This window comes from Desertivirga brevis (assembly GCF_017355835.1).
On the sequence record NZ_JAFEWF010000004.1, the window covers coordinates 1 to 57,671 of the forward strand.

The 57,671-nt window shown below is 40.7% G+C and carries 34 protein-coding genes and 1 rRNA gene (1 of these 35 running past the window's edge); 31 read left to right on the top strand and 4 right to left on the bottom strand.

Going from position 1 to position 57,671, the window contains the following annotated elements:
- Nucleotides 1-6: 6 nt before the first annotated feature.
- The 8 genes from rrf (at nucleotide 7) to J4N25_RS12180 (ending at nucleotide 13,146) form a co-directional block, all read left to right on the top strand.
- Nucleotides 7-118 (top strand): 5S ribosomal RNA (rrf, locus tag J4N25_RS12145).
- Nucleotides 119-449: 331 nt separating this feature from the next.
- Nucleotides 450-2,891 carry a TonB-dependent receptor gene (locus J4N25_RS12150; RefSeq protein WP_207422485.1) on the top strand — a complete coding sequence of 814 codons (2,442 nt, stop codon included), beginning with the start codon at nucleotides 450-452 and terminating at the stop codon, nucleotides 2,889-2,891.
- A gap of 1,083 nt (nucleotides 2,892-3,974) precedes the next feature.
- Complete coding sequence (locus tag J4N25_RS12155; RefSeq protein ID WP_207422486.1) at nucleotides 3,975-4,955, top strand: sterol desaturase family protein; 981 nt, start codon at nucleotides 3,975-3,977, stop codon at nucleotides 4,953-4,955.
- A 79-nt stretch (nucleotides 4,956-5,034) separates the two neighbouring features.
- Nucleotides 5,035-8,217: a SusC/RagA family TonB-linked outer membrane protein gene (locus J4N25_RS12160; protein ID WP_207422487.1), complete on the top strand. Its 3,183-nt coding sequence runs from the start codon at nucleotides 5,035-5,037 to the stop codon at nucleotides 8,215-8,217.
- 83 nt (nucleotides 8,218-8,300) lie between these two features.
- Nucleotides 8,301-9,899: a RagB/SusD family nutrient uptake outer membrane protein gene (locus J4N25_RS12165; protein ID WP_207422488.1), complete on the top strand. Its 1,599-nt coding sequence runs from the start codon at nucleotides 8,301-8,303 to the stop codon at nucleotides 9,897-9,899.
- A gap of 60 nt (nucleotides 9,900-9,959) precedes the next feature.
- Nucleotides 9,960-10,376, top strand: coding sequence for a rhodanese-like domain-containing protein (locus J4N25_RS12170; protein WP_207422489.1), 417 nt, complete (start codon nucleotides 9,960-9,962; stop codon nucleotides 10,374-10,376).
- Between the two features lie 68 nt (nucleotides 10,377-10,444).
- Nucleotides 10,445-11,215, top strand: a complete 771-nt coding sequence (locus tag J4N25_RS12175) for a thioredoxin domain-containing protein (RefSeq protein ID WP_242695885.1) — start codon at nucleotides 10,445-10,447, stop codon at nucleotides 11,213-11,215.
- Nucleotides 11,216-11,247: 32 nt separating this feature from the next.
- The gene (locus tag J4N25_RS12180) at nucleotides 11,248-13,146 is read left to right on the top strand and encodes an arylsulfatase (RefSeq protein ID WP_369410856.1); all 1,899 of its coding nucleotides are present in this window, start codon (nucleotides 11,248-11,250) and stop codon (nucleotides 13,144-13,146) included.
- 211 nt (nucleotides 13,147-13,357) lie between these two features.
- Here the strand turns inward: J4N25_RS12180 and J4N25_RS12185 are convergent, their stop codons facing one another.
- Nucleotides 13,358-13,543 (bottom strand): hypothetical protein, encoded by a 186-nt coding sequence (locus tag J4N25_RS12185; RefSeq protein WP_207422490.1) that lies wholly within the window; start codon nucleotides 13,541-13,543, stop codon nucleotides 13,358-13,360.
- Nucleotides 13,544-13,851: 308 nt separating this feature from the next.
- Nucleotides 13,852-18,012 carry a hybrid sensor histidine kinase/response regulator transcription factor gene (locus J4N25_RS12190; RefSeq protein WP_207422491.1) on the bottom strand — a complete coding sequence of 1,387 codons (4,161 nt, stop codon included), beginning with the start codon at nucleotides 18,010-18,012 and terminating at the stop codon, nucleotides 13,852-13,854.
- Nucleotides 18,013-18,239: 227 nt separating this feature from the next.
- Between J4N25_RS12190 and J4N25_RS12195 the strand changes: the two genes are divergently transcribed.
- The 6 genes from J4N25_RS12195 (at nucleotide 18,240) to J4N25_RS12220 (ending at nucleotide 29,125) form a co-directional block, all read left to right on the top strand.
- The gene (locus J4N25_RS12195; RefSeq protein ID WP_207422492.1) at nucleotides 18,240-21,239 is read left to right on the top strand and encodes a SusC/RagA family TonB-linked outer membrane protein; all 3,000 of its coding nucleotides are present in this window, start codon (nucleotides 18,240-18,242) and stop codon (nucleotides 21,237-21,239) included.
- A gap of 32 nt (nucleotides 21,240-21,271) precedes the next feature.
- Nucleotides 21,272-22,885, top strand: coding sequence for a RagB/SusD family nutrient uptake outer membrane protein (locus tag J4N25_RS12200; protein WP_207422493.1), 1,614 nt, complete (start codon nucleotides 21,272-21,274; stop codon nucleotides 22,883-22,885).
- An 18-nt stretch (nucleotides 22,886-22,903) separates the two neighbouring features.
- The gene (locus tag J4N25_RS12205) at nucleotides 22,904-24,046 is read left to right on the top strand and encodes a SusE domain-containing protein (RefSeq protein ID WP_207422494.1); all 1,143 of its coding nucleotides are present in this window, start codon (nucleotides 22,904-22,906) and stop codon (nucleotides 24,044-24,046) included.
- Nucleotides 24,047-24,228: 182 nt separating this feature from the next.
- Nucleotides 24,229-25,284, top strand: coding sequence for a glycoside hydrolase family 53 protein (locus J4N25_RS12210; protein WP_207422495.1), 1,056 nt, complete (start codon nucleotides 24,229-24,231; stop codon nucleotides 25,282-25,284).
- Between the two features lie 129 nt (nucleotides 25,285-25,413).
- Complete coding sequence (locus tag J4N25_RS12215; protein ID WP_207422496.1) at nucleotides 25,414-27,966, top strand: cellulase family glycosylhydrolase; 2,553 nt, start codon at nucleotides 25,414-25,416, stop codon at nucleotides 27,964-27,966.
- A gap of 379 nt (nucleotides 27,967-28,345) precedes the next feature.
- Nucleotides 28,346-29,125: an SGNH/GDSL hydrolase family protein gene (locus J4N25_RS12220; RefSeq protein WP_207422497.1), complete on the top strand. Its 780-nt coding sequence runs from the start codon at nucleotides 28,346-28,348 to the stop codon at nucleotides 29,123-29,125.
- 125 nt (nucleotides 29,126-29,250) lie between these two features.
- Here J4N25_RS12220 and J4N25_RS12225 read toward each other — a convergent pair whose 3' ends face one another.
- The gene (locus J4N25_RS12225) at nucleotides 29,251-30,123 is read right to left on the bottom strand and encodes an AraC family transcriptional regulator (protein WP_207422498.1); all 873 of its coding nucleotides are present in this window, start codon (nucleotides 30,121-30,123) and stop codon (nucleotides 29,251-29,253) included.
- A 193-nt stretch (nucleotides 30,124-30,316) separates the two neighbouring features.
- Here J4N25_RS12225 and J4N25_RS12230 point away from each other — a divergent pair, with 193 nt between their 5' ends.
- The 5 genes from J4N25_RS12230 (at nucleotide 30,317) to J4N25_RS12250 (ending at nucleotide 36,017) form a co-directional block, all read left to right on the top strand.
- Nucleotides 30,317-31,981 (top strand): UxaA family hydrolase, encoded by a 1,665-nt coding sequence (locus tag J4N25_RS12230; RefSeq protein ID WP_207422625.1) that lies wholly within the window; start codon nucleotides 30,317-30,319, stop codon nucleotides 31,979-31,981.
- Nucleotides 31,982-31,992: 11 nt separating this feature from the next.
- On the top strand, nucleotides 31,993-32,757 hold the full coding sequence (locus J4N25_RS12235; RefSeq protein WP_207422499.1) for an SDR family NAD(P)-dependent oxidoreductase: 765 nt from the start codon (nucleotides 31,993-31,995) through the stop codon (nucleotides 32,755-32,757).
- 5 nt (nucleotides 32,758-32,762) lie between these two features.
- Nucleotides 32,763-33,620: a fumarylacetoacetate hydrolase family protein gene (locus J4N25_RS12240; protein WP_207422500.1), complete on the top strand. Its 858-nt coding sequence runs from the start codon at nucleotides 32,763-32,765 to the stop codon at nucleotides 33,618-33,620.
- Between the two features lie 81 nt (nucleotides 33,621-33,701).
- Nucleotides 33,702-34,481 carry an L-fucose dehydrogenase gene (locus J4N25_RS12245; protein WP_207422501.1) on the top strand — a complete coding sequence of 260 codons (780 nt, stop codon included), beginning with the start codon at nucleotides 33,702-33,704 and terminating at the stop codon, nucleotides 34,479-34,481.
- Between the two features lie 219 nt (nucleotides 34,482-34,700).
- Entirely contained in the window at nucleotides 34,701-36,017 is a 1,317-nt protein-coding gene (locus J4N25_RS12250) for an erythromycin esterase family protein (RefSeq protein ID WP_207422502.1), read from the top strand.
- A gap of 83 nt (nucleotides 36,018-36,100) precedes the next feature.
- Here J4N25_RS12250 and J4N25_RS12255 read toward each other — a convergent pair whose 3' ends face one another.
- The gene (locus J4N25_RS12255; RefSeq protein ID WP_207422503.1) at nucleotides 36,101-37,123 is read right to left on the bottom strand and encodes a LacI family DNA-binding transcriptional regulator; all 1,023 of its coding nucleotides are present in this window, start codon (nucleotides 37,121-37,123) and stop codon (nucleotides 36,101-36,103) included.
- Between the two features lie 181 nt (nucleotides 37,124-37,304).
- On the opposite strand from J4N25_RS12255, the gene fucP reads away from it, so the two are divergent.
- The 12 genes from fucP to J4N25_RS12315 form a co-directional block, all read left to right on the top strand.
- Nucleotides 37,305-38,552 (top strand): L-fucose:H+ symporter permease, encoded by a 1,248-nt coding sequence (gene fucP, locus J4N25_RS12260; RefSeq protein ID WP_207422504.1) that lies wholly within the window; start codon nucleotides 37,305-37,307, stop codon nucleotides 38,550-38,552.
- 6 nt (nucleotides 38,553-38,558) lie between these two features.
- Entirely contained in the window at nucleotides 38,559-39,590 is a 1,032-nt protein-coding gene (locus tag J4N25_RS12265; RefSeq protein ID WP_207422505.1) for an aldo/keto reductase, read from the top strand.
- Between the two features lies 1 nt (nucleotide 39,591).
- Complete coding sequence (locus J4N25_RS12270; protein ID WP_207422506.1) at nucleotides 39,592-40,419, top strand: amidohydrolase family protein; 828 nt, start codon at nucleotides 39,592-39,594, stop codon at nucleotides 40,417-40,419.
- Nucleotides 40,420-40,541: 122 nt separating this feature from the next.
- Nucleotides 40,542-41,555 (top strand): zinc-binding alcohol dehydrogenase family protein, encoded by a 1,014-nt coding sequence (locus J4N25_RS12275; RefSeq protein ID WP_207422507.1) that lies wholly within the window; start codon nucleotides 40,542-40,544, stop codon nucleotides 41,553-41,555.
- A 113-nt stretch (nucleotides 41,556-41,668) separates the two neighbouring features.
- On the top strand, nucleotides 41,669-42,274 hold the full coding sequence (locus J4N25_RS12280; protein WP_207422508.1) for an RNA polymerase sigma-70 factor: 606 nt from the start codon (nucleotides 41,669-41,671) through the stop codon (nucleotides 42,272-42,274).
- A gap of 48 nt (nucleotides 42,275-42,322) precedes the next feature.
- Nucleotides 42,323-43,366 (top strand): FecR family protein, encoded by a 1,044-nt coding sequence (locus tag J4N25_RS12285; protein WP_207422509.1) that lies wholly within the window; start codon nucleotides 42,323-42,325, stop codon nucleotides 43,364-43,366.
- Between the two features lie 320 nt (nucleotides 43,367-43,686).
- Entirely contained in the window at nucleotides 43,687-46,983 is a 3,297-nt protein-coding gene (locus J4N25_RS12290; RefSeq protein WP_207422510.1) for a TonB-dependent receptor, read from the top strand.
- A 27-nt stretch (nucleotides 46,984-47,010) separates the two neighbouring features.
- On the top strand, nucleotides 47,011-48,816 hold the full coding sequence (locus J4N25_RS12295; RefSeq protein WP_207422511.1) for a RagB/SusD family nutrient uptake outer membrane protein: 1,806 nt from the start codon (nucleotides 47,011-47,013) through the stop codon (nucleotides 48,814-48,816).
- A gap of 230 nt (nucleotides 48,817-49,046) precedes the next feature.
- Nucleotides 49,047-51,788 (top strand): alpha-d-galacturonidase, encoded by a 2,742-nt coding sequence (locus J4N25_RS12300; RefSeq protein WP_207422512.1) that lies wholly within the window; start codon nucleotides 49,047-49,049, stop codon nucleotides 51,786-51,788.
- A 135-nt stretch (nucleotides 51,789-51,923) separates the two neighbouring features.
- Nucleotides 51,924-53,462 carry an MGH1-like glycoside hydrolase domain-containing protein gene (locus J4N25_RS12305; RefSeq protein WP_207422513.1) on the top strand — a complete coding sequence of 513 codons (1,539 nt, stop codon included), beginning with the start codon at nucleotides 51,924-51,926 and terminating at the stop codon, nucleotides 53,460-53,462.
- Between the two features lie 17 nt (nucleotides 53,463-53,479).
- Nucleotides 53,480-55,045 carry a glycoside hydrolase family 28 protein gene (locus J4N25_RS12310; protein ID WP_207422514.1) on the top strand — a complete coding sequence of 522 codons (1,566 nt, stop codon included), beginning with the start codon at nucleotides 53,480-53,482 and terminating at the stop codon, nucleotides 55,043-55,045.
- A 4-nt stretch (nucleotides 55,046-55,049) separates the two neighbouring features.
- Nucleotides 55,050-57,671, top strand: partial view of a glycoside hydrolase family 95 protein gene (locus J4N25_RS12315; RefSeq protein WP_439648756.1) — the 5' portion only. It continues 204 nt past the right edge of the window; only the first 2,622 of its 2,826 coding nucleotides appear in the window; it begins with the start codon at nucleotides 55,050-55,052; the stop codon falls past the right edge of the window.

Here is a 57,671-nt window from a genome sequence, read left to right on the forward strand (position 1 = left end):
CCTTCTTCAGGTGCCTATATCGGCGGTGTCCACCTCTTCCCATTCCGAACAGAGAAGTTAAGCCCGCCAGAGCCAATGGTACTGCAGTAAAATGTGGGAGAGTAGGTCGGTGCCAACTTTTATTCAATAGCCCTTCAGGAAACTGATAGGGCTTTTTTGCTTTTTAAGCATTTCCATGCGATGTCTCCTTCTTTTTCTTTCTTAACTAAATCTTTAGATAAAACTAGCCTTATCATAACATCAAAAACTTACTTTTAGAACTGGTCACTAATCGAAATTCATGTCCCAACACACCAAGATTGATGAAATCACCTGTTTTTCTTCTCTAAGCTATTTAGCCTATAAAAATTATAGGAAATATTATAAATTTGAGCCTTTCCATGGAAAGAACAAAATTCCTCATACCCTGGTGATACTTTTCTTTCTGTAGCTTTAATATATCCGTCAATATGCGATCTAATTTTTTACTTATTCTTTTTATTGCTTTTATATCAAAAGGTTTTAGTCAATCCCTGTCCGGAACGGTAACAGATACTGAGAGACAAGCAATCGAATTTGCGACTGTTTCACTTTTAAACGCGGGAGATAGTACTCTTGTAACCGGTACTGTATCAGATATTAAAGGTAGATTTCATTTGAGACAGCTGCAGGAAGGAAGTTATGTTCTATCCATAAAGTTCCTCGGCTATAATGCAAGCAGGACTCTGGTACAGGTTCGTAACGGACAGAACCTAAATGTAGGGATGATCCAGCTGAAAGCCAATGCAAAAGCATTGAATGAAGTAACTATAACAGGAACGAAAGCAGAAACCAGCCATAAAATTGATAAGCAGGTTTACAGTGCAGGACAGTTTCAATCGAGCCTGGGAGGAACAGCACTTGATGTAGTTAAAAATACCCCATCTGTTTCTGTTAACGCAGAAGGTGATATATCCCTGAGAGGTTCAACTGGTTTACTTGTGCTTTTGAATGGAAAACCAGTGCAGGCTAGCCCAAAAGAAATTTTGAATCAGTTACCTGCTAATACAATTGAAAATATAGAGGTCGTTACCGCTCCTTCGGCTAAGTATGATCCCGACGGCAAATCTGGAATTATTAATATCGTCACTAAAAAAGGTACCGCAAATGTTTCATCATTCAGTGCCAGTACTCAGGGAGGTTTCCCTTCAGTACAATCCTATAACAATCTTCATGCTCCCCAACGATACGGTGCGGATGCCATAGCAAACGTAAGAAGAGACAAATGGGATCTTGCTTTATCTGGTAGTTATTTAAGGAACGATTTGGCTGGCCGGAGAGTTGGAGATGTGAATACGACAATTGATAATATATATACCTCTTTTCCGTCAGTAGGGGAGAGGAGCTTTAAACGTTATGGTCATACTGTTCGTGCATCGATCGGGTATACTCCTAACAAAAACAATACATTTTCTATTGGTTTTTATAACGGCAGGAAAACACAATACAGGAGAGCTGACATCCTATATAATAACACTAAAACTGATTTAAATACCGGCAATACTGTAGGAAGATTTACTTATTTTAACTCTAATCTTGTTAGGAAAATTGGTGATTTCAGCTTGGCCAATATAGACTTCACCCATACCTTTGCTAATCAATCCTCCCTTTCATTATCTGGATTATATGAGTATGGAAAAGTTGATTCACGTACTGAGAATTTGAACCAAGCCTATCCAAATAGCAGTCAGACCATTCAAAATGTTCGCAACAATGGAAGGAATCCGCTGGATGCATTTCGCTTAAAAGCTGATTATGCTATTAATATCGGTAAAGGTAAATTGGAAACCGGGTATCAATACCGTTTGCAGGAGCAAAATGGTGTATTCCTTTATGAAGATCAAAACCTCAGTTCCGGCGATTATCTTGTTGTTCCGGAGTTTAGCAGCAATGCTGATTTGAAAAATGAAATCCACTCTCTTTATAGTCAATACTCAGGGAAGGCAAATAAGCTGGATTATGTTGCCGGACTTCGATACGAATATGCTACAAGGGTGTTTACTGGAAAAGAACCTGATCCTTACAATCTAGAATTATCGAATTTTTTCCCTTCCCTTAATTTGTTATATTCAGTTCAAAACACCCTGAAGTTAAAGGCTGGTTATAGTAAACGGGTTCAGAGATCAACGAATAATGAATTAAATCCTTACCCAGAAAGGGAACATTCTGAAACTCTGGAACAAGGGGATCCCAAAATTCGTCCTGAATTTGTAGGGCTTGCAGAGCTAGGTTTGATAAAGGACTTTAGGAAAGGATCTGTTTCATTAACGCTTTACAATCAAAATATACGAAATGTAATTAACCGTGTTAACAGCGTATATAACGATACGATCTTAAATCGCATTTTTACTAATGCAGGTAAAGCAAATTTATGGGGCGCTGAATTGGGAACTAATTTTAAGCCTGTTAAGTGGTATCAATTTTATATTGGTGCTAATATATATGACTACACCCTTAAGGGCTCGTTATTTAATAATGAGGTGAGCGTGAATTCTTCTAGCTGGGTATATTCGATTAATACCAATTCAAACATCCAACTTAATAAAAATACCAGCTTCCAGTGGAACGTTAACTACCTCTCAGAGCGAGTTACTGCCCAGGGAAAAGACTCAAGGTATGTTATACCTAATGCTTCTTTAAGAAAGAATTTCTGGAAAGGAAAGGCGTCAGCAACTATACAATGGCAAAATATTGATCTGGGTATTTTTAATACGAATGAACAAAGAATCACCACCTGGGGGCGTAATTTTTATACAACTACCAATTATATTCAGGAAAAAGATCTATTGCTGCTGAATCTTAGTATTAATTTAAACCAACTGGCTAAGAAGTTAAAGTTGCCATCCAGCGAGTTCGGAGAGCGGGAATTTTAAGACAACGTTTTTTATTTTATAATTGTTCATCCGTAGGACCTTGTTGTTCTACGGCTTTTTTGCTTAAAGGTCAATCCTTCCCGTAGGGGAATTTCTTAACTATCTGTTCAATCTTGTTCTCTAGGAGCGTCAAAGGAGGGATATATAGTCTATATAAAATATTATCCTATAAAATCTATAGATTAATTGACTTTGTTAATTTTATCTCTATATTTGTAGTAGAGTTCTAGAGGATAGTGCAGTTGGATGTGTTGTTAGAATTTGTTGGATGGTTTAAACAAATTAGCAATGAAACATTTGTCCTTAAGTATCAGAAATTCAAGTTTATCTCTTTCCTTGAAGCATCGTACAACTTCAACCCCCTGTTGTTGCAGCTGTTGAGTTGCAGTGATCAACCAAGTCTTTCTAAAAGCTATAGTTTAAGATAAGAAAGGCAGGAGATGATCCCGCCTTCCGAATGAAATCAGCACGTAACGCCAATCACTCACTGATTTACATTCTGCGTTTTTATTAACAAATGGGTCATTAACAAAAACAAACAAATATATGGAAAATTTTTCCGCTTCCAGGGCACCGAAGGGTGATCGTTACAGAGAAAGCCAGGCCTGGCTCGTTTCTCAAAATTGCAATTTCCTATATAACCAAAAGGTCTGTTGTTGTTAGTTTGAAAAATTCTGCTTCTCAGGAGCGATGACTAATACTGCACCGGCTGCATCATGCTGCTTGTAGTAAAATTCTATTGGACACTTTTAATCTTACATCTATGACAATTTCAGATTTTATACTTATTGGTAAAAAGATCCTTGTGGGAGTTATTGTAACAGCAGTGCCACTACTTATTCTTCTTGGAGGTTTATACCTGGTTCAGGAATTACTAAAATAATTACAAAGCAAAATGAAAACTCCAAAAAGCACTTTGCAGAAGATATTTAGGAACGCAGTTCTAAGTCTGTTTATTTATGCCTTACCAGTAATATTAATGTTTATTACTTTTTCCATTAAAGGTGAAAAACCCTGGCTAAAGAAAGAGCAAAAGAAAGAAACTTTTACCAAGCAAAAACACAAAGATCAATAAGAACTACTATGATAAAATTTATAGAAGAGATTTTCAGAAATCTTAATACCTGGGGCTTAACAGCCTTAACCTTTATTCTCGGCTTTGCAGAGTTTTCTCTAGGGCTTTACGGGAAAAAATGGAACAAGAACGAGAAGTTTTTAGACATAGCTTCTTATACAGTACCTAAGCTTATAGTAGGGCCAGCCGTAGCCTACTTCGGTCTAAAATTTCTACCTCAGGCATTTCCTGAGGCAAAAGGTACACTTAGTTGGATCCCTTTTACTTTTGGTGCTTTAATTATCGCAATTGCTGATGATTTAACGCAGTACTGGTATCACAGATTACATCATGAAATTCCATGGCTATGGCGGTTTCACCGTACTCATCATTCTGCCCCTTACATGGGAATGGCCATGGCTAGCAGACAAAACATATGGTATACCTTCTTTTTTTCACAAACATACGTAACTACAATACTAGTGTATTTAGGATTGGGATACCCTGCGCTATTTGTTAAAGCAATAAAATCCTTAATCACAAAACTGGCGCATTCAAGTATTCCCTGGGATAAGCCTTTTTATCAAATTAAATGGCTACATCCTGTTGCCTGGGTATTAGAAAGAACCATTTCTACACCAGCAACCCATCATGCACATCATGCAGATGTTACGGACGACGGGGTAGGCTATTACAAGGGGAATTTCGGAAACATGTTCTTCTTATGGGATATCATATTCAGGACGGCACATATATCCAGACAATATCCAAGCTCATATGGGATATCGCATTATGAGGCGGATGAATGGTACGCTCAGCTTTTCTGGCCTGTATTAAAATCGAAAGTCGAGGGTAGTGAATTGGCTGCAGACGGACCCGTTGTGAGGGAAGATATTCCAAAGCATTTCACAGATGAAGAGAACGAGCACCAGAGAAATGATGAAGCGGTATTACAACCTTCTCTTGTTGCTGCAACGCTCAGTAGTCACTCCGTTCTCTCATCTGACTAGAAGCCGAGAATAATATCATAGAAATTCAATAACTAGTTCCTGCAAAAGCACGGAACAGCCTTCTAAACACATTTAAGTAATGAAAACTAATAGCCAAAAGCTATCTGGGATTGCTCGTCCCTATACTAAGGGTTTTTTATCCGATCTAAAAGATATAAAATTACCCTTTTTTAATCGTAAGCCGGTATTTACGCTATTCACAACCGCGGTGCTAGGTTTTTCACTTAGCATAAGTCCTCGGATTACCCAAGCTCAGGAGACAAAACCTCTAATTCAATCCAACCTGGTAGGTACTATTTTCGATGCAAAAACAAAGGAACCGTTAATTGGGGTAACAATTCAGATTAAAGGAACTACTCATACCGCCAATACCAACGTTCAGGGTAAATTTACTTTCGTTACTGGACAGAAGTTCCCTTATACGCTCGTAATTTCTTATATAGGTTATGAAAAACAGGAAGTAGTGGTGACTGGAAGTCCAGTTACCGTACTATTGAAAGAGTCGGCCAACCAGCTAAGCGATGTGGTAGTTGTTGGCTACGGAACCCAAAGAAGAAAGGATGTAACCGGTTCAGTATCTTCTGTGAAGCTGGACGATGTTAGAAGTCTCCCGGTAAGTTCTCCAGAGCGATTGTTGCAAGGAACGATACCTGGAATTCAGGTTACCCAAACGTCTGGGCAGCCAGGGGGTGGTGTTAGTGTTCAAATCCGAGGAAATAACTCGATTACCGCAGGGAGCGATCCTCTTTACGTAATAGACGGTTTTCCTATTAATAACGATTATTCTGTTGCCGACGCCGGAGTCACGAACGGCTCAAAGATCAACCCTATGTCGTTCATCAACTCAGCAGACATTGAATCTATAGATGTTTTGAAAGATGCTTCAGGAACTGCTATTTATGGGTCTCGTGGTGCAAATGGCGTTGTTATTATTACTACCAAGACAGGTAAACCAAGCAAACCATCCATCAACTACGATACGTACTATGGCGAGCAAAAGGTTATTCGTACCTTACCCTTATTAAATGCCGCTCAATGGTGGGATCTAAGAAAGGATGCAGCAAGAAACTCCGGGAAAAATGTAGTTGTACCTGTGACGAGTGGTTATAGCCTAGATACCACAGGAATTGGTACTGATTGGCAAGACGCAGCCTTCCGCCAAGCTCCTTATCAAAGTCATAACTTATCCATATTATCAGGATCAGAAAGAACAAGGTTTGCTATTTCAGGGAACTATTTCAAACAGGACGGAGTTTTAGAAAATACCGATTTCGTCCGTTACTCAGGTAGGGTTAATGTTGATCATGAGTATAATAAGCGTTTAAGGATCTTCTCCAGTATTATTGCTAGTAATACGAAGGCTCAGGTTGCGCCGGCAAATATTGTGGGTAACCTTGTATTAACTCCTCCCTCGCTACCTATCTATAAGGAAGACGGTACGTTTGTAGTATTAAGTCCGTTTGAATCTGCCCTGCAGAATCCGATCAACTCCCTCTACAACCAAATAAACGAAACACGTACTAATCGTCTTCTCGGTAATTTTTCAGGAGAGTATACGCTTGCAAAAGGCCTGAAGGCGAAAGTCTTATTTGGTATAGATGTGATTGATAACAAGCAAAATAGGTATTTGCCCATTTCAACAGGTGAAGGACAGGCTGCCAGTGGAATTGCAACCGTAGGTACTTTATTTACCAATTCATGGCTCAACGAGAATACCCTTACTTACGACAAAGAGTTTGGTAAGAAACACCGTGTGAATGCTTTGGCAGGTTTCACGGCTCAGGAATCTAATTCGAAAGGAGCTATTGCCGAAGGTGCAGGCTTTGCAACGGATGACTATACTTATAACAATCTTGGTACAGGGGTTACTCAAAGAGCAGCTTCGTCCAGTGCTCTGAAATGGGCACTAGCTTCTTATTTAGGTAGAATTAATTATTCTTTCGATGGTAAATACCTTGCTACCATTACTCTAAGGGCAGATGGTTCCTCCCGTTTTGGGGAAGGAAATAAGTGGGGTTATTTTCCATCAGCAGCATTAGGCTGGAATGTAACCAGCGAGCGGTTCGCCAAGAAGTGGGAAGATATTAATCAGCTGAAATTAAGAGTTAGTGCCGGGTATACGGGTAACCAGAGTATTCCACCGTACTCGGCTCTTGGTCAGATCGCTTATTACCGCTATAATTTCTCCAACACAACCGTGTCTGGTTTTGCTCCTGCAAATGTTGAGAATGGTCAGTTGGGTTGGGAAAAAACATTACAGTTTGATGGAGGCATTGATCTTGGTTTATTTAGTAATCGTATTGCAATTACAGCAGATTATTATTATAAGAAGACAACCGACTTGTTGTTAAGCCGGACTGTTCCAGGAACTTCGGGCCTTTCAGATCCAGGTAATAGTCAGGCCTCGGTGGTGTACCAGAACATAGGTGCAGTATCTAATAAAGGATTCGAGCTGTCAGTTTCCACTAAAAACCTAACCAGGGGATTCAAATGGAATACAACCCTGATTTACTCAGTAAACAGGAATGAGATTTTAAGTTTAGGAGATGGGGTGGATCAATACATCCCTTCTATCAGTGTACCGTCAATTGCTAAAGTTGGCTATCCTCTGGGTTCATTTATCGTTTATCAAGCGGATGGTGTTATCCAACCAGGTGATGTTCCTTTAACTCCTCAGGCAAACAAAGCTGCAGGGGGCCAGAAATATAAAGACCTTAACGGAGATGGCCAGATCACTCAGGCGGATGACCGCATTATCATCAAAAATCAACCCGGTTTTCTTGGCGGTTTGACCAATACATTCAGTTGCAAAGGGTTTGACCTCAACGTGTTCTTCCAGGCGAGCATTGGAGGGAAATTATACAATCAAAATCGTGCAAACCTGGAACTCGGTACAGGATACGTGAACGGATCGACCGACCTAATGAACAGATGGACTCCAACTAATACCAATACTGAGGTTAAAGCTGCTTATCAGGATCCTGCGATCACCATTTCCGACCGGTTTATTGAAGATGCATCTTATGTAAGGTTAAAAAACGCTTCACTCGGTTATAATTTGCCAAAACGTTTTGCAGCAAAGATTAGAACCCAAAACGTGAGACTCTATCTATCAGGGCAGAATCTTTTTACCTGGACTGATTATACAGGATTTGATCCCGAAGCTAGTGTGAACGGACAGAGCTTAATAAATCGGGGTATTGATAACAGTGTATATCCAAATAACAAGTCGCTACAATTAGGATTATCCCTGAGCTTGTAAAGATTGGTCTGCGATCAATTTGAGTAATGAGTGTCGCTTATTTTCTCAAATCTTATGTCTCACATCTAATTTCTAAAACAACAATGAAAATTTTAAAATACGCTATATTATCTTTTGCTGTTTTATCTTCTGTATCATGCAAGAAGTTTCTAACGGAAGATCCGGAGGGAATTTTAACCACCGACCAGTATTATAAAACTCAGGCAGATGCCGTAAATGGAATAAATGCCATATATTTTTCTCTGAATCAAGGTGGAAGTACGCTTCAAACTCCATACAATACCCTCTTTAATACGGGAATGAACATGGCCGATGATGATGAGGATCCAGGTCCAGGAGCAACGAATCCGGATGTTCGCTCCTTATCAGTGCAGGCTCACTCTTCAACCAATCTTCGTGTATATGAAATATGGCAACAGCATTATGCTACTATTCGAAGGGCGAACATCGCCATAGCAAAAATTCCTACGATTGAGTTCGACGCGAATCTTAAAGGACGATTAATTGGAGAAGCTAAATTTTTAAGGGGACTATACTATTTTAATTTGGTACGGTTATTTGGGGATATTCCTTTAATTACAGAACCTCAGGATTTCATTAGGGCCTCCGACTATGCTATAGCTAAATCGCCTTCGACGGCAGTTTATCTTCAGATAGAGAAGGATTTAATTGAAGCAGGTGACGCACTTCCTGTTTCTTACACTTCTCCTAACGTTGGTCGTGCTACTAAGGGTGCAGCGAAGGCTTTATTAGCTAAAGTATATCTTACCAAAGCCTCCTTACCCTTGAATATCACATCTCATTATGCTGATGCTGTAAGAGTTGCAGAAGAGGTTCTGTCTCCCACCGACGGGGGGACTGGTAACTTCGGGTACGACCTCTTTGATAATTATGCTGATGCTTTCTTGCCTGCTACAAAAAACGGGAAAGAGCACATTTTCTCTGCGCAATTTAAGTCGAACTCCCAATCTCAGGGAAATAACGAAAATCCACGTGCTATCATGAGTAATATTCCCGGTCTTACGGGTATTTATGCTCATATGACTCGCTTTTATACTGTTGGTACTGATAAGTTTTACAGTATCTTTAAATTGTATCAACCGAACGATAAGCGCCGGGATGTAACATTTGTCACTCGTTATACAAGTCCTTCCAACGGAAACTTCTATTCCCTAGGTATTGATGGTAAAGCTTATACCTACAAATCAACAGACCCTGCACCAACCGTTGAACTTGTTCCATTCTTCAATAAGTTCTGGGATCCGAATTCAACGGCAATTACGTCTGAGTCATCAGCTAACGTACCTATTATCCGGTATTCTGATCTATTACTGATTCATGCAGAAGCTGAGAATGAACTAAACGGCCCAACAACAAAGGCATTCAAGTCGCTTAACAGAGTAAGAAAAAGAGCAGGTTTACCTGACCTCAGTCTTACTACCACCCCAGATAAAAATACATTTCGGGAGGCGGTGTACTTGGACCGCCGTCTGGAACTGGTCTACGAATATCAGCGCTGGTTCGACCTTATCCGTCAGAAAGATGCTAATGGGAATTCAACTTTCGTAGCGAATCTTCATATGGTTGGCAAAACCAATGCAAGGGAAAAACATCGATTGTATCCTATTCCACAATCAGAAATTGACAATAATCCTTTGCTTACACAAAACCCTGGCTGGTAGTAAACTAAATCTAAATACCAGGTTGGAAAACTCGTTCCGCCTGCATAAAATAGGAGTATTATGAAAGTTGTCAAACTATTAATTGTGTTGCTATCTGTTTCGGCATTCGCATTTGCCCAAACCTCGCATCGGACTTATAATCAGAAAAGCCCTTATACGATTGAAGTAGATCAAACAAACCGCAAGGAAATACTGAGAGAACTTGAAGAAGGAAAGGCTTTTCTGATCGATGTGCGGACACCTGAAGAATACCGTGAAAAACATCTTAGAAATGCCCGGAACATTGATTTCAGGTCAAAAGATTTTGCGGCTAAAATAGGGCAGCTTGATAAAAGTAAAAAAGTATACCTCTATTGTCGCTCTGGCAATAGAAGTGGTCAGGCAAGAGATTCTCTAATCAGTTTAGGCTATTCCTACAGCTATAATATCGGAGCGCTGGATAGTATAGTCGACAAAGGATTTCCAGTAGCCAGGTAAACCTTAAAGCTACGTTTGATCGCTAGGGAAATTGTATGAGTTCAACTATTTCTTTAAAGACTAACAATATGATATTTAAGAAAATCAATCACATTACCATGAAAAAGACAAAAACTTTAATCCTTCTGGCTTTACTAGCAGTAGCTGGAGCAAATGCGCAAACAAGTTCACAAGAACTGCCGCTAACTTTATCGGAAGTGGCTATAAAGGCAAAATCAGATGGTGCACAGATTATTGATGCGAGAACACCAGAAGAGTTTTCTCAAAATCATTTAAAAGGAGCTGTGAACATAAATGCAGCTATTTCCGGCTACGAAAAAGACTTAGAAAAGCTTTCTAAAGAAAAATCAACAATAGTGTACTCTATTGCTAATGGCCGTAGTGTTTCTCTCGCAAAGGAATTAAGACAAAAAGGATTCAAAGAAGTGTTGGTATTGCCTGGAGGTATTAGCAATTGGATCGGGGCAGGTTACCCAATAGTGAATAATACGAAGAAGGGGGTAGCTATCAATTCTGATCAATTTAATACTCTTACAGCTTCTTCTGACCTGGTTCTGGTAGACTTCGGTTCTAAATATTGTGGTGCCTGCAGGAAGCTAGTCCCTGTTCTAGACTCTCTTGAAAAGCAGCAGGGATTTGCAGCGAGGGTGCTGAAGATCGAAGCATACGACAATACCGAGCTCCTGAAGAATCTAAAGGTGAGTCAGCTACCCACCCTTGTACTTTATAAAAATGGAAAAGAAGTTTGGAAGAAACCAGGGCAGTCTACCACAAGCGAAATTGGTAAGGTGGTTGATTCCTATCAAAGGAAATCCGGAGTAGCAAACGCAGGTAAATAGCAACGAATTCTCAACTCTCAATATCAAATACAGTGAAAAGATTAATTACATTAACCACATTAGCAGCAGGCTTAAGTACATCCCAAGTCTTTGCTCAAAACATTTCCCAACAACAGGAGCCTTTTAAAGGAGTTGTTGGGCGAACCCTGGCAGAATCAAAAGAGAACTGGGTTGAACCAATTAAGGCACCTGCGGGGGCACCAAACATTTTATGGATCCTGTTGGATGACGTTGGGTTCGGTGGAACGAGCACATTTGGCGGACTTATAAATACTCCTACGTTTGATGAGTTGGCCAACAACGGCCTTCGTTTTACCAACTTCCATACTACCGCGATTTGTGCGCCTACCCGGGCGGCATTATTGACAGGGCGTAATTCATCATCAGTACATATGAGCGGTTTTGCGCATACCCGTATGTCTGCCGGATTCCCAGGTTGGGACGGCCGAATCCCTTCTGATAAGGGAACTGCGGCGGAAATCCTTCGTGAAAGTGGCTACAACACATTTGCTGTTGGAAAATATGGACTAACTCCTGATGAGGACGCGACAGATGCAGGGCCGTTCGACCGCTGGCCTTCAGGAAAAGGATTTGACCATTTCTTCGGATTCCTGGGCTCTGCTACCGATCAATACAAGCCGGATCTGGTTGAAGATAATGCTCACGTAACTCCTGATGGCCGTCACTTAAACGATCAGATCACCGATAAAGCTATCAGCTACATAAAACGCCAGCAGGCTGCTAAATCAGGAAAGCCTTTCTTTCTTTATTATGCTCCTGGAGCCACACATTCCCCTCACCAGGTTCCGGATCAATGGAGAGATCTCTATAAAGGGAAATTCGACAAGGGCTGGGATGTCTTCCGTCAGGAGATCTTTGCTAATCAGAAAAAGAAGGGTATTATCCCCGCTAATACTATCCTTCCAGACCGTAACCCTAATATTCCGGCATGGGATAAGTTAAACGACAAGCAGAAAAAAGTGTACGCTCGCTTTATGGAGGTATACGCCGCATACCTTACCTATACAGATCATGAGGTAGGGCGTTTAACCGGATATTTGAAAGAGGCTGGATTATTAGAGAATACCTTGGTGTTCGTTATTATTGGTGATAATGGTGCAAGTAAAGAGGGAACGCCGAACGGAGTAATTAATAAAGGTTATACTTCAGTTGCCAATAACTCGACAGCACCTGCAAAGCCCTTAACGGAAGTGGAGTTATTGGAGTACAATTTCGCTAATATCAATAAGATAGGCACTCCAGAAAATACTGTAGGTAATTATCCTTTAGGCTGGGCTCAAGCCTTAAACACTCCTTTTAAAGCCTGGAAACAAGATGCCAATTCAGAAGGAGGAACACGGAATCCTCTAATAGTACACTATCCAAAAGGAATTAAGGACAAAGGAACTCTCCGTACGCAATATAGCCACCTTATTGATGTGCTACCTACAACGCTCGAGTATATTGGCCTTAAAAATCCAGATTATATTCGTGGCATCAAGCAGGATACCCTGCAGGGAACATCTTTGGTGTATACTTTCGATAATCCAAAAGCTGCAAGCCGTCACTCTATCCAGCATTACTATATTTTCGGAGCCCGTTCAATTTATAAAGACGGTTGGAAAGCAGGATTGTCTTACAATAGAAATGGAATTTTAGGAACTCCTGATCCTAAAAAAGCCACTATCCAGAAATATGGTGAAGGTACCTGGGAGCTATATAACCTGAACGAAGATTTTAACGAGCGTATAGACCTGGCGAAGAAGTATCCTCAAAAGTTGGAGGAGCTTAAAGCTTTATTTGATGTACAGGCTAAGAAATACAATTTATATCCGTATATCACCTGGGATGATGTAGTGAATAAAAGGATCCATCAAAAGCAACAGGAGCAGGCAAGCAATACAAGTATTGTAAAAGGAAATAACAAATAGATCTTTCTAACAGATTACAAAAGACAGCCTGCTAGGGAATTCCTGATCCATCCTCATTTCAGGAAACGTAACGCCAATCTTCTACTTAGCAGGATTTTGCACCTTTGAGCTGCCGGTATCTCATTATTACTGGCACTCAAGGTGTCTTTCGCTCTAACGTATACCTCCCAGAATCCTGACATCAGCATTCTTAAAAGCACAAGTATGCTAATTATTCCTGTCCTTCCAACTGATAAATATCGTATTTTTTCAATGGGATCTTTTGAAGTTCATCCGCTGTGTTTATCCAAACCAGCTTTTTTTTAAGGTCTACGTCTACCACCATTGCAACTATTCCACTCCAAAGTATTAGGTCTTGTATTTTCGGAATGCGGGTATCGATTTTTATTAAGCTCATTAAACTATTGTGCGTGCCTGCAAAATTATAAAGATGTGGAAACATATAAAACTGCACGAACAAATAGTTTAACCAAAGAAAAAGAAAATATTATGTATACAAGTTAATGCTGCTTGAAGATTCGATGCTTTATAAGAAAACGTGTTCTCTATTACACAAAAAAGCCCTGATACTATGAGAGCACCAGGGCAACCTAAACCTTATCACAATTTGATGTTATAACGCGTATAACCTTGGATTGTTGTAGAAATTTTTAAAATTTCTATTATTATTTACTGTTATTTTTTTTAGCTCTGATAATCAGTTGTTTATTGTCGCTTAATGTCGTTAAGAAATTGCGACGGTGTTTTCCCAAACTCCTTCTTAAAAGCTTTTGTAAAGTATGATTGAGTTTGGATACCAACGCGAAAAATCACATCTGAAAGGGGAACATCTTCATGGGTCATAATTTCTATCGCTTTCCGTAGTCTAATTGTTCTCACGAATTCACCTATAGATTGGCCAGTTATCGACTTGATCTTCTGATAAAGCTTCGTCCGGCTCATCCCAATCTCTTTACACAGGAACTCGATATCAAGATCAGGATTAATTAATTGTGATTCAATGATCAAAAGAAGCTTATCTAAAAATTCTTTATCTTTCGATGTGTGTACAAGTTCTCTTACTTCAGCATGCCTATCTTGGGTATAATGCTCCTTCAATTTCTGTCTTTGAGAGAACAAGTTCTTTAAGGTGAGTTTAAGGAGTTGAATGCTGATGGGCTTCGTAAAATAGTAATCCGCGCCTGACTCTACCCCTTCAATTTCGGATTGAAGAGTATTTTTTGCCGTAAGCATCATAAAAGGAATATGGCTTATCTCCATTTCATTTTTTACCAGCTTACAGAATTTAATACCGTCCATATCGGGCATCATCACATCGCTGATAATCAGATCAGGAGAAACTTCTTTCGCTTTTAATAAACCTTCTCGACCATTTTTCGCTTCACTTATCTGGTATAAATCAATAAGACTGTCTTTCAAAAAGTTTCTAAGCTCCTCGTTGTCATCAACCAATAACAAATGTTTGGTTTGATCTTCCTGCTTAATTGGTTCACCAGGCAATCTTATTGCTTCAACAAGGTAATTATCTTCTTTAAATTGTAAGCTCTCTAGTTTAACCTCAGGTTCATCGTTTTGAATTGTTTTCTTTTCATCTGCCTTATAATCTGTTGCCGATGAAGGGATCGCAACTATAATTTCGGTTCCCTGATGTCTTTCACTTGAAACGAAGATCTCACCCTTATGAAGGAAGGTTAAACTCTTTACGAAGGCCAAACCAACGCCCGAGCCAAGATGAGCATCTGCAATACGGTAATATCGTTGAAATAGATGTTGAATTGAATCTCTTGATATACCTATACCAGTATCAACAACACTAATATAAATGTACTCTCTTGCTTGAACATTGTTTTTCAAAATGTGAGTATTATGGTACTTAGGATTGAAAGTTGGCATCTGATCGAAAGTTCGAATTTCTATAGAACCTCCATCTGCGGTGTACTTGAAGGAATTATTGATAAGATTTAAAAGGATTTTTTCCAATACCTGCCGGTCAAACAGAATATCTCTATTTATAGAGGTCTGAATGGTATACGTGATATTTCTTTCGGCTGCTGTGTTTTCAAAGTCTTCTGCAATTTCGGCTATAAATGCATCGAGATTACCTAGACTAGCTTTTAGTCGCAGCGCACCTGATTCAATTTTCCTGAAGTCCATAAGCTCGTTGATCAGCCCCATTAGCCGGTTTGCATTTTTGTACATCACCTTATAATATTGTTTGAATCCACCGGTAGGATCGGGTTGCAGAAGCTTTTCCAAAGGACCAATGATTAAAGAAAGAGGAGTACGAAACTCGTGAGAGATATTAGTAAAAAACTGAAGCTGAACCTGCTGCATCTCTTCCCGCTTCTTCTCTTCCAGCTCTTTCAATTCCTGTAGCCTTCTAAAACTGAGATATTTATAGGCAGCAGTGAGAAGTAATGCAATAATTAATAAGCGGAACCACCAGGTTTCCCAGAAAGGTGGCTTAATAACCACTCTCAAATATGCTCCCTTAGTGTTCCAGACTCCGTCATTATTTGAGGCAATAACTCTAAACGTGTAGGAGCCAGGGTCAAGATTTGTATAGGTAGCCGTATGCTTACTCCCTACGTAGTTCCAATCATCATCAAACCCTTCCATTTTATAGGCATACTGGTTCTTGTCTGGTGATATATAGTTAAGGGCAGCAAATTCGAAGGAGAAAACAGATTGATCGTAAGTAAGGCGCAGCTCTTTGGTTTCGCTTATGTGTTCCTGTAGTGGAGAGGTTTCAGCACCTATAGCTACAGGTTTATTCGCTAATTGGAAATCAGTTAAAATAACGGGAGGAATCTGCCTGTTGAAGTTGATTTTAGCTGGATGAAATATGTTTAAACCTTTATAACCTGAAAAATACAAATTCCCATTAAGGTCAATTGAACAGGCATTCATAAGAAATTCACTGCCCTGCAATCCATCTTTTACGCTGAAATTCCGAAATTCTTCCTTTTCGGGATTGAAGCAGGACAGCCCTTTATTAGTGCCCAGCCACAAATTCCCATAGGTGTCTTCGATAATACTCTTAATCACGTCGTTAGGCAGCCCGTCTTTCTGCGTATAAACACTGAAGGTTCCTTTTCTCCGGTCCATCAGATTCAATCCGTTTGATGTTCCTACCCAGAAACGGCCTTTTTTATCTTCGAAAATACTGATAACAGTATTGTGACTGATTGATTTTAAGTCGCCTTTTTTATGGATATGATGATTGAAACTGTTTGTTCGAGGATTGTATTGTTCCAGTCCTCCGCCATCAGTGCCTATCCAAATTCTCCCTTGCCTATCCTCGAAAATGGTATAAACAAGGTCATTATTTAAACTCTTTGAATCTGCAGGTCTATGTCGGTAATTGCTGAAATCTTTTGTCTTGTAATTAAAGCGACTAATTCCCATGTTCCAACCTCCACACCATACATTCTTATGCCTGTCAACAAGCACGGTGTTAAGTTCGTGACCTCCAATTGAATTCTTCTTTCCATTCTGGGGAAGATAGTGAGTGAATTTTTCAGTACGTTTATCAAAGAATGCCATGCCGCCACGTCTGACAGCAAGAACAAGGGTGTCTTTATTGAATTCTTTTATAAAATAAATACCTACTTCGAACCGGCTTATGTTTGGATTGGGGTAGTATACGAAGTTAAAAGTTTTTGGATCTAGGCTATAGAGTCCGTTTTCTACAACTCCCATCCAGATTATTCCCTGTTTATCTCTGGAAATTGATTCGACTCCAGGAAATGAAGCTTGAGGGAACTTGTTAAACAAAGGAAACTTGAGTAGGGCAGGGCTATAAAAGTTTACTCCACCTGCCCATGTTCCGATCCAGATATTGCCCTGGTTGTCTTTGAAAAGAGAGTGTAAAGAATCATGATTTAAACTTTGAGGATCTGTTTTATCTGGCTGGTAGGTAGTAAACTCATATGTCCTCGTATCAAAAATGCACAATCCGCCATTTTCAGTACCCACCCAAAGAACACCTGATGAGCTCTCAACAATACTTCTTACATCGTTGTGGGGAAGACTATTAGTTGTGGTAGGTTGTAGGGCGAATTTAGGATCAGCTTTAAATGTTTTCATTGATCCATCCGTCCTGTTAAATAAAGCAAGTCCTCCTTCACTCATTCCAACCCATATTCTGCCCTGGGAATCTTCAAATAACTCATGAATTACCGGGCTTTGGATACTTCTTGGATTTCCTGGCCTTGCTTTGAAGTACTTAGTCTTCCTGGTCTTTAACTCGATTTGGTATAAACCATTCTCTGCACCCACCCACAAAAAACCTTGCTTATCTAGCAAGAGCTTATTCACCTCACCGATATCAATTTTTTCTGGAGACCTGTAATTAGTCCATCTACTAAATCTTCTGTTCTTTGTGTCGAAAGAATATAGACCTTTATTGGTGCCCAAAAGCAAGTTTCCATTTTGCTCCTCTACAATATCCCTAACCTCAGTGAGACTTTTGCCCGGACTAAAGTGCTGAAACTTCTCCGTCTTCGGCAGGAACAAGTTTAATCCATCTGCCGTGGCCACCCATAAATTGCCTTGTTTGTCGACGTAAATATCATTTATCAGGTTTTCACTGATACTTGTAGTATCTTCTAATTTATTTCTGAAAATCTTGATCTTTGTTCCATCGTACCGGTTTAAACCGTCTCGTGTCCCAAACCAGACAAAACCTCTTTTATCCTGGCAAATACTTTCGACAGTGTTATTTGATAAACCATCGTCAGTAGTAAGATGCTGAAACTTGAGTCGCGCTCTTTGTTTCTGTGCGCTCAATGGAGGCAAGTCAAAAAGCAAGGCTAGCAATAGTATAAAAAAGACCTGAAGTATATGGTTTATTCTATATGGCATTAATGATGGACAGTAAAAGAGAATGAGAGCAATTTATAAAAAAATGCAGCGTCGACAGGGAATGATGGTGAAAAAAACGCTTAGTAGGATCTGAAATGTACTTAAAGACTAAAGTTTTGAACGATTGAACAAATCAAAAAGCATCTTAAAGTAGTCCTTTGTATAGCGTCGCCGATTTGAAAAGCGACGGGTACTAACCATAAGAAAACTAATTAAAAATCTTATTTATGCACAGCACTACAAGTTACTTTAGAAGCTATTGGCTTCTTTTGATACTTATCCTAAATGCCGTTTCTTTTCGCTCTATTGCCCAGGGAACAGTTACTATTACTGGTATTGTAACCTCTGCCGGTGATAATGGAACTTTACCCGGAGTTTCAGTAAAAGTTAAAGGGGCAAGTACTGGAGCAACCACCAATGAGAAAGGAGTATTCTCTTTACGCGTGCCTAATCTTCAGGCTACACTTGTTTTTAGTTACATTGGGTTTAAGCAAAAAGAGGTAAGCCTTGGAGGTAGAAGCTCTGTTAACGTTGCCCTGGAAGAAGAATCCAAATCTCTTAATGAAGTAGTAATTGTAGGATACGGAACTACCCGCAAAAAAGACTTAACGGGGTCGGTGGCTGTAGTAGGGGCAAGGGATTTTCAAAAAGGAAACATGACATCCCCTGAGCAATTGATTGCAGGAAAAGTTCCAGGTGTTGCAATTACATCCAATAGCGGTCAGCCGGGTGCTGGAAGTACTATCCGGATCCGCGGGGGATCTTCCCTTAATGCCAGCAATGATCCCTTGATTGTTATTGATGGCGTTCCAGTAGAAAGTTCTTCGGTTTCGGGCGCATCAAATCCCCTGAGCTTCATAAATCCAAATGACATTGAGTCGTTTACCGTGCTAAAGGATGCTTCAGCTTCTGCTATATATGGAGCAAGGGCTTCAAATGGGGTTATCATCATCACCACTAAAAAAGGTTCTAGTGATAAGTTAAGGCTGACCTTTAATAGCGTGAACTCGGTGTCAAATGTTTTCAGATACATTAATGTTCTATCTGGCGATCAAGTCAGAGAGATTGTAAATGCCAGCGATAAAACGGCCTTGAAGGCGAGACTGGGAACAGAAAATACAGACTGGCAGAAGGAGATTTATCAGACTGCTTTTGGTTCTGATAATACCCTGGGTTTCTCAGGAGGTGTTAAAAATCTTCCCTACCGTTTATCTATCGGCTACCAAAACCAAAGTGGGGTATTAAAGACCGACAACCTTCAGAAAACTACTTTGGCCCTGAACCTGAACCCTTCATTTTTTGATAAGCATCTTACTGTGAATGTAAGTCTTAAAGGAAGTGCTCAGAGAGCCCGTTTTGCCAATACTGCTGCTATTGGGGGAGCCGTAAGCTTTGACCCGACACAACCAGTTACAACTAATAGCCCCCGTTTCGGTGGCTACTTTGAACATTTGGATCCCACACAACAAACCGGCTTGTATAATTTGCAAGGACGCAACCCTGTAGGGCTTCTTTACCAAAGAGAAGATATAGGTAAACCACTTAGAAGTATAGGTAATATCCAGCTGGATTATAAGTTTCATTTCCTTCCTGAACTTCGTCTGAATGTAAATGCAGGTTATGACCTAGCCAAAGGCAAGGGAACAGTATTCGTAACGGATAGTGCCGCCGCTGAATACGTTCTTAATGGAGCGGGTGGTTTGAATAACAGGTACCAGCAAAATAGGACGAACACTGTCCTGGAAGCGTATTTGAACTATGCTAAAGATATAAGATCTATCAAAAGCAGGGTTGACGTAACAGCAGGTTATTCTTATAATGACTTCAAGACCAAGGTGTTTAATTTTGCGAATTATAATGCTAGAGGAGAAAAGTACGCTAACTCTGATCCTGCATTCCCTTACGATATTCCTCAATACCGATTGATCTCAGTTTTCGGTCGTGCTAATTATACTTTTAATGATAAGTATTTACTGACAGTAACTGTTCGTCGTGACGGCTCTTCCAGGTTTGGGGAGAATAATAAATATGGTGTTTTCCCTTCTGTGGCGGCTGCCTGGACTATGAAGAATGAACCATTCCTGAAAAATGTAGATGCTATTTCTACACTTAAACTGCGCTTCGGGTATGGAGTTACCGGACAGCAAGAGGGTATAGCTAATTATGGGTACATGGCTGCTTATAGTCTTAGTCAGAATACCACTACCTACCAATTTGGAAATACCTATTACCAAATGTACAGACCTGGTGGCTATGTAGCGAATATTAAATGGGAAGAGACAGCAACCAGCAACGTAGCAGTCGACTATGGATTCCTGAACAACCGCATAAACGGTAGTATCGAATATTATTATAAAAAGACTAAGGACCTGTTAGCTGCGGCACCGCAGGCAGCTGGAACTAATTTTTCTGCTGTTGCCACTCAAAATATCGGTAACATGGAAAATCGCGGTGTGGAGTTTAGTATTAGCGCTCAGCCCATTAGAAGCAAGAATTTAACCTGGGATGCATCTTTCAACGTTACTTATAATAAAAATAAGATAACTAATCTTACACTTGTCCCAAATGATCCTAACTATTTTGGAGCACCTGTTGGAGGTATAACCAGTGGGGTAGGAGGACAGACATCTCAGCTTAACCCGGTGGGTGGCACAAGGAATACTTTCTACTTATTCCGGCAACTATACGATGCTTTAGGAAAACCACTGGATGGGGTTTTCGAAGATTTAAATGGCGATGGTGTAATTAGTCTCGATGACAGGTACTTAAGTAAGATTGCGGTGCCTGAATATTTCCTCGGTTATACTAATAATATAAGCTATAAAAAATGGAGTACAGGATTTGTACTAAGAGCCAATCTTGGAAATTACTTATACAACAACAACTATAGTGCTACGGGTACTTTCAATCAAATAACTGGATCTGCAGTAGTTTATAATGCTTCAGCTAACTATCTGGCAACAGGTTTCAGAGGAAGTGATTTCCAGGTACTAAGTGATTATTACCTTCAAAACGCGTCCTTCCTGAAAATGGATAACTTCAATATATCTTATAACGCTGGAAAGATATTTCCAAATGGAGGTAATCTTCAGTTAAGCGGAATTATCCAGAATGTATTTACGATAACCAAATACAAGGGACTTGATCCGGAAGTAAATGGAGGAGTAGATAATAGTCTTTATCCACGTCCACGCACCTTTTCAATCGGACTGAACCTAACTTATTAAGCAACTGATAAGAAAAATTAAAAGGAAATTACATGAACCGCTATAAAAATATTTTCACTATTGCCTTAGTGTCATTGGCGATGGCTTCCTGCTCCAAGTTAGATCTAACACCAACTAACGATCTGGTAGCAGAGGATGTTTATGCAACACCCCAGGGATATAAACAAGCATTAGCAAAAGTGTATGGAGCTTTTGCATTAACAGGTAACGCTACTACAGGTAGTCAGGATATTCCGGCAAGTATTATCCGGGATGAAGGGAATTCTGATTTCCTTCGCTTATATTGGAACTTACAGGAGCTAACTACTGACGAGGCTGCCTGGTCATGGCCTGGAGACGCCGGGGTTCAAGGACTGCATGAAATGAGATGGTCGTCTATCAATGCTATCGCAAATGGCTTATACTATCGATCATTCTTCCAGATCACGCTTGCAAATGATTTCATTAGACAAGCGTCTGACGCAAATATTTCCCAAAGAGGGATTAGCGGAGCGGAGGCTGATGAATTAAAGAATTTCAGGGCTGAAGCAAGATTTTTAAGGGCTTATCAGTACTGGATATTGATGGATCTTTACGCTAATCCTCCTTTTGTAACAGAGACTGATGAGGTAGGTTCAGGAAAGCTTCCACAACAAATTCAGAGAAAGGACTTGTTCGCTTATATAGAGTCTGAATTAAAAGATCTTGAGAATTTACTTCCGGCCCCCAGAACCAACGAATACGGAAGGGCAGACAGGGCAGCTGCATGGGCGCTGTTGGCCCGCCTATACTTAAATGCTGAAGTATATACAGGAACAGGCCGTTATACAGATGCTATTACTTACGCAAAAAAGATCATTGATGCTGGCTATACGCTACATCCCAAATACAGGGAATTAACGATCGCCGATAATCATCTCAATACGGATGAAAATATCTTCACCATCACGTACGATGGTACCTATACCCAGAATTACGGAGGTACAACATATCTGATGCATGGTCCCGCTAATGTTCCTGCTGATGTTACAGGTTCAAGTGGAGACTGGGGTGGTCTGCGTTTTACAGAAAACTTTGTAAATCTTTTCGCGGATAAAACAGGGAATACAGATAAAAGAGCTCAGTTCTATACAGGAACTGCAAGCAGACCGCAAACCCTGGAAATGACTGAGATCTATTTGAGCACTGCTGGTTATTCAAGTACCAAGTACAGAAATTATACAAGGACCGGTGCTCCCGCCCCACATATTGATCCTAAAAAGGATTTTGCTGATATTGATTTCCCTGTGTTCCGTCTTGGTGAAATTTACCTGATCTATGCAGAAGCGGTTTTACGTGGCGGAAATGGAGGAAGTACTGGTACAGCATTATCTTACATTAATGCTTTAAGAACAAGAGCCTATGAGGGTAGTACTGCGGGAAATATTGGTGCCTCTCAATTGACGCTTGACTTCATCCTTGACGAGAGAGGCCGGGAGCTTTACTACGAGGCCCACAGAAGAACTGACCTGGTACGATTCAACAGGTTTACTACTAGTGCTTACTTATGGGCCTGGAAAGGTGGGGTAAGAAATGGAGCTGCGGTTTCTGATAAATACAACATTTTCCCGCTGCCTCCAACCGACTTGTCTTCCAACCCAAATCTTAAACAGAATAAAGACTACTAATCAATAAGCCCTCATAAAATGAAAAAATCATTAAGCGCGGTTTTACTTATGATATTGTTTTCGTGCCTATTTATTGGATGCGAAAAGGACATAGAACAGAAAGTCCTGTTAAGTCCCACTAATGTTCCAGGCTTTACAACTAGCACTCAAAGCCTGGTACTTTCCACAACTAATGATAATTCAAAAGTTGTTACTTTCAAATTCAATAAACCTGATTATGGAGTGAGGGTAGTGCCCTCATTTACCTTGCAATTTGATGTTCCATCAGATACAACCGGGTCGAATGCCTGGGCTAAAGCAGTAGAGGTAAAATTGAGTGGCGACAGTACTGAAAAGTCATATACAGGTAAAGAGTTTAACTCGCTACTGGTAAATCAATTAAAGCTCCCTACCGGAACGCAGAGTACATTAGTTGTTCGACTAAAATCAGACATAAATCAACCATCAGGAGATGCGAGTCCTGTTAAGCCTGTGTACTCTGTTGTTACTATGGCAGTAACACCTTACAAGGTGGAGATCATTTATCCGGCCCTAATGGTGGTTAACGGAGACGGTTGGGCTACACCAATAGAGAGAACAAATGGATTTGTGCTGACTTCAAGTGGATTTAATAATAAATACGAAGGGTATCTTTATTTGCCCAACGCCAATGGATGGGGAGGAGATGGCTTCAAACTGAAGTCTACTGTTACAGGAAAAGTATACGGTTGGGGATCAGCAACTACTATCGCAGAAGGAGCTACTGGTAATCTTTGGTTAAGTCCGGCACCTAATTACGTAAAGGTTAATGTTGATCTGGAAACCAACAGCTTATCTTTTACTCCGGTAAGGTTTTATATCACCGGAGATAACAATAGTTGGAGTACTACCGCCACTCCTATGACCTATGACAATGTTACTAAGAAATGGGTAGCACGTAACGTTTCCTTAACTGCAGGCAACAAGTTCGCGTTTACGGCTAACGGCGGATGGGATATAACCTATAAGGTTAATAAAACAAATCAGCTTCAATTTGCTGGTGCACCGGTGTGGGATAATGGTCCCGACCCTAACTCCAAGGATGATGATAGTGTGAATATTACCGCACCAAGTACAGGTGTATTTACGATCACTCTTGATTTAAGTCAAGGTGATGGAAAATATACCTATTCAATAGAATAAAATTTTCATCAACGAACCTTTGAAACAGAGGAAGAAAGTAGACTGAAGGTTCTTCTTGGCTCCTTTAGACAATTAGGCTTTCAAGAAAAAAAACGTTTGGTTAGTTAGCTCAGAGAGGCGCTTGCTGGTGCGGCGCCTCAAAAGAGTTTTCGGGGCCATATCAAATATTAAATCTACAGCTGATGCTAAAAATTAATTTATTCAAGTCACTAACAGCGTTGCTGATCCTGGCAATCTCCACCACTGCTTGCAAGAAGGACAGCGCCTCTATTGTAGAGGAAAAAGAAGAGGTTCCTGCGAGTCCGGTGGGAGGCTTTGCCAAAGGCGCAGATGTTAGCTGGATAACCGAAATGGAGACTTCGGGAGTTAAGTTCTATAACAACAGTGGTAGCCAGCAGGATTTGCTGCAAATTCTAAAAGCTAAAGGAATGAATACAATTCGTTTGAGGGTTTGGGTTAATCCTACCGACGGATGGTGTAATAAAGCAGATGTGCTAACTAAAGCCCAGCGTGCAAAAAACATGGGATTCAGGATCTTGATTGACTTCCATTACAGCGACTCTTGGGCAGATCCTGGGAAGCAGCCAAAACCTGCAGCCTGGGCAGGTCAGAACATTTCAGCCTTAAAAACTTCTGTTTATAATCATACTGTTGATGTGCTTACCTCACTTAAAAATAGCAGTATCGTGCCTGAATGGGTACAGGTTGGTAATGAAACTAATAATGGCATGTTGTGGGATGAAGGAAAGGCTTCTGTAAGTATGAAGAATTTTGCAGACTTGGTAAACAGTGGCTATAGCGGCGTTAAGGCAGTTTTCCCATCAGCAAAGGTAATTGTCCATATTTCAAATGGCTACGACAATAGCTTATACCGCTGGATGTTCGATGGACTGAAAAATAACGGGGCACAGTGGGACGTGATTGGTATGTCTATGTATCCGGAAGTTGCAGACTGGCAAGTAAAAAATTTGCAGTGCTTAAGCAATATGAATGATATGATCAGCCGGTACGGTAAAGAGGTGATGATTGTAGAGGTAGGGATGCCTGCATCGGAAGGAAACATAGCCAGAGCATTTATATCAGATTTAATAACGAAAGTAAATTCACTGCCAGACAGTAAAGGACTAGGGGTACTCTACTGGGAACCGCAGGCTTATAATAGCTGGAAGGGATACAAGCTCGGGGCATTCGATGATAGCGGCAAACCTACCGCTGCCCTTGATGCATTTTTAAATTAGGTTGATTAAATTGGTTCAGATCATTGGCAGCTTGTTGCCAATGATTTATTTAAGCATCTTCAGCTTATCTAACACTTCAAAAAAGATGTGTGGAATCTTTAGGTGTAAAACAACACACTTGCTTATATAATGACTGCAAAAAAGCTGTTTATTTTTCTGTTTTTATCAACTGTGCTTTCTGTTAATATAGCTTCTGCACAGGATGATAAAGGGGTTTATGTAGATGCAAATGGTGTAATGCGATGGAGAAGTACTCAGAAAGAAGCAGCCTTCTTTGGAGTAAACTACACTGTTCCGTTCGCCTATGGCTATCGCTCGCACAAGGTGCTGGGGGTAAATATTGAAGAGGCAATCAGGCAAGATGTCTATCATATGGCACGTCTGGGACTGAACGCCTTTCGCGTACATGTCTGGGATACGGAGATTAGCGATTCCGTAGGTAATCTCCTTGAGAACGATCATCTCAGGTTATTCGATTTCCTCATCGCGGAGCTTAAGAAGAGAGGGATAAAGACTTTGGTTACTCCAATTGCTTTCTGGGGAAATGGGTATCCGGAAAACGATGAAAAGACTCCAAGCTGGGTAAGCAAGTATGGTAAAGGGCCCTCTGTAGTTAAGGAAGAAGCTATCAGAGCGCAGGAGAATTACCTTAAACAGTTTTTCAAGCATGTAAATCCTTACACCAAGTTAAGCTACAAAAATGATCCTGACATTATTGCTACCGAGATCAATAATGAGCCACATCATAGCGGCCCGAAAAGCGGCGCAAAAGATTATGTAAACAGACTTGCTGATGCCATAAGAAGTACCGGTTGGACAAAGCCCGTTTTCTATAACATCAGCGAGTCGCCCTATTATTCCGACGCAGTTGCAAATGCAAATATTGATGGCGTTAGCTTTCAATGGTACCCTAGCGGGCTTGTCGCCGGTCATACCTTAAAGGGTAATTTTCTTCCAAACGTTGACCGTTACCACATCCCGTTTGACTCTATTCCGGCGTTTAAGAATAAAGCAAAAATGGTGTACGAGTTTGATGCCGGAGATATATTACAACCAGTAATGTACCCTGCTATGGCGAGGAGTTTCCGTACTGCAGGCTTCCAATGGGCAACACAATTTGCTTATGATCCAATGGCAACGGCCTTTGCTAATACGGAATATCAAACCCATTATCTCAACCTTGCTTATACCCCTTCAAAAGCAATAAGTTTATTAATTGCATCTAAAGTTTTTAATAAGGTTCCAAGGCTTAAAAAGTACGGGACTTATCCCACTAATAATAACTTTGAGACCTTCAGGATTAATTACAAGGAAGGCTTAAGTGAGATGAACTCGGGCGAGGAGTTCTATTATTCAAATTCCACGGCTTCGAAACCAGTTGATGCGTCAAAACTGAGAAAAATTGCAGGGGTAGGAAGTTCTTCGGTCGTGACGTATAATGGGACTGGAGCTTACTTTCTTGACCAGGCGGAAACAGGAGTCTGGCGACTTGAAGTTATGCCTGATGCTATTAGCATCAGGGATCCATTCGCCAAAGCATCCTTGGCTAAAGAGGTGACCCGTATAGAGTGGAGAAATCAAGAAATGACGGTACGCTTAAAGGACTTGGGTGCTGATTTTCAGATCAAGCCCTTAAATAAAGGTAATTCCTTTAACGCCAAGGTCGCAAATAACACTTTCCGCATTACTCCAGGAACCTATTTATTGGTAGAAAAGAAGAAGAAGGTACCTAACGCTGCTTTAAAATGGTCAGGAAATGTAGGTCTTAATGAATTTGTGGCTCCTGAAGGAAGAGCAAACGATGTGTTTATAAAACATACTCCTTTTTCAGAAATTAGCGAGGGAGTTGATTTCAAGGTGACAGCTACAATTACAGGTTTAACCGCGGGATCCAAGGTGACACTACTCCTTAATCAACTATCGGGCGAGTATAAAACGGTTGAAATGCAACAAGTTCAAGGGTATGAATATAGCGCTTTAGTTCCCGCTTCATTTGTAATACCTGGCTTAATAAATTACCGCATTGCCGTTAAGCAGGGAGATCAGGAAATAGTTTTTCCAGGAGGTCATAAAGGAAATCCATGGGCATGGGATAATTATAACAACGAAACCTGGAGGACCCATGTTGCAGCAAAAGGCAGTAGCTTGAAGATCTTTGATGCCGGGACGGATTTGAATATCAGGAGAATGCCTCAGTGGGATAAGAATGTTAAAACTACATACCTAACTTCAGATAAAGGCTCGCAATTGCAGTACCGGTTAAAAGTAGATCAGTATTCGGCAGATAAGATAGCAGGTTTTCAAGAGTTCATTGCGGATAAATTGGAGGGCCGCCTTCGCGAATTGGAGGGATTCAGCACAGTCCGACTTAAAGCAAAAGCTCTGTCAGATGAGAAAGGAAGGATGAAAATTACGTTAATAAATACTGAAGGCCAGGCTTATTCAACCTTCGTTGATCTGCCGGCTATGCTTTCAGATTTGAATATTCCCTTAAAAGCATTTAAACCAAATTCTTCGCTGTTGCTACCAAGGCCGTATCCTGGGTTTCAAGCATTATGGTCCCCTGCGAACGCGCCAACGAAAGTCCCTGTACTTCAAGATATTGAAAAATTGGAAATAACAGTAAACCCTGATCTCAAAGCTACTGGATTTGATATTGAATCAGTAGAGCTGGTAAAGTAGACCTTAGTTCAGATATTTATTTTTTAAGGCGAAAGCTCGAGTCGAAAGGCTTGGGCTTTTTTTGGGAAAGTCTATACAATCTTTGCATACTGCATCTGTCCGGTTTTTCTCCTGATTGTATCTTTTCACTTCCAAATGGTCAAAAGGTTTCTTCGTCATAGAACCGTCCGTGAACCGTCTTGGCTCCGTCTCTCAACCGTCCATTCCATATCTTATGCTAATATGTGCAAATATCAAGGGCTTGAACTATAATTCACCAACTTCTCAAATACGTTATACAGCATCACTAAGTGTAATTGAAAGAGCAGAAATTTATCCTATTTTAGCCAATTCAGGCTAAGAAAAATATCCACTTAGAAATAGACTCTAATTAATTATAATGGCAAATTCTTCCCGTCGCAAATTCCTTCAGTCATTAACAATAGCTTCATCCACATTTTTTATTAAGCCGGAAAACCTATTGGCATCTGAACATAGGCGCTTTAAGGAAGCTGATGATAATCTTATATTCCTATTTCAGGGTGACTCGATAACGGATGGAAATCGCGGTCGCAATACTGATCCTAATCACATTATGGGACATGGATACGCTTTTTCAGTAGCAAGTAGAATTGCTGCGGATTTTGCTGAAAAAGATCTGGTATTCTACAATAGGGGAATAAGTGGCAACAAGGTGACGGATCTTCAGAAGAGATGGGAAGATGATACCCTTGCTTTGAAGCCAGACGTTTTAAGCATTCTCATTGGTATTAATGATGTGGCGGCTGTTATTCAAAAGTCAGAATTCGCAAAGAGTCCTGAAGAGTTTGAGACCATCTATCGCGATATCCTTCAAAGAAGCAGGACTGCCAATCCTCAATTGATCCTGGTACTAGGACTACCTTTTGTTACTCCGGTAGGCCAGGTAAAAGAAAATTGGAAACAATGGTCGGGCGAGTTGGAAAAAAGGGGAGCAGTAGTGCAGAAGCTGGCCGGAGAGTTTGATGCAGTACTGGTTGATTATCCATCAGTGTTTACAAAGGCATGTAAAAGAAAGGAGCCTGCGTATTGGATATGGGACGGGATACATCCAACCATTGCCGGGCACGAACTGATGGCAAGAGAATGGCTAAAGCAAGTTGGCGGCAGGATACGTTTTCTTAAAAGATACAAGTACTAGTCATCTAGCTTTAGCTTGTTTTATTGAGATCATTAATGATTTTTAGCCGTAATGAGATCGCATTGCTGAATCTTAATGGAGAAAGAACCAACCAAGACCTTTCATCCTCCGTTGTTGAGTTCTGTTCATGAGGGTTTTCGGAAGCTTTTTTGATAGGCGAGGGGACTTTTACCCTTCAGCAACTTGAAAAATTTATGGAAGCTCGAGAAGTTATTGAACCCGCTTTGGAAGCAGATCTCCTTGATGTTATAATCACTTTCAATCAGCAGTTTGCAAGCATGGCCAATCCTTATTTCGTTGATGAATTCGGAATAGGTTTTCCGGCTTCTCGACTTGAAGAACTTACAAAAGGAATTAGGACTCATAGCCGCAACTTCTGCGATTTCTTCCAGAGTGATCTTTTTCCTGAAATTACTGATACTGTAGTTGTAAATGGCGTTTATTCTGTCTTTCTCTGACTCCAGGAAATTGTGCTGGAATCCTACAGTAGCTAAAAGTTTTATGTCTTTAGATTCTGCCAGCGTTAGCAGTACCTCAATGAGAGCCAGCACTTTTCGCGTTCCTTCTAGCGAGATTATTTGTTCAACTTTAGTTCCAAGCAGGGGATCATGTAGTGCTCCCAATTGAATCCCCCGCTTCGATTTTTCTAACAGAGATCTTAGGGGCTTATTCTCGGGAAGGTTTAGAAATGCTTCTCCCCAGAACAATTCATTAAAATGAATCACAGCAACATCAACTTTATCCGCCGTTTGGGCTACGAAGTATTCTTCGTTGAACTGCCAATAGTGAGGTAAATTAGAGCCAACGAGTACTACATCTCCCTTACTGAAAGTACTTATATCATCTCCAATGAATTGAATTCCTTCTCCCTCTTTGAAATACACTAATTCCAGCTCCGGATGAAAATGCCAGCGATTATTGACATCGGGCTTTGTGCCCCTTCTGGCATTGAAGGAGTTTGATTCATCTTTGAAAACTTTTAATAATTGAGGCTTCATTGTAGAGGAAATATACAAAAGATTGCGTGCAATAGTCTAAGTGGAGCTCTGAAAATAAGACTAAGGACAATATTGCATAATAATTGGATAAAATGATAAACTTTTAAATGTATGAGTTCACGTTCTTTTGTAATAGATACAACTAACGTATTATAAACCGGGTGGCATTGTTCACCCGATCAATAACTAGATGATGGAGAAGACTTCTGCTCATACCTATATACAGATACATCCTGCCGATAATGTTTTAGTGGCCCTCACAGATTTGCCTGCAGGTACATTGATTAACTTCAAAGGCTCTGTTTTTCCACTGATGACAACGGTCGCTGCAAAGCACAAGTTTAGTATTTCAGATCTGGCAATTGGCGACGAAGTATTTATGTATGGAGTACTGGTAGGGAAGGCTTCAGAATACATTCCTAGGGGCGCTGCCCTTACCGTAGATAATTTGGTTCATGCTGCTCAGGATTTCAAGCTTGGAGAAAGGAAAACAGCATGGACAGCACCAGATGTTTCAGCATTTAAAGAAAGAAGCTTTTTAGGTTATCATAGAGCAGACGGAAGCGTTGGGACTGCAAACTACTGGTTGGTTATACCTTTGGTATTTTGTGAGAACAGGAATATATCAGTGCTTAAAGAAGCATTAACGGAAAAGTTAGGTTTTTCAAAACCAAGGAAATATGAGCTTGAAGTTGATTCTTTAGTAGATCTGTATAAAGCAGGAAAGTCGGTAGAGGAGATCCTTCAGGCAGATCTAAAGTTTTCAGAAAAGAATTCGGAGGGCCAGAAGTTATTTCAAAATATTGATGGTATTAAATTTATTAATCACGAGCTGGGTTGCGGTGGTACCCGTATGGATTCTGATGCCTTGTGCGGGCTACTTGCCGGATACATAACTCATCCGAACGTAGCAGGTGCTACTGTTTTAAGCCTTGGTTGCCAGCATGCTCAGGCAAGTATCCTGCAGGCAGAGATACAAAAACGGGATCCTCATTTCAGCAAGCCTTTGTATATACTCGAGCAACAAGCCCTTGGAACGGAAAGTAAGCTATTACAGGAAGCACTTAAACAAACTTTCGCTGGATTGATCCAGTCGAATAAGTTTGTGAGGCAGCCTGCTCCTCTTGCAAAGCTAAATATCGGACTGGAGTGTGGAGGATCGGATGGATTTTCAGGAATTTCTGCTAACCCGGCACTGGGCTATCTTTCTGACATCCTTGTAAGCTTGGGTGGAAGTGTGATCTTAGCCGAATTCCCCGAGTTATGTGGTGTTGAGCAGGAGATAAGTGACCGTTGTGTGGATGTACCGACAGCTGAGAGATTTATTCATCTAATGCGGTCTTACAATGCCTTAGCAGAGGCTTCGGGTTCAGGTTTCTACGCCAACCCTTCGCCTGGAAATATTAAAGACGGATTAATAACAGACGCAATAAAATCTGCAGGAGCGGCAAAGAAGGGGGGCACTTCTCCGGTTGCAGCTGTATTAGACTATCCTGAAAAGGTAAGCAAGCCTGGTTTAAATTTACTTTGTACTCCCGGAAGCGACGTCGAAAGCACAACAGCGGAAGTGGCAGCCGGAGCTAATATTGTATTATTTACTACCGGGCTGGGCACTCCAACTGGGAATCCTGTTGCTCCTGTTGTAAAGATATCCACCAATACAGCTTTATATAAACGGATGCCAGACATTATTGACATCAATTGCGGAACGATCATTGATGGCGAAGAAACGATCCAGCAGTCGGCAGAACGTATATTGGATTATGTAATTTTAGTGGCCAGCGGTGTTGTGCAACCCAAGGCAGTACAATTAGGTCAAGACGATTTTATACCTTGGAAACGAGGGGTTTCACTATAGAAATAAAGACTATGTTCAGTTTAGCGAATAAACACGCAGTTATTACAGGTGGCGGCAGCGGAATAGGAAAAGCAATTTCAATTCTGTTTGCAAAGCAAGGTGCCACTGTTCATATTTTCGACCTCAATCAACAGACAGCAGAAGATACCTTACAGGTGATCAGAGATGCAGGAGGACATGGAGATTTTCATAACGTTGACGTTACTAATCAGCAACAGGTAATTGATGCTTTCGCTGCAATTGGAACGGTTGATATCCTGGTAAATAATGCTGGTATCGCTCATGTGGGCAATGTGGAAAATACGCAGGAGGCTGATTTCGAAAGAGTATACAATGTAAACGTTAAAGGTGCTTATAACTGTTTCTATGCAGCAATCCCAATGATGAAAGCTAAGAAATCGGGAGTAGCTTTAAGTATGGCTTCTATTGCTTCCTCTGTTGGGATAGCCGATCGCTTTGCATATTCCATGAGTAAGGGTGCTGTCCATGCTATGAGTATGTCAGTTGCCCGGGATTATCTTCAGGATGGTATCCGAAGCAATACTATTTCGCCGGCACGTGTGCATACCCCGTTTGTAGATGGTTTTATTTCAAAAAACTATCCGGGGCAGGAAGCAGAGATATTTGAGAAATTATCAAAGAGTCAGCCTATAGGTCGCATGGGCTCTCCGGAAGAAATTGCTTACTTAGCGTTGTTTTTATGTTCTGAAGAATCAGGATTTATAACAGGTAGCGATTATGCTATTGATGGTGGTTTTATAAAATTGAATAATTAAAAGAAATGAAATTAATAAGATACGGAAATCCGGGACAAGAACTTACAGGTGTACAAATTGATGGTATTAACTACGATACATCAGCTTTTGGTCAGGATTATGACGAGAAGTTCTTTGCTAATGATGGTATTGAGAAGCTTAAGTCTTTTGTAGATGCAAATAGAGAAAACTTAAGAGTTATTGATGCGAACGTACGATTAGGAGCACCGGTGGCACGTCCATCGAAAATAGTTTGTGTGGGTCTTAACTATGCAGATCATGCATCTGAAACCAATGCAGCATTACCCTCCGAGCCAGTATTGTTCATGAAAAGTACAACGGCACTAGTTGGTCCTTTTGATGATATCATGTTGCCAAAAGATTCTGTAAAGACCGACTGGGAGGTTGAACTTGCAGTGGTAATTGGTAAAAAAGCTTCTTATGTAGAGCAGGAAGAAGCAAACGATTATATCGCAGGGTATACTCTTCATAATGATGTATCTGAAAGAGAGTTTCAGCTGGAGAGAAATGGTACATGGGATAAAGGAAAAGGATGTGATACATTCGCTCCAATAGGACCATTTTTGGCAACAAAAGAGGAGATCTCTGACGTAAACAATCTGAATCTTTGGTTAACTGTTAACGGTCAGAAGATGCAGCAGGGAACTACTGCCCATCTTATCTTCAATGTTCCTTTCCTGGTTTCCTATATCAGTAAGTTCATGACTTTACTTCCCGGTGATATTATTTCAACTGGTACCCCTGCAGGAGTAGGTCTAGGTTTCAATCCTCCTGTGTACCTAAAAGAGGGAGATGTTGTTGAACTTGGAATCGATGGACTGGGTGTTTCTAAGCAAAAAGTTATTGCTTTTTCAAAACCTTAATTTCTCATAATATACTTTTAGTAAGTCTGTTTTTGTTGCAGGCTTACTAAAAATTAAACTAACCTTTCTAAACGCTAAAAGATGGATTTGAAGCTTCAAAACAAGGTAATCATCGTGACCGGTGGTGCCAGAGGTATAGGCAAAGGGATCGCGCTGGTGCTGGCCAGAGAAGGTGCTATTCCTGTGATCGTAAGCCGTACTGAATCAGAAAGCATAAAGACGGTTACCGAAATTGAAGCTGCAGGAGGCACTGCGTTCCAGGTTCCGGCTAATTTAACTGATCCTGAAAGTTGTAGGACCGCCGTGGAAGCAGTGGTTGCACAATTTGGAAGGATCGACGGTCTGGTAAATAATGCAGGAGAGAATGATAGCGTAGGTTTAGTAGATGGTACGTATGAGAGTTTCATGAACTCCTTGCATAAGAATCTGGTACATTATTTCTTAATGGCTCACTATGCCTCGCCTGAATTGATTAAGGCACAAGGAGCAATACTTAATATCAGTTCAAAGACTGCCGATACAGGTCAGGGTGGTACGTCGGGTTATGCAGCATCAAATGGGGGAAGGAATGCACTTACGCGGGAGTGGGCGGTAGAATTACTACCACATAAGGTTCGTGTAAATGCTATTGTAGTTGCTGAATGCTGGACACCCTTATATGAACGATGGATCCAGACCGTCGAAAACCCTCAAGAAAAACTTAAGTCGATTGAGAAACATATCCCATTGGGAAACCGCATGACTACCACTGAAGAAATAGCTAACGCCGCCGCTTTTCTTTTGTCTCCATTATCTAGTCATACAACGGGTCAAATTACCTACGTAGATGGCGGTTATGTTCATTTAGACAGGGCAATCTAATTCCTACCCAAATTTCTTATCTGTTGAAATATAAGTCCAGGGGCCTTGATTTTTGTCAGGGCTCTTAGATTCATATACCTGAGTTCCCCTTAACTCTTCAGTCTTTCTTAATCCCCACAAAACCTAAACAATTGGAATTTTACGAGGTTAGATTTAGAAGGCCTTTAAAGTGCAAATACGTGAGATATTTTATAGGTACATAATCAGGAGGACAGGAAAATGGCGACTAAATCTTATGAAGATTCCAGAGCGATAAAAGTGGACAGAGAGAATACTTATAAGCTGGAAAGTTCGAAAGATCTTGATCCCTTATTAAGGAGGGTCGGCGATGCTCATCATGTACTTCTTGGCGAGGCAACGCATGGAACTCATGAATACTACACCTGGAGGACCGCGATCAGCAAAAGACTAATCACAGAAAAAGGGTTCAATTTCATTGCGGTAGAGGGCGATTGGCCAGATTGTTACAAGCTTAACCGTTATGTAAAAGGCTACGAATATCAGGATAAGACAGCGCGTGAACTGTTAGAGGAATTTGATCGCTGGCCAACCTGGATGTGGGCTAACTGGGAAATAGTATCCTTGATCAACTGGCTCAAAGAATATAACGCTGCCCAGCCCGCCGACAAGAAGGTAGGGTTCTATGGGCTGGATGTTTATAGTCTTTGGGAATCAATGGATGTTTTGATGGAGTATCTTTCTCAAAATGATCCAAAGGCCGCCGAATACGCCGCTGATGCTATTCGCTGTTTTGAGCCCTATCAGGAGGACGAACATCGTTATGCCCGCGCACAAAACTTTATGGAGGAGAGCTGCCAGGAACATGTGATCAATCTGCTTTCTGAGATTAGAAAAAAGACCCTAATTTATGATCATGATCCTGAAGCTGCTCTAAATGCTCACCAAAATGCAGAGATTGCCGTTAACGCCGAGAGGTATTATCGTAATATGACCGGGTTTAATGTTAATACCTGGAACCTGAGAGATACCCATATGATGGAAACTTTGAACAGGCTTCTTGAATTTCATGGACCGGAAGCGAAAGCCATCGTTTGGGAGCATAATACGCATATAGGAGATGCACGATATACGGATATGGTGGAATCAGGTGATATTAATGTAGGGCAATTGGTAAGAGAACAAAAAGGTGAAGCTGATACTGTTTTGGTTGGATTTGGATCCTACCATGGAGGGGTAATTGCAGGAGATAGTTGGGGTGCTCCCATGCGCGAGATGGTTGTTCCCGATGCTCGTCCTGGCAGTGTAGAGGATGTGCTCCATAAGGAATTCTTAGATAATCGACTTTTGATTTTTGACCCAAATAATAAGAATGAGCGATTTAATAAAATGATGCCCCATCGGGCGATAGGTGTAGTGTACAATCCCAAACACGAGAGGTATGGAAACTATGTTCCTACTATCTTAAACAAACGTTATGATGCTTTCATCTACATAGACCATTCAAAAGCTTTACATCCACTTAATGTTCGTGTAAATGGCCACAAGGTTCCCGAAACTTATCCTTTTGAGTTTTAGGTGTTTTTAGAGGGATTGATAAAAAGGTAGAAGAACTTCGTTAAGTAATTTAAAGCCCTGCAAAACGAGGCTACCGGACGTCTTTAGTGCCTCTGAGAACTTTTTCTGATCATCAATTCGCATTCAACTATCTTTTTCGAAGGCTCTTTCTGTTCGCTCTTCTTCAATAACTCCTCAAAATAAACTTTGGCTGCCTGATAGCCTAGCTCCTCACTTTTTTGATCGATGGAAGAAATTGCTGGCTCGATAAGTTCTGTAAAAGGTTCATTAGCAAAACCGAAGAGCCCTACATCTTCAGAAACCCGTAAACCTGCTTTTTCGATCGCTTGTTTAACTCCTAATGCTTGGATGTCTGAAATTGTGAAAAATGCGTCAGGGGCCTCTTTAAGGGAAAGCAACTCTGTAGCTATATCGTGTGCTTCATGTTTTTCAAGTGTTTCCTCAATAATGAAGTTGTATGGAATTGGCAGGCTCGCTTCTTTTATCGCTTTTATAAATCCTTCCTTACGTTCTTTATAGATATTTATGTGCGAAGGCCCTCCGATAAATGCAATCTTTCTATACCCTTCATTTATTAAGCTTTTAACAGCCTTATAAGTGGCTTCAAGATTATCGTTCTCGACTTTATGGCTGTTTATTAACTCTATGCAACGGTCAAATTGTATCAGATGAATGTTGTGTTTGAGGATCTGCTCTAGTGAAGTAGCGTTAGTGGTTTCCATTGAGGCAGAAATAAGGATACAATCAACATTTTGATGAATTAGTGTTTCTATTGCTACCTTTTCCTTATCAACTTTATCATGCGACTGGCAGATGATCAAACTATGATTGTTTTCGGCACAGGCTCTCTCAATACCAGAGATAGCATCAGAAAAGAAGCTTTGATTAATGTGCGGAACTATTACTCCCAATGTTCTCGATGAACCGCGACGAAGGTTTGCAGCGTGGGTATTATGCTTGTAATTCAGTTCCTCTGCCTTTTGTACTACCAAAGCTCGTACTCGCTCGCTTACTCCGGGCTGGTTATTCAATGCTTTCGATATGTAAGAAACTGAAATACCCAGTTCCTTAGAAAGATCATATATCGTAATTCTTTTATTGCTCATCTGCTTGGGCAAAAGTAGGAGATTTCTTCGTAATGTAAATTTAGATGGGAACAACTAGAAATCGATTTATTAATTGGGATAAGAATAAGATCACATCTTCTTAAACCGTTTATTTTTCTTTTGGAAATCGATTTCCAAGCTTTACATTTGCGAACTCAACCAGTTGTAAACAGGCTTTATTATGAAACAAAATAAACAGCAGTTCGCATTTGCACTCATTACTTCTTTGTTTTTTCTGTGGGGTTTTGCATTAAATCTCAACCCTATACTCATTCCGCACTTAAAAAAAGCCTGTCAGCTTACAGACAGCCAGTCTGCATTTATTGATTCTGCAGCGTATATAGCGTATTTTCTTCTTGCCATTCCTGCCGGTAAGTTCATGCATAAGTATGGCTATAAGGGTGGGATAATTTTAGGTCTCTTGTTGTTTGCTGCCGGAGCTTTCCTCTTTTATCCGGCTGCAGCCACAAGGGATTATGGCTTCTTCCTCTTTGCAATATTTATCATTGCAAGTGGACTTACCTTCCTAGAAACAGCAGCTAACCCTTATGTAACGGTTTTAGGTTCTCCTGAGACCTCGACACAGCGTCTAAACTTTGCACAGTCGTTTAACGGTCTGGCAGCTTTTCTTGCACCACTTATTGGCGGTACATACATTTTATCAGGCAAAACATTAAGCGCTGCTGAAGAGCAGGCAATGTCATCCGAACAATTGAATGAGTACCTCAACCACGAGGCGTCATCTGTTCAACTTCCTTTCATCATTGTTGGAGTAGTAGTGCTGTCTATTGCTATTGTATTATGGAAAACTACTTTACCCGACATTAAGGAAGACGAAACAGAGAAATCAGAAGGTTCCTTATTGAAAGAAAAGAACCTGCTTTTCGGGGTGCTTGCTCAATTCTTTTACGTTGGGGCTCAAGTTTGTGTAAGTAGCTTTTTTATCCGGTTCTCCGAAAGAGTTGCGGGAATAGAGGAAAAATCCGCCGCTTATTTTCTTTCAGGAGCATTATTAGGTTTCATGATAGGACGTTTTATAGGAACTGCATTGATGCGGGTCATTTCTCCTGCTAAACTTCTTGCTGTTTATAGCATTTTAAACATTCTCCTTTTGATCCTTGCCGTAGTAACTGAAGGGAAATTTGCAGTATACTCAATTATTGGCGTTGAATTCTTTATGTCTATCATGTTCCCAACCATTTTCTCACTGGCGATTCAGGGACTCGGAAGCAAAACTAAAGAAGGTTCCTCGCTTTTGATCATGTCTATTGTTGGGGGTGCTGTGTTTCCAGTGATCATGGGTGCTGTATCTGATGCGTCAAATATTCAGACTGCATACCTGGTTCCTGCAGCATGCTTTATTGTTATTTTCTTTTTCGCCCTTAAAAACCTCAATGTTAAGAATATAAAACTTTCAACTGCTCATTAAAAACATATGTCGCAAGCTAAAGCTCAGCAAAAAATAAACCTGCCTAAAGTAATCTTTGGAACAAGTGCTTTGGGTAATCTTTATACAGCCTTACCAATTGAGGTAAAGGAGGAAATTGTATCTAATTGTGTTAAATATTCGCCTGCACCTGTCGTGTTTGATTCTGCAGGAAAGTATGGTGCAGGGCTGGCTCTCGAAGCCCTTGCCGAATGTTTAGACAGACTAGAGGTTGATCCCTCATCAGTAGTGATCAGCAATAAGTTAGGCTGGTTCCGAACTGAACTCACTACGGAGGAGCCGACTTTCGAGCCGGGAGTATGGAGAGATCTGAAGTTTGATGCAGTTCAAAAGATCAGCTACGAGGGCATTTTAGAATGCTTTGAGCAAGGGAATAAATTATTGGGTAAGTATGCTCCGCAATTTATCTCTATTCATGATCCCGATGAGTACCTGGCAACAGCAAATTCGGCAGAAGAGGAAGCAGAACTTTACAATGATGTATTAGAAGCTTACAAAGCCCTGGCAACTTTAAGAGAAACTCATGGAGTATTGATAGGGGTAGGGGCTAAAACCTGGACAACTATACAGCGCATTGCTAGTGATATTGATCTTGATTGGGTGATGTTCGCTAATAGCATGACTATAAGAAAACACCCCTCAGATTTGCTTGAATTCATGGAGGAGCTGAAAGCTAAGAATGTGCGAATTATCAATTCGGCAGTATTTCACGCTGGTTTCCTCACTGGCGGTGATTACTATGATTATAAACTAATAAAGCCCGATACAGAAGAGAATAAAGCAATTTTTAAGTGGCGGGAAGACTTTTTCAGGCTGTGCAATCAATTCAATATTAAACCTGCAGCGGCGTGTGTGCAATTTGCCTTAAGTGCTCCTGGTGTTGTTAGTATTGCTTTAAATACCACCAATCCTGGTAGGGTTGAGGAGAACGTGCAGTTAGCCTATCAGGAGATCCCCGTGGACTTTTGGGCGGCTATGAAAAATGAAGGTCTGATATCTAAAGAATATAATTACCTGTAGTATGAAAATAGATTCTCATCAGCATTTCTGGAAGTTTGATCCTGTAAGGGACAGCTGGATCAATGACGATATGAAAGTTATCCAAAGGGATTTCATGCCCGAAGATCTATTAACGACATTAAAAGAGAATGGTCTGGATGGATGTATCACTGTACAGTCAGATCAATCAGAAGTTGAAAACTCTTTTCAATTAAATAACGCAGAGCAGTACGACTTTATCAAAGGTGTTGTGGGCTGGGTAGACCTGCAGGCAGAAAATGTACAGGAAAGATTGGAGTACTATACTCAGTTTCCAAAGTTGAAGGGATTCCGGCACGTGTTGCAAGGTGAACCTCAGCGGGATTTTATGCTTCGTGCCGCTTTCAAATACGGTATAGGGTTGCTTACTAAATATAATTTCACCTACGATATCCTTATTTTTCCAGATCAATTAGCTTATTCTACTGAATTCGTCGCGGCTTTTCCTGATCAGCCATTTGTAGTAGATCATATTGCAAAACCGTATATCAAAGACAAGAAGATTGACGACTGGAAAAAGGATATCAAAGCTCTTTCGCAGTTTGAGAATGTTTACTGTAAGATATCAGGGATGGTTACCGAGGCAGACTGGAAAAACCATTCAGCTGCTGACTTTAAGCCTTATATCGACGTGATTGTAGAAGCGTTTGGAACAGACAGAATAATGTATGGTTCAGATTGGCCTGTTTGTTTAGTGGCGGAGTCCTATACCGGAGTGTTAAACCTGGTGAAGGATTATTTTAGCCAGTTTAGTAAGGCAGAACAGGATAAGTTCTTTGGTAATAACGCGGTGAAATTTTACAAAATATAATAAAGTGTTATTCGTTTGGAATCTAATTATTTGATTATCCGGTCTCGTATCTCAAATCTTATAATTAGTACTTCAATATCAATATCTCATATTCAAATCTAGTATCTATTATATCTTTTTACATGAAAGCATTAGTGTGTACAACTCCCGGTCAGTTCGATTATTCAGAGAAAGAAAAGCCTGCATCGGTTGAAGGGAGAGCGATAATTAAAATAAAGCGTATAGGAATTTGTGGTACCGACCTTCATGCCTTTGAGGGGACACAGCCCTTCTTTAGCTACCCAAGGATATTAGGTCACGAGTTAGCCGGTGAATTGGTCGAAGCAAATGGTGCAGAAGGGTTTACTCCCGGCGAAAAAGTAAGTTTTATTCCTTACTTCAATTGCGGTACCTGTATTGCATGTCGTAGCGGAAAACCTAATTGCTGTACAAGCATTAACGTTTGCGGGGTGCACGTTGATGGTGGAATGGCAGAATATTTATCTGTTCCATCTTCTTCTTTACTACATGGCGAAGGCTTAAGTTTTGATGAGCTTGCTTTGGTAGAACCCTTAGCTATCGGAGCTCATGGAGTACGCAGAGCAGACGTAAAACCAGGAGAATTTGTGCTGGTGATCGGCGCTGGTCCCATTGGTTTAGGAACTATGGAATTTGCCAGAATTGCAGGCGGTAAAGTAATTGCACTTGATATCAATAATGATCGCCTTCAATTCTGTAAAAACAGGCTGAAAGTTGAGCATTTTGTTAACGCCCTTGATCCTGATGTTACTGAGCAATTGAAACAGATTACTAATGGTGATATGCCTACTGTGGTTATTGATGCCACCGGCAATCAGAGGGCAATAAATAATGCGTTCCAATATATGGCTCACGGAGCCCGTTTTGTATTGATCGGTTTACAAAAAGGGGAGATCTCTTTTAGTCACCCCGAATTCCACAAGCGCGAGGGAACCTTAATGAGCAGTCGTAATGCTACACGTGAGGATTTCGAGCACGTGATTGCTTCCATGAAAAAAGGATTAGTTGATCCTAAAACATATATTACCCACCGCGTCCAGTTTGAGGAGGTAAAAGCTGAATTTGAGAGTTGGTTAAATCCAGCTACTGGGGTGATCAAGGCCATGGTTGAGCTTTAAGATGAATTGTGAAAGAGAATTGTTTATTTAGGACAATTCTCTTTCATTTGTAGCTGGAAAGTGGATTTCTTATTAATTGCGAAAAATAAATCAATTATTAACTGAACAGGAAAATGTCGATTAGTGCGTTTGATTATGCGTTAGGTAATAATGTAGAGTGGAATGGGTGCACTATACCCAATGATGAGAAGGCATTTGAATCTTTGTTCAAAACGTATTATGCAAGGCTCATCTTCTTTGCGAACCGGTTTGTAAACGATGAAGATGTTTCCAGGGAAGTGGTTTCTGAGGTATTTACCCACCTTTGGGAGGAAAGATCTAGCTTAAGCATAAAAACTTCAGTCAATGCATATTTATACAGAACGGTACAGAACCGTTGTCTGAATTATTTGAAACATAAGAAAATTGAAAGCGAGTACGTAAATTATCTCGCCAAGAACAATATGCTTTCAGAGATTCCTGCCCTTCACCGTAATCCTGCCCAGGAGAGGGAATTGAAAGAGCAGATTCACAGGGCTATCGAAGAGCTACCTGAGAAGTGTCGCGACGTTTTCAAGTTAAGTCGCTTTAAAAATATGAAGAACAGAGAGATTGCGGAGAGTCTCCAGATCTCACAAAAAACCGTCGAGCGACACCTGACCATTGCGCTTGACAGGCTACGTCAGGGCTTGAAACACTTGCTCATTTTAGTCTCGATTCTATTAAATACAAATATTTAAAAATTCTTTTGGGGGTATTTGTCCTCTGAGTTGTCTTATGTCCGTTCTATGAATGAGGATATTAAAACAACCATTGTAAAATACATTACCGGACAGGCGGATGAGACTGAATCAGCCGAAGTCAGGGAATGGATTAAAAGCTCACCTGAAAATGAGGAGCTTTATTTTCAATTATACGAGGCCTGGCATCAAAGTTTGGAAGCAAACCATTCAATTGATGTTGAAGCAGCTTATTCTTCATTCGCGGATAAAACCATTAATAGAAAACCAATTATCAGAAGACTTTCCTTTGTGTTAAGGGCAGCTGCTGCTGTGATTGTAGTTCCGTTATGTGCTCTCGGTCTTTATAGGATAATCAATAATTCTCCGGAGGAAATTCTTGAAGTTGTGCGGGTTCCGAAAGGAATGCCAAGAAAGCTAAATCTACCTGATGGTACCCTTGTTTGGTTAAATGCAGGTAGTGAACTTAAGTATCCGAAGGAGTTTGGCAAGGAAAGCCGTACGGTGTATTTAACAGGTGAGGCATACTTTGATATCGCAAAATCGGATGCAAATATTCCCTTCCTCGTTAAAACGGATAAGTTTACCATTCGCGATGTTGGCACTGTTTTTAATGTTAAAGCTTATCCTGATGAGAAGATTTTTGAAACAGCAGTTGTAGAAGGAAAGGTCTCTGTTGAAGGACCCTTAACAGACGATTCATACCAGAACAGTAAGGTCTATTTAGATGCACATCAATTACTAAAGATCACGAAAGTTAGTCCTTCAGGTCCTAAGAATGCTGCCTCAGAAGATGTCAAAACAGAGCCTGTTAAGGTTGAACAAATAGAACCATCGGCTATAGAAGAATTTAACGGATGGAGGAACGACCTCCTTATCTTTCAGGAAGATTCATTTGAAGAACTATCGAAGGTGCTAGAAAGAAGGTATAATGTAACAATTCAGTTTGAAAGCGAACTGCTGAAAAATTACAAGTACACCGGCACGTTCAAGAACTTAGAGAATATATCGAAGGTACTGCAGGTGATTAAAGAAACTACTCCAATTAAATACACTGTTAATAACCAGCTAATTGTCATATCCGAAAATTAAGAACCAATTAAACAAATAATGGACGTTACATAAATAAACGAAGTACTACAACATCAAACGAGATTTAGAAAAACCCAAACGAACGAAAGTTAAGTAGGGCTATGAAAGTAATTTGTGGGTTGGTTGAGGCCTTTAAAAAGCAAATTAGACTTTCGCGAAAAAAAACCGGAGTGCTGCAACACCCCGGTCATTGTTGAATTTTAGCTAATACCCGAAGCTTGGGGAAGCGCGGTATTAACTAGTTATTGACCAAATTTATGATTTTTTTGTCTAGAAATTCTCTATTCGCCAGTCCGCACAGGCGAAAAATCTTGAGAACAATGAAACTAACCACCATCTTGGTATTTGCCGGTATGATGCAAATACATGCTGCGGTTTATTCGCAGAGTACGTTTAATATCAACGAGAGGAGTACAACGGTTAGAGAGGTATTAAAGAAAATTGAAAAGACTAGTTCTTTCAGCGTTTTCTACCGGCTCGACCAGATTGACTTAAACCGCAAAATAAGCGTGTTTGCCGAAAACGGTTCAGTTGAAACTGTAATGAAGCAGGTGCTTCAAAATCAACCACTCACTTTTGAGTTGGTTGAGAATATGATAGTGATCAAATCAATAAGCGATCAGGGAGCAACTAAAGACTATACTATTTCAGGTACAGTTACCGACGAAAAAGGTGAGCCTTTAATTGGAGCTAGTGTTGGAATTAAAGGAACAACACGTGCAGCGTCTACAGACGTAAACGGGAAATTTACGATCAGGGTAGCTGGAGATCAGCCTGTGACGTTAGTAGTGAAATATATTGGGTTTAAATCACAGGAATACAATGTAAATTCAGGTCAGTCTTCCGTCACTATCAAGCTTGCCTCAGATGCTGAAACACTTAATGAGGTTGTCGTAATTGGTTACGGTACGGTAAAGAAAAGGGACCTTACGGGATCTGTGTCTTCGGTTAAGTCTGAGGATATTACCCGCGTTCCGACAGGTAACGTTATTGATGCAATTCAAGGAAGGATACCTGGTGCTGATATCACAAGAACTTCAGGGGTTCCAGGTAGTGGATCAACAGTTTTGATCAGGGGTACTAAATCTATAGCGGCTAGAGATAAACTTGCCGACAGGAACGGTCCTCTTTATATCATTGATGGTTTCCAGGGTGGTGACATTTCCGCAATTAACCCGAATGATGTAGAGTCAATTGAAGTTTTAAAAGACGCCTCATCCACGGCAATTTATGGTGCACAAGGGGCGAATGGGGTTGTAATTGTAACCACTAAGAAAGGATCAGCAGGCAAAACGAAGGTGTCTTACAATTCATTCTATGGAACGAGTAATTATATTTTTCCAGAAATTCGTACTGGTGAGGCTTATCTGCAATTAAGGAGAGATGCTGGACGAAATGCAGGTATTTGGAGTAGTCCTGCAGATGATAATAAAGTCTTTACCGAGAATGGTGAATTCAACGCTTTGCAGAATGGACAGTGGATAGATTGGCAGGATCTATTATTGAAAAACGGCATGCAGCAGAACCATTCAGTTACAGTAAACGGTGGTTCCGAGAAGACCAGGATAGTTGGGTCTGTTGGGTATTTCCAGGAAAAAGGGATGCTTAGAAATAGTGGTTACAATCGCTATAATGGAAGATTTAACCTAGATCAAAATATTAATAAGTGGGCTAAAACAGGCTTGCAAACTCAGATAACATACTCCCGGCAAGACGTAAGGAGAGATCCTTTGTCACAGACGATGGTTGTAACTCCAATGGGAACAGCTTACGATGAGCTAGGACAAGTAGATCCTTTCCCATTAATGGCTGCAGGTTTAACTTCAGCTAATATTAGTCCTCTTGCAGATGAAGCTAGTGAGAATATTGCCAGGAATACTGTTCTTAATACCAATATTATCGCAAACGGGTACTTGGAGTTGGCTCCACTGAAAGGTCTTACCTTCAGGTCTAATCTTGGAACCAATTTTACTTTTAGGAAAGCTGGTATTTACAATGATAGATTTTCCCTTCAAAGATACACCCAAGGATCTTCTCAAGCTTCTATACGAAATAATTATAATAGATTTTTAAACTGGGACAATATCCTTACTTATAATAAAACTCTTCGCGATCACTCAGTTACCTTAACAGGTATAACTAGTTACCTTCAAAGCGATGCAGATGAAACTTACGCAGAAGGTATAGGGCAATTGCTTGCTTCTCAGCTTTATTACAACTTAGGTGGTACAAGCACTCAGGGAAGAAATATATCTAGTCCTTATCAAGGCTGGAATAATATGGCATACGCGGCTAGAGCAAACTACTCTTACAAAGGGAAGTATCTTTTGACTTTATCTGGCCGTTTCGATGGTGCATCTAGATTATCAGCAGGAAACAGATGGGATTTCTTTCCTTCCGCTGCCATAGGATGGAATGTTAGTGATGAAGAATTCTTTGAAAAAATAAGACCGGTTGTTTCAAACTTGAAATTTAGAGCTAGCTACGGTGTTTCAGGGAACTATAATTTAGACGTTTACGGAACTCAAAGTAACCTTACTGCTTACAATCAGCTTGGATTTGGTGAGGTTCCAGCACCTGCATATATGTTTGAGGGCACCGTCGCGAATCCAAACGTTGGTTGGGAAAAGTCGGCATCAACCAATATAGGGTTAGACCTTGGTCTATTAAAAGGCCGGATAACGGGGACGTTCGATTTTTACAACACAATCACTTCCGACATCCTTTTGCCAAGAGATCTTCCATGGTCATCAGGGGCAACAAGAGTGTTTCAAAACATTGGTAGAACTAGTAACAGAGGTATCGAGATTGGTTTGAACTCTACCAATATTTCAAAAAAGAATTTTAGGTGGACGTCAACCATTAATTTCTATAGAAATAAAGAAAAGATCACGGAACTTCTAACGGGAACAGACATTTACGCCACCCAGAAAACGGAAGAGAACTCGTGGTTACTCGGCCGCCCTATTAGTTCATTCTATACCTACAAAAAGCTTGGAATATGGCAAACTGATGAGGCTGAGGAAGCTGCTCAATATCGCACAGGAACTACAACCTTTAAGCCGGGTGATATAAAAGTAGCAGATTTAAATGGTGACAAAATTATAGATTCAAAAGATCAAACTTTCGTAGGCTCTACTGTTCCAAAATGGGTTGGCGGCTTCCAAAATAACTTCAATTATAAAGGCTTCGATTTGAACCTGTACTTTGTAGCCAGAGTGGGGCAAACTATCGATGCGGAATTTTTAGGAAGATACAATCCATCCGGTACAGGAAACAGTCCAGCTTCGATAAATTATTGGACTCCTGAAAATCGGTCAAATGATTTCCCTGCAGCCTTTTGGGGTAGAACATTGAACTCCTACGCCGGGTATCAAACGCTGACCTACGTTGATGGTTCGTATGTCAAACTAAGAAATCTTACACTTGGCTATACTCTTCCACGCAGTATCACAGAAAAAATTAAGGCCGGAAGGGTCAGAGTTTATGCTACTGGATCTAATTTATTTACAATCAATAGAAGTAATTTACTTAAGAACTACGACCCGGAAGGAGGAGGTTCAGAATCGAATCCATTAAGCAGGCAATTTGTACTGGGAGTAAATTTTGATTTGTAGGAGTAAAAGCAAACTGGAAAAATAATTATGAAAGCATTAAAAAATATATATATAGCCTGTGCGGGACTAATAATAATCTCAGCAGGGTCCTCCTGCAGGAAGCTGGACGAATACAACCCGTCTGGTGCAACTGCAGATGCTGTTTGGAATACTCCGCAAGGTTTTGTTACACTCGTAAATGCGGCTTATTCTGACCAGAGAAACTGGTATGGAAAGGAAGACGGTATTTTTATGGGGGAATCAGGAACTGACCTTTGGTTTAACAGGGAGAAAAATACGTATGCTCAGCAGTTAACGAGGTATGTAGGTCTAACCCCTCTTGCTGGAAATCCAAATAGGGCAACGTGGACCAATCTTTGGAAGGGAATTAACCTTTGTAATGCTGGAATTTCCAGAATTAACGAGGCGGGTTTCACTAATGAAACTGAAAAAAACAGACGTGAGGCTGAACTAAGATTTCTAAGGGCATTTTATTATTGGCATATTGTTGAAACCTGGGGAGGCGTAATGTTACGCACTACGGAGACAAAGCAGCCAGAATTAACAGCTACTAGAAGTTCTATAGATGACTTTTATAAACTTATAATCTCCGATCTTGAATTTGCCACTATCAATCTCCCTCATCAAAGAGAATGGGGCGCAGAATATAGCAGAGCAAGTAAAAAATCCGCCTACGGCTTCCTTGCACGCGCTTTGTTGTCTAGAGCTTACTATTCATTAGACGCGGGGAATAAGACAGAAGCAGACTCATATTTCACACGAGCAAGAGATGTTGCCCAAGAGGTTATTACCAATAAAACACAATTTGGTGTTGACCTGTGGGCTACACCTGGAGAATTATGGAATCCTGCCAATAATAAGTCTGGTACAAATGGAAATAAAGAAGCTATGTACACAGTTAGTATTGCTTCAAATATAGGTCTAAATCTAGAAGCAACTCCCAACCGCGTCTTTATGACATTTCAGTCTCCATATACAGGTGAGTTTAAACCTGGATTACAGTACAGCTTAACATATGGGTTTGATAGTGAAAGGAGATTAATGCCAACTAGAGCTCTTCTGGACTATTTTAATGAGTCTATAGATGCTCGATATGCAGCGTCTTTTCAGGAAGTATGGGTAGCAAATACAGTATCTAATAATAATGTTCCAACTAACTTCACCTGGACTCCAGCAAATATTACCAAGTTCAGAAAAGATCCTTCTTTAACAGGAACCGTAATGAGATCGGGCGTTGATACCGCTCTACTCATTACAAAAAAGAGTATCACAAATGAGGCTCGAAGACCTTATGTTGTAATAGATAGAGACAGTATCTACAATCCGAATGGAACAATTAAGGATGGAACGAGGGATTTTGTTAATTTTAAGAAGTTCATGGATCCATTTAGAGATAATCCAACTTCCCGAGTAGGTACAAGGGATATTATAGTAATGCGTTTTGCTGAGATGTATATGATTGCTGCTGAAGCTGAGTTTCAACTCGGTCGCTATAACGAAGCAGCCTCTTTTATAAATGTTCTTAGAACAAGAGCTGCTTTGCCAGGGAAGGTAAGCGAAATGCAAGTAAATGCGGGACAGCTTCAAACCGGGGGCATTGATTTTATTCTAGAAGAAAGAGCAAGAGAATTTTGCGGTGAATATATGCGGTGGTTTGATTTAAAGCGGGTCAAATTCGGTAATAAAGGTGAAGATTTTGCTACATTCATCAAAACCCGTAATCCGGATATCAAGGATGTTGCTGGGTTCCACAGATTAAGGCCAATCCGACAGGAAGAGTTGAATGCTCTGACTAACGGCGCCGAATTCGGACAGAACTTCGGCTACAATTAAAAGTTCTTTGTTAGTTTGTTACATTAAATTGGTTGAACGGGAAGAGAAATCTTCCCGTTCTCTATTTAAAATTGTTCACTTTGTAACTTTTTATTTGCAGGCAGCGCTAAGATCGTACAATACCTAGAGAAAATCTTACAAGCCCCCGCGGGGCGTATTAGCTAATTTTGAGAACTATTCTAACCAATAGTGCCAATACCTCATATTAAACACACACACACAAAGGGTAGATGAAAAAAATTATTTTCTTTCTTACAATTCTATCTTCTTTGCTTTTCGGCCTGTCTGAATTGAAGGCAGAAGGGGCAACAAAGGAGCTGAGGATCGTCATTGCACCGCAAAGTAACAACCGGATTAGGTTTGGTGCTGAACGGTTAAGCAAAAGTCTCAAAGCGGTGGGATACAGTGTAACTATTGCAGAGCAGTCGAAACTTCCAAAAGGGCAGCTTATTGTAGTTGGATTAAAAGGAAGTCCATTGGTTGACAAGGCAGTTGCTGAAGGTCGACTTTCATTAGGCAATCCAGGCAAGGAAGGTTTTACCATCGCCTCAGGGAAGAATATAGTTGTTGCCGGTGCTGATGCATCAGGTGCTCTGTACGGCTGCATAGAGTTATCAGAGCGTATTAAAGACGCTAGAGCTTTACCTTCTGGAATAAACATAACAGATAAACCGGAGATGGTTCTAAGAGGAACTTGTATTGGGGTACAAAAGACTTATTACCTTCCGGGCAGAACTGTTTACGAATACCCGTACACTCCTGAAACTTTCCCATGGTTCTACGATAAGGAACATTGGGTTAAGTACCTGGATATGATGGTGGAAAACCGTTATAATTCTCTTTATCTCTGGAACGGGCATCCATTCGCCTCTCTGGTAAGATTGAACGATTATCCTTATGCTGTTGAAGTTGATGATGCTACGTTCAGAAAGAATGAAGAGATGTTCAAATTCCTTGCAGAGGAAGCTGACAAGCGTGGCATTTGGGTGATCCAGATGTTCTATAATATTATCGTTTCTAAGCCTTTTGCCGAAAAGCATAATATAAAAACACAGGATAGAAATCGTCCTATTACTCCTCTGCTATCAGATTACACCCGTAAATCAATTGCAGCTTTCGTTGAGAAGTATCCAAATGTAGGTTTGATGGTATGCCTTGGAGAAGCGATGGAAGGGGTTGGTAAAGACGATACTGAGTGGTTCACAAAAACCATTATTCCGGGAGTAAAGGATGGCTTGAAAGCTCTGGGAAAGACAGAAGAACCACCTATAGTGTTACGTGCTCACGATACAGACGCTCCTTCTGTTATGAAGGCAGCTCTGCCATTGTATAAAAACCTCTATACAGAGGCGAAATTTAACGGTGAAGCTTTAACAACTCCTGAACCAAGAGGAGCTTGGGCTGATCTACACAGAACTCTTGCCCGTATAGGAACGGTGCAAATTGAAAATGTTCACATTCTTGCTAACCTTGAGCCTTTTCGTTATAGCTCACCTGATTTTATTCAAAGGTCAGTTCAGGGAATGCATAAAATAATGGAAGGCAATGGGCTTCATCTGTATCCACAGGCTTCATACTGGGATTGGCCTTATACTGCAGATAAGGTAAGTGGTGAAAGGCAATTACAAATTGACCGAGACTGGATGTGGTATAAAACCTGGGCTAGATATGCCTGGAAAGCTGACAGGAACAGAGCGGAGGAAATCAATTATTGGACAGGCAGCTTAGCTAATACCTTTGGTTCCAATAAAGAAAGTGCCCGCCAGATCCTTGAAGCTTACGAACAATCTGGAGAAATATCTCCTAAACTTCTTAGACGATATGGGATAACTGATGGAAATCGTCAAACCCTTACCCTTGGTATGCTGATGACTCAGTTAATCAATCCTTTCCGCTACGGCTTATTTACTCTATTATATGAAGCTGAGGCGCCAGAAGGAGAGAAGATCATCGATTATGCTGAAAAGGAATGGAAGAAAGAGAAGCACATTGGTGAGACTCCTATTCAAATTGCTGAAGAAGTAGTTGTTCACGGTCGGAAGGCGGTAGAAGCTATAGAAAAGGCATCCTCTGGTGTCACACAAAATAAAGAGGAATTTAACCGTTTAAAGAATGACATGTATTGCTATAATGCCATGGCTAATTTTTACTCGGAAAAGGCTAAAGCAGCGGTTGCTGTTTTGCGGTATAAGTATTCTGAAAATGTTGCTGATTTAGAAAAAGCTCTTCCTTATTTGGAGAGTAGTGTGAAGCATTATGCTAATTTGGTGAAGTATACAAAGGATGCATATTTGTACGCTAATAGCATGCAAACGCAGCAGCGCAAGATTCCAATGCGCGGTGTTGATGCTACTTATAAGAATTGGTACGAAATGCTTCCTGTATTCCAAAAAGAGCTTGACAATTTCAAGCACAGTATTGATTCGTTGAAAAACCCGAAAAAAGGTATAGCTACTAAGAAAACTGCTTTCAAAAATGCAGATGTTAAAATTATCGAAGGTGCAGAAGGTTTTTATACCGTAGCGGCAGGGCAGTCTGTATTTTCTGATACAACCCTAAAAATTAAAGATCAGGCTGTTGAAATTGCAGGACTTAAAGGCATAAAACTATCCACAGCAAAACAGCTGTCTCAAGGAACCAGTCTTAAATTTTCTACTGCAAAACCTGTGAAGCTTTTGGTTGGCTACTTTAATAAGGTTGATAATGCTTATGCAGCCGCTCCTCAATTGGAGATCGATGCAAGTGCGGATGACTATGGCCAGGGTGAAATTAAAATATCAAATGCTATAGTGGTTGAAGGTATGCCTTACGTTAATATTCATTCCTACTCTTTCAAACCAGGAACACACACGTTGAACTTACCTAAGGGCGGTTTGCTTGTACTTGGTTTTGTTAATGGTAACCAGCAGATCCAGGTCTATAACGCTGGCTTGGGAGCCCACGGAAAGGAGATCGACTGGTTGTTCGAGTAGGAGAGCCTGGCAAGCAGACGTTACCAACACCGTCTGTCGTTAAAGGTTCCACCTTGGGAACAGTAAGACAGCCGGGAAGATATGTGTAGCACCGATGGTGCAGATCAAAATTTCAAATTGAAAATTAAGTTTTAAATGAAACGGATTCTTATAGCTTTTTTGCTGATGCTGAACGCGGGGGTACTCTCGGCGCAAAAAGCTCATATTTTAACCACTGAAAAACTAAGTAAGTACGTTAACTACTTCAACTCCATTGATGATGAAGCAGTAAAAAACTACGTACCTAATGCACAATCGCTGGAATGGCTTTCTCAAAATATTCCATTATTTGATTGTCCTGATTCTGCCATTCAGAAGGTTTATTATTATCGCTGGTGGTCGGTTCGTAAACATCTTAAGCAAACTCCTGACGGATTTATTTTTACTGAATTTATTACAAAGGCTAACCATGCCGGAAAACATAATGCTATAAGCAGTGGCTTGGGGCATCATATCTATGAAGGTCGCTGGTTATTAAATCAACAGTACATCAACGACTACATTAATTTCTGGTTATATGTTGATCCGGCCTGGAAAGTTCAACGGTTTCATGCTTTTAGCAGCTGGATTGACGACGCTGTATACAATCGTTATCTCGTAAATAAAGACAAAGCATTTATTGAAAAGAACCTCCTTACGCTTAACGCTGATTATCGCAAATGGGAATTGGAGAAGATGAATCCTGATAACACGTTCTGGCAATATGATGTGCGTGATGCGATGGAGGAATCTATCAGTGGAGGTAGAAAGGAGAAGAACGTTCGACCTACTATAAACAGTTATATGTACGGTAACGCGAAAGCTCTTTCGGCTATGGCTGCTTTATGTAACAATGATACCTTAAAAAGAAAATATGATAAAAAAGCAGCTTTCCTCAGGGATTTTGTAAACGATAAACTTTGGGATGATACGGCTTCCTTCTATAAAGTTCAATACGAAAAAGGTGGCTTATGCGATGCGCGCGAGGCAATAGGGTTTATCCCGTGGTATTTTAATCTACCAAAGGATAAAGCGAAATATGCAAATCAATGGAAGTCTCTTACTGATCCGGCAGGTTTTAATGCGCCATGGGGTATTACAACAGCCGAAAGACGTCATCCTTTGTTCCGTACCCACGGCTCCGGACACGGTTGCGAGTGGGATGGTGCTGTGTGGCCTTTCGCTACCAGTCAGACATTGAAAGGCTTGTCGAACCTGCTTAACTATTACAAGAATCAGGATGGCATGAGCAAGCAGGTGTTTTACAATGAGGTCCATAAATACGCGATGTCGCATCAGATGAACGGAAAGATATACCTGGGAGAGTATCAGGATGAGAAAACCGGAGAATGGTTGAAAGGAGATAATCCCAGAAGTAAGTTCTACAATCACTCAACCTTTGCCGATATTATCATCAGTGACTTAGTTGGTTTAAAGCCACGTCCTGATAACAAATTAGAAATTAATCCTTTGCTGCCTCAAAACCAGTGGGATTGGTTCTGTCTTGACAAAGTTCTTTATCACGGAAAGATCCTGACTATCCTATGGGATAAAACAGGAGAAAAATATGGAAAAGGTAAAGGATTCAGAGTTTTTGCCGATGGAAAAGAAATCGCAAAAAGCAATCAACTTGAAAAAATTAAAGCGAAAATCTAATTAGCGTTAAACGGTACATGAAAAAAATATTCTTCTGGGCAGTAATTACTCTTTGTTCCCTGTCAGCAAATACAATAGCACAAGAAACATACAATGTTCTGAAATATGGAGCTAAAAATGATAGTTCTAAAATAGCAACGCAGGCCATAAAAAAGGCTATTGAGACTGCTTCAAAAGCTGGAGGTGGTACAGTGTATTTTCCTGCGGGAAAGTATCTTACCGGCCCTATTCATTTGAAGAGTAATATCACCATTTTTATTGATGCCGGAGCTGAGCTTCATTTCAGCGATAACTTCGACGAATATCTAACAATGGTGAAGAGCCGGTATGAAGGGGTAGATGTGACAAGCTTTTCACCCTTGTTCTATGCCTACAAGGCCGAGAATATTGCAATTAAGGGAAGAGGAATAATTGATGGTCATGGTAAAAAGTGGTGGGATTTTGTTGAAGGCTATAAAGAAGGACAACCTCGTTCTAAATGGCAAAAGATCTTTGACGAGAACAACAAGGACATCCTGTTACCTGACGAGCCAAAGCAGATGAAAAGAGGTTTTTTACGTCCTCCTTTTATCCAGCCAATGTACTGTAAGAACGTTCAAATAGAGGGTATCAGCATCCGTAATTCTCCATTCTGGACAGTTAATCCTGAGTTTTGTGAGAATGTTACTATAAACGGTGTGACAATTAATAACCCTCATTCTCCAAACACAGACGGTATTAACCCGGAGTCTTGTAACAACGTACACATTTCCAACTGTCACATAAGCGTAGGGGACGACTGTATTACCATCAAGTCTGGTAAAGACAAGCCAGGTAGAGCTATGAATGTTCCTGCTCAAAATTATACGATTACAAATTGTACAATGCTTTCCGGTCATGGAGGTGTTGTGATCGGAAGTGAGATGTCTGGTGGTGTGAAAAAGATTACCATATCCAACTGTATTTTCGACGGAACAGATCGCGGTATCCGCATTAAATCTGCAAGAGGAAGAGGTGGTGTTGTTGAAGATATCCGGGTAGATAATATTATCATGAAGAATATTAAAGATCAGGCAATCGTTATGGATCTGCAGTACGCAAAGACAGAAGTAGAGCCTGTATCTGAGCGTACCCCTGCTTTCAGAAATATTCACTTTAGTAATATAACTGCAGAAACAAACGAAGCAGGATATTTGAATGGACTGGAGGAGATGCCTATTGAAAATATAACGTTCAATGATATAAATATGCAGGCAAAGACGGGCTTTGTTATTAAACAATCCCGGCACATTGAATTTCATAACGTGGAGGTAAGCACTCAGCAAGGACCAGTAATCAAAGCTGAAAATGTAAGCTACCTGATTACTAATGGTATTAAAGCGTTTAAGCCGCTTGCTAATACACCTATCCTTGATTTCACCAATGTAAAGGATGCTTTCGTCTATAATGCTTTCCCAGTAACAGGCACAGATATATATTTGAAGTTAAAGGGTGAGAAGACCTCAGGCATAACTTTAAACGGAAACAATTTCAGGAACGTAAAAACTCCCGTAGAAAAGGATAAAACCGTTACTGAAAATATAAGCTTAAACTTAGCCAAATAGAAAAGTGGTTTTGCAACAATTAACAAAAAAGATAACCCAACTAGTAACTGCTGTTTTTTTAACCAGCAGTTCTTTTGTTTTTGGGCAGGATAACTATACATTATGGTACAAGCAACCTGCTGTAAAATGGACAGATGCTCTTGCAATAGGCAACGGAAGGATCGGAGGAATGGTGTTTGGAGGTCTGGAAAAAGATCGTATACAATTTAACGAAGAAACACTTTGGAGTGGGGAGCCCAGGAATTACAACCGACAGGCTGCTTACCAGTACCTCCCGCAGATCCGTCAGTTGCTGGCAGAAGGAAAGCAGAAGGATGCCGAGAAACTTGCCGAGGAGCAGTTTATGGGATTGAAAAGCAACGAGGGAAAGCGCGAAGCCTGGTTCAATGATATGCGTTCTTTAAAAGGGCTTGATGGTAACCCTGCACTGGCAGATTACAACGATAGTAATTGGAAAACCTTCCCTGTGCCAACCTACGAAGGATGGGAGAGTGCCGGTTGGGAAGGAATGGATGGAGCTGTGTGGTTTCGCACTTCCTTTAATCTGCCTGCTAAATGGACGGGAAAGAATATTGTCCTTGATCTGAACCGGATCCGCGATGAGGATTTTACGTTTGTAAATGGCACGCAGGTAGGTCATACCAGCAGTACTGAGGGAAGGAAGTACATTATTCCCAAAGGTGTGTTGAAGCCAGGAAAAAACGTCATTTCAATCCAGGTTCTTAACTATACAGATAAGGGAGGAATTGCAGGCTACAAAGATACTACGCGACATATAGCTGTTTATCCCGAAGGAACTGAAGCTTCAAAGGGAGTTTCATTGAACGGTCTCTGGAAATACAAGATCCAGAATGAGGAGCCACCGGCTGTGGGGAAATATCAGGCGGATTATCAACCCTTTGGTGATCTTTTCCTTAATTTTTCGAACACGGGAGCTGCAACTAATTATCGCAGGGAACTTGACCTTAGTACAGCTATCTCTAAAACAAGTTATACGGTAAATGGGATAGACTTCGTTAGGGAATATTTTGTAAGTCAGCCACAGCAAGCTCTTGTTGTTCACTTGCATGCAAACAAAGCTGGCAATATAAGTTTTGAGGCAATTCTGGGAACGCCGCATAAGAAATATTCAGTAAGGAAAGTTGATGATCATACTTTTGCGCTATCACTTCAGGTTAGAAACGGAGTGTTGCGTGGAGAAAGTTTCCTAAGGATAGAGGCAAAGAATGGAAAGGTTAGTGCAAGCGACAAAGGAATCACTGTTGTAAACGCAGACGAAGCAACTTTATACCTTACTGCAGCCACGAATTACGTTAATTACAAAGACGTATCCGGCAATGCAGTTGCAAAGGCACAGAGTGATTTAGATAACTTGAAAGGGCTTTCATATGATAAAGTTCGAAATGATCACATAAAAGAATATCAACAGTATTACAATACTTTCTCGGTTAATTTTGGTGGTAGTGATAATGCTGATCTGCCGACTGATGAGCGTCTTGTGCGCTTCGCCAATGTAAAAGATCCTTCCTTCGTAGCATTATATATGCAGTACGGACGGTACTTGTTAATCTCAAGTTCTCGTCCCGGTACCAGGCCAGCAAACCTACAGGGAATTTGGAACGACCTACTGTCTCCGCCATGGGGAAGTAAGTACACTACAAATATTAATGCCGAGATGAATTATTGGCCAGCGGAAGTGCTTAATCTTTCACCGATGCACCAGTCGCTCTTCTCCATGATAAAAGATCTGGCAGAGGCCGGCAAAGAAACAGCGAAGCAATATTATAATGCTGCAGGATGGCTGGTTCACCATAACACAGATATCTGGAGAGGAACAGCGCCAATTAATTCGTCAACCCACGGTATTTGGGTAGGCGGCGGAGGTTGGCTTAGTCAGCACCTGTGGGAGCATTATTTGTACACACAGGATAAAGAATTCCTGCGCAATGAAGCGTATCCTATTATGAAATCTGCTGCATCCTTCTTCGTAGATTTTCTGGTTAAGGATCCTAAAACAGGCTGGTTGATCAGCACACCATCAAACTCTCCGGAAAATGGTGGCCTTGTTGCTGGACCGGCAATGGACCATCAGATCATACGAACACTTTTCAGAAATACTATTGAAGCTGCAAAAGTTTTGAATGTAGATGCTGAGTTTGTCAGCAATCTTCAAACTAAACTTCCACAAATTGCTCCGAATCAGATCGGTAAATACGGTCAGCTTCAAGAATGGTTAGAAGACAAAGATGATACAACAAACAAGCACCGTCATGTTTCGCACCTCTGGGGAGTTCATCCCGGTGATGATATTACATGGAAGAAGAGCCCTGAAGTAATGAAGGCCGCTCGGCAATCTCTTATTTATAGGGGGGATGAAGCTACAGGCTGGAGCCTTGCATGGAAGATAAATTTCTGGGCTCGCTTTAAGGACGGTGATCATGCCATGGACATGGTCAAATTGCTATTAAGGCCGGCAAAGGGTAACGCAGGATCTTATACCAATTTGTTCGACGCTCACCCACCTTTCCAGATAGATGGAAATTTTGGTGCGCCTGCAGGAATTGCGGAAATGTTAGTTCAAACCCATGAAGGATATATTGAACTTTTACCCGCCCTTCCGTCAGAC

Excerpts from the sequence above, each read along its gene's own strand:
- J4N25_RS12290 (WP_207422510.1), top strand. The coding sequence starts at position 43,687 with ATGAAACTAACCACCATCTTGGTATTTGCCGGTATGATGCAAATACAT.
- J4N25_RS12175 (WP_242695885.1), top strand. The coding sequence starts at position 10,445 with ATGATATTTAAGAAAATCAATCACATTACCATGAAAAAGACAAAAACT.
- J4N25_RS12165 (WP_207422488.1), top strand. The coding sequence starts at position 8,301 with ATGAAAATTTTAAAATACGCTATATTATCTTTTGCTGTTTTATCTTCT.
- J4N25_RS12200 (WP_207422493.1), top strand. The coding sequence starts at position 21,272 with ATGAACCGCTATAAAAATATTTTCACTATTGCCTTAGTGTCATTGGCG.
- J4N25_RS12250 (WP_207422502.1), top strand. The coding sequence starts at position 34,701 with ATGGCGACTAAATCTTATGAAGATTCCAGAGCGATAAAAGTGGACAGA.
- J4N25_RS12280 (WP_207422508.1), top strand. The coding sequence starts at position 41,669 with ATGTCGATTAGTGCGTTTGATTATGCGTTAGGTAATAATGTAGAGTGG.
- fucP (WP_207422504.1), top strand. The coding sequence starts at position 37,305 with ATGAAACAAAATAAACAGCAGTTCGCATTTGCACTCATTACTTCTTTG.
- J4N25_RS12225 (WP_207422498.1), bottom strand. The coding sequence starts at position 30,123 with ATGAAGCCTCAATTATTAAAAGTTTTCAAAGATGAATCAAACTCCTTC.
- J4N25_RS12270 (WP_207422506.1), top strand. The coding sequence starts at position 39,592 with ATGAAAATAGATTCTCATCAGCATTTCTGGAAGTTTGATCCTGTAAGG.
- J4N25_RS12210 (WP_207422495.1), top strand. The coding sequence starts at position 24,229 with ATGCTAAAAATTAATTTATTCAAGTCACTAACAGCGTTGCTGATCCTG.
- J4N25_RS12310 (WP_207422514.1), top strand. The coding sequence starts at position 53,480 with ATGAAAAAAATATTCTTCTGGGCAGTAATTACTCTTTGTTCCCTGTCA.
- J4N25_RS12160 (WP_207422487.1), top strand. The coding sequence starts at position 5,035 with ATGAAAACTAATAGCCAAAAGCTATCTGGGATTGCTCGTCCCTATACT.
- J4N25_RS12220 (WP_207422497.1), top strand. The coding sequence starts at position 28,346 with ATGGCAAATTCTTCCCGTCGCAAATTCCTTCAGTCATTAACAATAGCT.
- J4N25_RS12300 (WP_207422512.1), top strand. The coding sequence starts at position 49,047 with ATGAAAAAAATTATTTTCTTTCTTACAATTCTATCTTCTTTGCTTTTC.
- J4N25_RS12215 (WP_207422496.1), top strand. The coding sequence starts at position 25,414 with ATGACTGCAAAAAAGCTGTTTATTTTTCTGTTTTTATCAACTGTGCTT.
- J4N25_RS12265 (WP_207422505.1), top strand. The coding sequence starts at position 38,559 with ATGTCGCAAGCTAAAGCTCAGCAAAAAATAAACCTGCCTAAAGTAATC.
- J4N25_RS12155 (WP_207422486.1), top strand. The coding sequence starts at position 3,975 with ATGATAAAATTTATAGAAGAGATTTTCAGAAATCTTAATACCTGGGGC.
- J4N25_RS12150 (WP_207422485.1), top strand. The coding sequence starts at position 450 with ATGCGATCTAATTTTTTACTTATTCTTTTTATTGCTTTTATATCAAAA.
- J4N25_RS12230 (WP_207422625.1), top strand. The coding sequence starts at position 30,317 with ATGGAGAAGACTTCTGCTCATACCTATATACAGATACATCCTGCCGAT.
- J4N25_RS12305 (WP_207422513.1), top strand. The coding sequence starts at position 51,924 with ATGAAACGGATTCTTATAGCTTTTTTGCTGATGCTGAACGCGGGGGTA.
- J4N25_RS12185 (WP_207422490.1), bottom strand. The coding sequence starts at position 13,543 with ATGAGCTTAATAAAAATCGATACCCGCATTCCGAAAATACAAGACCTA.
- J4N25_RS12255 (WP_207422503.1), bottom strand. The coding sequence starts at position 37,123 with ATGAGCAATAAAAGAATTACGATATATGATCTTTCTAAGGAACTGGGT.
- J4N25_RS12195 (WP_207422492.1), top strand. The coding sequence starts at position 18,240 with ATGCACAGCACTACAAGTTACTTTAGAAGCTATTGGCTTCTTTTGATA.
- J4N25_RS12205 (WP_207422494.1), top strand. The coding sequence starts at position 22,904 with ATGAAAAAATCATTAAGCGCGGTTTTACTTATGATATTGTTTTCGTGC.
- J4N25_RS12240 (WP_207422500.1), top strand. The coding sequence starts at position 32,763 with ATGAAATTAATAAGATACGGAAATCCGGGACAAGAACTTACAGGTGTA.
- J4N25_RS12190 (WP_207422491.1), bottom strand. The coding sequence starts at position 18,012 with ATGCCATATAGAATAAACCATATACTTCAGGTCTTTTTTATACTATTG.
- J4N25_RS12245 (WP_207422501.1), top strand. The coding sequence starts at position 33,702 with ATGGATTTGAAGCTTCAAAACAAGGTAATCATCGTGACCGGTGGTGCC.
- J4N25_RS12235 (WP_207422499.1), top strand. The coding sequence starts at position 31,993 with ATGTTCAGTTTAGCGAATAAACACGCAGTTATTACAGGTGGCGGCAGC.
- J4N25_RS12275 (WP_207422507.1), top strand. The coding sequence starts at position 40,542 with ATGAAAGCATTAGTGTGTACAACTCCCGGTCAGTTCGATTATTCAGAG.
- J4N25_RS12285 (WP_207422509.1), top strand. The coding sequence starts at position 42,323 with ATGAATGAGGATATTAAAACAACCATTGTAAAATACATTACCGGACAG.
- J4N25_RS12170 (WP_207422489.1), top strand. The coding sequence starts at position 9,960 with ATGAAAGTTGTCAAACTATTAATTGTGTTGCTATCTGTTTCGGCATTC.
- J4N25_RS12295 (WP_207422511.1), top strand. The coding sequence starts at position 47,011 with ATGAAAGCATTAAAAAATATATATATAGCCTGTGCGGGACTAATAATA.